This is a genomic window from Sandaracinomonas limnophila, from assembly GCF_004005965.1.
Lineage (GTDB): Bacteria > Bacteroidota > Bacteroidia > Cytophagales > Spirosomataceae > Sandaracinomonas > Sandaracinomonas limnophila.
Genome location: NZ_SACY01000002.1, coordinates 288,358 through 346,028 on the forward strand (window position 1 = coordinate 288,358; position 57,671 = coordinate 346,028).

A 57,671-nucleotide genomic window follows, 5' to 3' on the forward strand; every position below is an offset into this window, starting at 1 on the left:
AATGATTATATCTTTTATGAAGAACTTAACGATTAAATTTAATGTTTTAAATTAGGTCTTTACTTTTATGAAACGTGTTTTAACTATTTATGCAATATTTATGGCCATCTTGTTTAGTCAAGATGCCGTACAATTATATGCGCAAAAATATGTTGAAATATTAGCTAAAAAATCTATTTCCTTGGTTCAAGCCTTAGATAATACTTCAGAAGACTTAGAAGACTCTTTCGAGGATGAAGGTGCAGAAGACACCTTCGAGGCATTCGCGACTAATCAGGTTTTCAATTTTTTGAATTTGTCCTATCCAATTAAATTTAAAATAAATTACAAGGATTTAACCTTACGATCCATTTATTTGGATAAAATTACCCCACCTCCACAAGTTTAATTCCATTCAAGAATTAAACTCAACAAAACACAAGAAAATTTATTGAAATCAGCAGCTTGCTGTTGAAAATGATTTGAACATGAAAAAAGTTCTAGCAATAGGCCTTTTGTTTGTGCATATACAATCATTTGGCCAGAGCCTTCATCCTAACTATAAGGCTCAATTGAACAATAATTTAGAAATAAAAGATATAAAACAAGTTAAAATTAAAGAATTACCAGACCTTCTAAGTAACAAAAATTCGACGCCCAAGTATCGAATTAAGGTGGCAAATATTTCAAAAATAGAAGAAAAGGCTAACAAACATTTAAATTACAAACAACATGCTACATCCAATAGCTCAAAAATCAAATAAGGTTATTCTATATTTTTTAGGCATAATCTATTTAATGGGTTCCATTTCATGCGATTCCTTCCAAAAGAAGGAATCGCAAACTGAAATTGAAGAATTAGAGATTACAAATCCTATTCAGATTGACACCTCGATTTCCAATGAATATGTAGCAGATATTCATGCCTTTCAGAATGTTGAAATAAGGGCCAGAGTGAAGGGTTATTTGGAAAAGGTAAACACAGATGAAGGAAAAACTGTGAAGAAAGGACAAGTACTTTTTACGATCAATAATCTAGAGTACAAAACCGAACTATTAAAATCGAAGGCAATTTTAGAACAAAGTGATGCAGAGGTAAAAGCAGCTGAAATTGAAATTCAAAATACTAAGTTATTAGTTGACAAAAAAGTCATTTCAACCAATCAGTTATTAATTGCCAGGGCAAAATTAGATGCACTGAAAGCGAAAAGAGAGGAGGCAAGAGCCCATGTCAAATCCGATGAATTAAATGTTGATTTTTCAACGATTCGCGCACCATTTGATGGGGTAGTTGATCGAATTCCATTTAAGGCAGGTAGTTTAATAGATGATGGAACCCTTTTAACAACACTTTCAGACACAAAAGATGTTTTTGCCTATTTCAATGTCAATGAAAATGAGTATTTGGAATTTGCGAAAAATCGCAAAACCAATGCATCAACAGTACCCGTAGAATTGAAATTATCCAATGGAGAAACTTACCCCTTTAAAGGTCAAATTGAAACGGTTGAGGCAGAAATTGACAAATCGACTGGGAACATTGCCTTCCGGGCAAGATTTTCAAATCCAGAAAAATTATTAAAACATGGTGCATCCGGTAAAATAGTAATGCAAAAAAAGATAAATGGATTTTGGTTAATTCCACAAAAATCAGTTTTTGAAATTCAAGAGAAAAGTTATGTTTTCACCATGGAAAAGGATGGCAGCGTTAAGATGAAAAAACTAATCCCGACCTACCGAATTGAGCACTTTTATCTTGTAAAAAGTGGATTCAACACCTCAGATAATATTTTAATTGAAGGAGTTCAAAGCATCAAACAAGGGCAAAAAATCAAAGGAAAGTTGATAAATATCCGCCAAGTAGTAAACGACTTAAAATAATGGTACAAAAATTAATTGAAAGACCTGTTTTATCAATTGTGATTTCGATTTTTATCGTAATCATAGGATTGATATCGCTAAATAATTTACCCATCTCACAATATCCAGACATTGTTCCACCTGCCGTAACAGTCACCACAAAATACACAGGTGCCAATGCAGAAGTTTGTGCAAAAGCAGTGGTTACTCCACTCGAAAGAGCTATTAATGGAGTTGCGGGTATGACCTATATGACTTCTGTGTCAGGAAATGATGGAACAAGTATCATTCAGGTTTATTTTAAAGTGGGTACTGACCCTGATGTGGCTGCAGTAAATGTTCAAAACAGGGTTCAATCTGTCATTGATGAAATGCCAGAAGAAGTAATTAAGGCTGGTATAATAACAGAAAAAGAAATCAATAGTATGTTGTTATATGTCAACCTATTGAGTTCCGACAAAGATTTGGATGAAAAATTCATTTTCAATTTTGCAGACATCAATGTACTCCCAGAATTAAAACGTATCAATGGAGTAGGATTTGCCGACATAATGGGGCAGAGAGAATATGCCATGCGTATTTGGCTACAACCAGAAAAACTTTTTACCTATAAAATTTCACCAGAGGAAGTTATCGAGTCTTTACGTAAACAAAACGTTGAAGCTGCACCCGGAAAAATTGGAGAAAGTTCTGGTAAAAAACCACAATCCATGCAGTATGTTTTGAAGTACACTGGAAAGTTTACCCAAGAAAAACAATATGAAAATCTGGTCATAAAATCGACTGAAAATGGCCAAATACTACGATTAAAAGACCTAGCCACAATTGAATTTGGATCCTTAGATTATGATGTTTTATCGAAAGAAAATGGACAGCCCTCAGCAGCCATTTTGCTAAAACAAAGACCTGGCTCCAATGCAGCAGAAGTAATTACAAATGTAAAATCTTTACTAAAGCAATTGGAAAAAACAACATTCCCACCAGGAATGACCTATACAATTAGTTATGATGTTTCGAGATTTTTAGATGCCTCTATTCATGAGGTAATAAAAACCCTGATCGAGGCATTTATTTTAGTAGCCTTAGTTGTTTTTATTTTTCTTCAAAATTGGAGAGCTACATTGGTACCCATTATTGCAGTTCCAGTGGCTTTGGTTGGCACGTTTAGCTTTATTCTAGCCTTCGGGTTTTCTATAAATCTCCTCACTTTGTTTTCATTAGTGTTAGCTATTGGAATTGTGGTTGATGATGCTATTGTGGTTGTGGAAGCTGTTTTTGCTAAAATGGAAGAACAGGATATGCCTGTTTTACAGGCTACAAAAGAAGCAATGAGTGAAATTTCGGGTGCAATTATGTCAATTACCCTCGTAATGGGTGCGGTGTTTATTCCAGTTGCCTTTTTGGATGGTCCTGTTGGAGTATTCTACCGTCAATTCTCTGTCACAATGGCCATCGCTATTGCTCTTTCAGGTATCATTGCCCTGACGCTTACTCCTGCTCTTTGTGTTTTATTATTAAAAAAACCGGAACATCTTAAACCCAATAATTTAATCAACCGATTTTTCATCGGCTTTAACAATTACTTTGAAAAATTTAGTAAAAAATACCTCTATTGGGTTATAATTATTATCAATAAAAAGAAAATCCCTTGGCTTACAATTTTACTTTTTTCAATTGGCGCAGCATTTTTAACGAAAATTATTCCAAGTGGATTTATTCCCAATGAGGACCAAGGAACTTTGTATGTGAATGTAACTACACCACCCGGCGCTACACTCGAGCGAACAGAAAATGTACTTTCAACTGTATATAGTAGAATTCAAAAAGACCCCTCTATTGAATCCTTTTCAAGTTTATCAGGTTTCAGTTTATTAACCGACGGAGGTGGTGCATCTTTTGGAATGGGAATTATTACACTCAAACCATGGACAGAAAGGACACAAACAGTTGACCAATTGGCAGAATCATTTTATAAACAAACCAAAGATATTAAAGAAGCAAATATTCAATACTTCCCTCCTCCCGCTGTTCCAGGTTTTGGAAATGCCTCTGGATTTGAGTTCAGAATTCAAGATCGCACGGGAACTGGAAATTTAAAAAGACTATCCGAGGTAACCAATCATTTTGCATCAGAACTGAACAAATTACCTGAAATACAAAATACTTTTTCAAGTTTTGACCCCAATTTTCCACAATTTTTGATAGAGGTTGACCAAGATGCCGCTGCACAAAAGGGAGTCAATATCCAATCCGCAATGGATAATTTACAAACACTTTTGGGAAGTTTTTATGCAACGAACTTTATAAGGTATGGGCAAATGTATAAGGTAATGGTACAATCTCACCCAAGCTACAGAGTACATCCTGAGGACGTTTTAAAGTTTTACACTAAAAATAAAAGTGGAGAAATGGTACCTTATTCCTCATTTATTCATATAAATAAAGTTTTTGGACCAGAGCAAGTTACTCGTTTCAATATGTTTACAGCTGCCATGGTCAATGGAGAACCTGCCCCAGGGTACAGTTCTGGTACAGCTTTAGAGGTCATCAAAATAGCAGCTACAAAACATTTACCGAAAGGGTATACCATCGAATGGTCGGGCATGACACGTGAGGAAAATTTGGCTGGGAACCAGGCAATTTACATTTTGATCATATGTTTAGTATTTGTGTATTTACTACTTTCTGCACAATATGAGTCCTTTATTCTGCCCTTACCAATCTTATTGTTTTTACCCATTGGGGCTTTGGGAACCTATTTATTTTTATACGTTTTTGGACTCCAGAATAATATTTATGCACAGGTTGCCCTGGTCATGTTGATAGGTCTTTTAGGGAAAAATGCCATTTTAATTATAGAATTTGCCATTCAAAAACAAAAGGCTGGACTTAATTCTATAGAGGCTGCCAAACAGGGTGCATTAAGTAGATTAAGGCCCATTTTAATGACCTCATTTGCCTTTATTGCAGGCCTTATCCCATTAATGATTGCCAATGGCGCTGGCGCTATTGGAAACAGGACAATTGGTACAGCATCAGCAGGAGGAATGTTAATTGGAACCATTGGAGGTTTATTACTCATTCCAGCTTTATACGTTATATTTTCAAGATCCCAACATAAATACCATGAATAAGCTCAAAATAATCATTTCAATTGGCATAGCAAGTTTGGGAATAATTGCTTCCTCTTGCAAAATTCAGTCTCCTTTTAGCAGTTTGGATAAGACGATTAAGGTAGTAAAGGATTCTGTAAAGGTCCAAAACCCAATTAAGAAAATTTGGGAAAATGATCCGCATTTAATTGCTTTAATAGATTCTGTTTTAAAAAGTAATATCGCCTATCAAATTGAATATCAGCAAATACAAATTGCTAAGGAGCAGTTTGTGATGAGTGCCGGATTATTAAAACCAAATTCATCCATTCAATTTAATCCCAGCCTGCGCAAGTTTGGAAAATATACAATGGATGGAGTAGGAAATTACGACACCCAATTTTCTCCAAACATAAGTTCACAGATGAAAATTCCTGAAAATTTACCAGATTTCCCATTAGGATTACAAACCCATTGGGAAGTTGATATTTGGGGAAAATTAAGTGCCAAGAAAAAAGCTCAAGCAATTAAATACATGAGCAGTGAAGAAGGTTACAATTGGCTAAAAACCCAATTAATAGCAAAAACAGCCATTTACTATGGAGAATTAGTTGCCTTAGACCGTGAATTATCGATTTTAAAATCAAATATTGAAATACAACGAAAAGCGGTAGAATTAGTTAAAATACAAAAAGAAGCTGGCGTTGTAAATGAAATGGCGGTTTTACAATTAGAAGCTCAATTAGAAAACTCTAGAGCACAAATAGGTTCCCTTCAAACCGAAATAATAGGTGTGGAAAATGAAATTCGATTGTTGTTAAATAATCGAAAATTCAATATCGAAAGGACACTTTTACCAATTGACACTGATTTTTCAAAAGAATACAGAAATATTCATTTAGACTACCTCTCGCAAAGACCCGATGTAAAACAAGCACAGTTAAATTTAGAAGCGCAAATCTTAGACAAAAAAGTTGCAGAATTAGCACTTAAACCAAGTTTAATTCTTTCTAATTTCATTGGCATTCAAGGTTTCCAACCTCAATATCTATTCCAACTTCCTGCTTCATTCAGCTATAATTTACTTGGGAATATAAGCAAACCATTAATCAACAGATCCCTCCTTAAGGCAGAAATTCGTATGGCAGAAAGTAAAATTAAAGCATATGAACTGCAATATATTCAAACATTAAACAATGCCTTTTTAGAGTGGGATACGAATATCAAGGGTTTAGATTTAATGAATGAACAAATTAAACATAAATCAAAGGAAGTAGAATTGAATTTTAATGCAATTCAAACTGTAGGTGAATTATTTAGAACCAACAATGCGAATTATTTAGAAATTTTAACCTCCCAACAAAATACGCTTAAATCCGAATTAGAGCTCCTTGAAATTTATAAAAAACGGTGGATAAATAGTGTCCAACTTTATAAAATTCTTGGTGGTAACAACTAATTACCTAAAAACTGATAATCAAACCGATTATCAGTTTTTTTTTGGTATTTTAATAATTTGTTTCTTTCTTTTGTAATGTAATTCGCGATTACATATTGTATAACTTAAATACCTAACCAAAATGAAAAATAATCCAATAAATTTCATGGAATTGGGAGCAATAGAATTGACTCTCAATGAATTAATTCAAATCGAAGGCGGTGGCTTTTGGAGAACAGTTGGCCAAATAGTTGGCGTAGCTGCTGTTGTTGCAATTATTTGGTATGCCCCAGCCATTATTGCCTTATTATAATCTAATTTTTAACCACTAATTTAATCAAAATGAAAAATAATCAAATTATTCTTGCAGAAGGCCTAATTGCCTTGAATCAATCGGAATTAACAGAAACCTTCGGCGGTGGCTGGTGGCAAGATTTCAAAACTGGATTTATGGAGGGTTGGAATTGGGCAAAAGATGCAGCGGCAGAAATTGCTACTATTCTTTCTATCGCAGGTAAAATGCGAAAAGCTTAATTAAAATATCAAAATTGGTGGGTTTCCCCACCAATTTTAACACTAACTACTATGAAAAAAATCATTTCATCAATGCTACTATTTCTTGTAGCTCATTATAGTTTTGGACAACAAATAAATGGAATACTTAAAAGTTTGGAGGACCATAAACCCCTTAGCCACGCATCCATAAAACTTGGTAAAAGAGGAACGATAAGCGACTCAGAAGGAAAATTTACACTTTCAACGCAAGAGACAGACTGGCAGCAAAACCTAACCATTCATATTTCATACATCGGATATCATGGTATTTCAATTCCCATTAAGTCGTTCAAAAACAACGAGACTATATTGTTAAAAACTCAAAGTCAAGACCTACAAGAAGTAATTGTATCTTCCAGCGCTAGAGATTTAGTAAAAAAAGCAATCGAGGCAATTCCCCGTAATTACCCGCAAAATAAATTAATTATAACAGGTAATTATGTAGAAACAATCATGAAAAACAAATTTGACACCGCTTATAAAATAGCATTTCAAATAAATTCACAACTTTCATATAAGGAGGGAGAGAATCAAAAAAGTAGAGATAAAATTACTCAATATGCCAAAACAATGGCAAGAAACCTAGATACCTCTGCACTAGTTAATTGGTATGGAGAAGGAAAAATTTTAGAAAAACTAGACTTGGTAAGAAGAAGAGAAGATTTTCTAAATATCGGTAAACTAAAAAAATACTCCTACCAGTTAGTAGATATTATACCTATCAATGGGCGAGATACCTACCATATCCAATATAAATTAAAGAGCGATCCTACTTTAGAAGAAGGTAATTTATATATTGATGAAGAATCCCTAGCAATCATACGGTTTGATTTTATAGAAAATCCCAAAAACACACTTAGAGAAAAAACCACTCAAGTAATAGCAGAAGTAAACTATAGACTTTATGCAAATAAATGGGTTATAGATAATTTAAGTTTTTCTCATGCAGCAAAAGTTCAAAATATTTACGGATATGCCTGGATAAATTTTCAAAATATTGAAATAGTTCAAAATTCTGAAATAAGAAACATTCCATTTAGTCAAAAAGTATATGAAGATGATTTTATGATTAAAATGGCGATTCCATCAAGCATTAAAACAGATGAAAATTTATTAAACAAAATAAAATTAGTTGAAACAATAAAAAATAATCCGAAAGATTCGCTCTTTAGATTTCGTAAAATATTTTCAACTTTTAAATTGGGTTTACGAAGAAGGAGCTTTTCAACCCCACTTCAATTTTCACAAACAAACCAAACTCAATTAAATAATTATTGGAATTCCGTCGCTAATGTAAATTATCAATTAAATGATGCATTTCCACTTATTTATAACGCTGGCTTTGGTCTGGCTTATAAAAACCTCAATTTTTACATTGAAAAGGTAATGAATAACCTTTATGGATTCAATCAATTCAATGGAAATACCTTAGAACTATCCTATCAATTGAAATTCAATAAAAAAAATAGGCCAATGTTTATCATCCCAAATATTGGTAGAAGTAAATTAAAAACTTTTCAATGGCTTCAAAATTTTACACCAAGTGAAGAATTTCAAAAAAAATATACCCTTCAAAATGAAGAATACAATGCCAGTCAACTGATTACGAGCTACTCCTACACCGCTGGAATAAATCTTGGTATAATGTTGACACGAAAGAAATCCCTTGAAATTGGATTTCGATATCACACCATTAACCATTGGACAGAATATTTAGAAGTTGGATTAAATTCCAGGTCTTTATTGGGTAAAATCTTTAGTACAGGCCTTCAAACCATAGAACCCAGTATTCCTTTAGTTTCAAACATCCCGAATCAAATTACCTATAACCTAACCTATAATTTTTAACATGGAAATGAAAGCAAAAGAAGTCATTAATTACATTGGCGAATTAAGAAAAAAAGTAATCGAAAAATATTCAGATTCTGAATACTTGATCGAAATAGAATGGAATGGTGCAATACAAGCCCACAGTATTAAATTTGGAATGGACTATTCAACCCAAGAACTTGAAATGATTCTGCCAATCGTTTGGGAAAGAGGAGCTGAAAAAGCTGGACAAAAACTTCAAATTCTTTTAGAACAGTACCAAAAACAAAATGGCTACCTTAAGGGGTAGCCATTTGCAAACAAAACTGTTTAATATTATTTGGAAGCACTTGGAGGTGCTAACAAGTTGAAGAACTGATCCAATTTAGGAGTTACGATAATTTCAGTTCTACGGTTGTTCTTACGTCCTGCACGGCTACTATTGTTTGCCTGAGGCTCAAATTCACCTCTACCACCAGCAGTCATACGCTCAGGATCAACATCAAACTTAGTTTGCAACAAACGAACCACTGAAGTCGCACGCTTAGCACTTAAATCCCAGTTGTCTTTGATACAATCTGTAGAAATTGGTACACTATCAGTATGGCCTTCTACTAAGATATCTAAGTCTTTGTGATCGTTGATTACTTTAGCAACTTTTGCCAATACAACCTCTGCTTTGTTAGAAACAACTGCTGAACCAGAAGCAAACATCAATTTATCAGAAATTGAGATATAAACGACACCTTTCTTCACTTCAATGCTAACATCCTCATCGTTAACATCTGCCAAAGAACGTTTCAAGTTCATTACCAATGATAAATTAACTGAATCTTTACGTTGAATTGAAGAGTTCAAATCCTTGATGTACTTTCCTTGATCATTCAATGCATCCAAAGATTTACGAATACTCTCAGCACCTGATTTATTGATAACAGAAAGATCAGACAAACGATCCAACAAGTTTGTATTGGTCTTTTTCATGTAATCTAATTGCTCTTGCAACGATTTCAATTGACCATTTTTGGTTTCTAAATCTGCATCACGTTTCTTCAATTCACCTTGTAAACTTGCCGTTAAAGATTGACAATCTGATAAATCTGCTTTGGCTTTACCAATAGATTGATCACTTTTTGCTTGAAGTTGAGATAATTGTGACTGCAAATCAGCAATCTTTTTCTTACTAGCGCAGGAAAAAATAAAAGGAGTAAGCGCTAAAACTAAAAGTAGTTTTTTCATAATAAATTTAAATCTTAATAATGGAGTAAATAATTAATTTACAATGTTACTGCAAAAGTATAAATCTAATCTAAAATAATTGTCCTGATTTAAAAAATATTTAAAATAAATAGGATTTTTTTTCGATTGAGGCCTTAGCAATCCTTCTTCTTGCTTCAATCAGGTTCATAGGATCAATTTTAGTAAACCTTTTCACACCCAATAATAATACATTCAATTCATCCCCAGTCGCAAATCCTTGTATTATTTCTCTACTTGCATTAGAAACCTTGTCAACCGCTGCATGTAAATATACTTTGGCACAATCTTTCGACACTTCATTGCCTTTACCCAATTCTACTAGTTTTTCTACGCGGATAAGTAAAGACTCAGCAACATAAATCTCAATCATCATATCTGCCACTTGCATTAATATCTCCTGCTGATCCTCAATGGCTGTTGTAAACTTTTGCAAGGCGGCTCCAGCAGACAATAAAACAGCCTTTTTAAGATTTTCGATAACCTTTTTCTCTTTTCCAAATTCACCATCTGGTAGGCTTGCAGAAAAATCTGGGACGCCCAAAATTTCTTTCCCTACGGCCATTGCCGGACTCATAATATCTAACTCGCCTTTTAATGCTCTTTTCAATAAAGTACCTACGGCGAGCAATCGGTTAATCTCATTCGTTCCCTCAAAAATTCGATTTATTCTAGAATCACGATAAGCACGGTCCATTGGAGCCTCCGCAGAAAAACCCATTCCTCCAAATATTTGAACTCCTTCATCGACCACATAATCCAAGGTTTCGGATCCATGAACTTTCAATAATGCACATTCAATGGCAAATTGTTCCACTCCTTTTAGCTTTGCTTCAGCGTCAGACAAACCTTGCGCCTTCAAACTTTTAATAGCATCGTCAATATTTTGTCCAGCGCGGTAACAAGCCGTTTCTGATGCAAAATTCCGAATGGTCATTTCTGCAATTTTATGCTGAATAGCCCCAAATTCATGTAAGGATTTGCCAAATTGTTTTCGATCACTTGCATAATTTATGGCAGTATCAATTACCCGCTTTCCTGCACCAATTACTGCAGCTGCCAATTTAATTCGACCAATATTTAAAATATTTACAGCAATTTTAAATCCTCCCTCTCGCTTGAACAATTGATTTTCAATAGGTACTGGACAATCATTGAAAAAAATTTGTCGAGTAGAACTCCCTTTTATACCCATTTTACGTTCTTCCTCATTCATCGTAATTCCTCCAAATGATTTTTCTACAATAAATGCTGTAAGGTTTGCATCTTGATCAATTTTTGCAAAAACGATAAAAACATCTGCAAAACCGCCATTGGTAATCCACATCTTCTGACCATTCAAAAGGTAATGAGTACCTGCCTCGTTCAATTTAGCTTTTGTCTTAGCAGCATTTGCATCTGAACCAGAATCGGGTTCTGTTAAACAATAAGCTGCTTTCCATTCTCCAGTGGCAAGTTTTGGTAAATAGTTGGACTTTTGCTCTTCGGTTCCATAATATACTATAGGTAAAGTCCCAATTCCAGTATGGGCTGAAAGGGCAACGGCAAAGGAATGTCCGGAACCTACAGCTTCTGCAACCAACATGGAAGTATTAAAATCCATACCAAATCCACCATATTGCTCCGGAACAGATGTTCCCAAAAGTCCAAGTTCCCCCGCCTTATCCAAAAGTCCTACCATCATGGAAGAGTCTTTCGCTTGATCAATTTCTTCTAAATAAGGAATGACCTCTGTTCGAACAAAATCCATGCAGGTTTGTTCAATCATTTTTTGCTCTTCAGTAAATTCTTCAGGAATAAACAATTCCTCTTTCAATAATGGTCGGATTAAAAATTCACCTCCTTTAAATGCTGTGTTAGGTATCATAAGTTTACGATTTAATATGTTTTTGAATGCCTTCTAATATTAATTTGGGATCTTCTTCTAAAGCATTATTTATTATTTTCATCACATCAAAAAAAACTTCTAATTTTTCAGCAGAAATTTTTTGTTTGATTAATTCATTGAATAAAATAACACCTTGTTTAGCCTGATCCCTCTTTTGTTTGCCTTTTTCTGTTAAAAATATCTTTACTATTCGCTTATCATTATAATTTGCCTCTCGTTTAATCCACTTCTTTTCCTCCAGTGTCTTCAACATACGCGTCAAACTTCGAACCTCCAAACCAAGTGCAGGCGCAATTTTGGTGGCTGGTGTACCTTCTTTATCTATATGTAACAAAACATACCCAATGGCCATGGTCATATCAAAATGGGCCGCATAATTGTTATACATCCTAGAAATGGCATACCAGGATGATTTAATTTGAAAATCAATTGTATTTTCTGCTTTCATAAACGTAAGAATCTAAAAAATAGTATGCTTGCATACATTCTGTAAAAATGAGACAAAAAAAAATAGGATGCAAATCTGTGCATCCTATTTCTTATGTTTAAATGAGCTAACCTATTTAACTCGATTTCCGCTCATTTTTTTACGCGATATTTGTTGACCAGAGAAAGTTGATTTCATAATCATCAGACGTACTTTTTTTGTACTATACATCAAATATTTATTTCCATCATAACTTAAACGTGAAAAAGTAGGACTTCCGTTTTCATCAACTAATTGATAAAATGATTCTCCTCCATTTCCGGGTACGGGGGCAAAATGAAGACTCTTAGACTCATTTCCACCTTCCTCAAAAGAAACTAACAATTGATTGTTGGCTTCTTTCACTAAAACGCCTGGAGTTTGCTCAACTAAGGCAATCTGATTAATGGACTTTCCGTTTACGATAACAATCTTTCCAGATTTCACATTAGCATCCGAAGCGTTTAACTCACGCTCAAGATTTACCGGATTGTCGTTATAAAACTGAATTTTATTTAGGGGTAATTGATTTTCCTTGATTACGTTCATCAATGAACCTGTCAAGTAAGTTTTTTCTGAACAAGAAGTTAAGAAAAGAACTGCCGCCAAAAATAAGATTCCTTTTTTCATTATTCGTTAACGCCTTCGGCTAAAATTAATACGCGATTATTTAAAACCTCAACTACTCCACCTTCGATTTGAAAGGTTTCTTTATCAGCCGACAACTCTCCTTTTGCCAAAGTACTTACTAAGGCAGCGTGTGAATTTAAAACCTGAAAGGAACCATCAACACCCGGCAAAGTTACTACCGAAGCCTCTCCGGAGTACACTTTACGATCTGGGGTAATAATTTCTACAAACATAGTATGTTATTATTTAGAAGCCTCAGCCAATAATTTCTCTCCTTTTTCTACTGCATCTTCAATAGTTCCAACTAAGTTGAAAGCAGCCTCTGGAAGGTGGTCATAAGCTCCATCGATGATTGCATTAAATCCTTTAATGGTATCATTGATGTCAACTAAAACGCCTTTTAATCCAGTAAATTGTTCTGCAACGAAGAATGGTTGAGATAAGAAACGTTGCACACGACGAGCACGAGATACGACTAATTTATCTTCTTCAGATAATTCATCCAAACCTAAGATCGCGATGATATCTTGTAATTCTTTGTAACGTTGTAAAATTTCCTTCACGCGTTGAGCTGTTCCATAATGAGCATCACCCAAAACTTCAGCAGACAAAATACGAGAGGATGAATCCAATGGATCCACAGCAGGATAGATACCTAACTCAGCGATTTTACGAGAAAGTACAGTTGTTGCATCTAAGTGGGCAAAAGTTGTTGCTGGCGCTGGGTCAGTTAAGTCATCGGCAGGTACGTAAACAGCCTGTACGGATGTAATTGAACCTCTTTTTGTAGAAGTAATACGCTCTTGCATCGCACCCATTTCAGTTGACAAAGTTGGTTGGTAACCTACCGCAGATGGCATACGACCTAAAAGGGCAGACACCTCAGAACCTGCTTGTGTGAAACGGAAGATGTTATCGATAAAGAATAAGATATCGCGACCTTGTCCTTCTCCATCTCCATCACGGAAGTGTTCTGCAACTGTCAAACCTGACAAAGCCACACGAGCACGTGCTCCTGGCGGCTCGTTCATTTGTCCGAACACCAAGGTAGCTTGTGATTTCGCTAATTCATTATTATCAACTTTAGACAAATCCCATTTGCCTTCTTCCATTGCATGCTTAAATTCCTCACCGTATTTGATTACGCCCGACTCGATCATCTCACGCAACAAGTCGTTACCTTCACGAGTACGCTCTCCAACACCTGCAAATACTGAAAGACCTTCATAAGCCTTCGCAATGTTGTTGATCAATTCCATAATCAATACTGTTTTACCTACACCGGCACCACCAAACAAACCAATTTTACCACCCTTTACGTAAGGCGCTAATAAATCGATAACCTTGATACCTGTAAATAAAACTTCAGTTGTAGTTGCTAACTCCTCAAATTTTGGAGCAGAACGGTGGATAGGCATTCCTTTCTCAGATTTTGGCTGAGCAATACCATCAATAGCCTCACCTACTACATTAAACAAACGGCCTTTGATACCTTCACCAGTTGGCATTGTCATCGGTGCACCCTTATCAACAACCACTTGTCCTCTTTGAAGTCCTTCAGTACCTTCCATTGCGATTGTTCTTACACGATCTTCGCCAAGGTGTTGTTGAACTTCAAGAATTAACTCTTGACCATCTGACTTGATTACTGCAAGGGCATTTAGAATTGCTGGTAATTGAGAACCTTCTCCCTCAAAACTTACGTCAACTACGGGTCCAATTACTTGTGCAACCTTCCCTTTATTTACTTGGTTTGCCATTTGAAAATTTAATTTGCTAGCTAAAAACTACGATTAAAATAATTTCACGAAATGCTATGCGCATTCGGAACGCAAAATTAGTGGGTAAAAGGCAAAAAGCAAAAAAAGATTTTGGATTTTTTTGTTATTTTTTGCCAAATTCTGCCAAAATATTTGAATGAATTAAAGTTTAACCGAAATTAGAAGAAAATTTTACGCAACAAATTTGTTGAGCCATGAACCAGAAATCGAGCTACTCAATTTTCTACTTTATCTTGGGAGCATTTTTATGTCTTTCCCCAAGTCTAAGTTTTTTTTGGGTTCAAGGATTTGGAATAAGTCAACGTATTTCTAGCGAATTAATTCCCTCCCTTGCAAAAGTAGACCAGGTCAAAGGACTTCAACTAGAAATGCCCATTTTCTTGATTCGTCAACAAATTGTACCCTATTTTACAGAAATCAATCCCATTTTCACTTTTATTTTTTTTGTTTTTGCACTAATAGGAATACTTGCCTTGTCTTGGGAAATAAAAATTTGGTCAAAAATTTCAACCCGACAATTCTATTTAGGTATCGGGATTTGGGTTCTAATCTTCGCCATCAAACTCTTTCCCTTTGAGAAAAACCTAATTATCTCAAGTATTGGAAACTTTACACTCGTCACTTGTCTCTTGTCACTAGTCACTCTTTCCATCCTATCTTCCCAAACAATCCCTCACCTTATTTTACAATTTGGAAGAAACAAGGCATTCAGTAAAACAAAAAGAAACTACACACTTCTTTATTTAGTATTTCTAATCGATTTAGGTTTTGGTTTGTACCAACAATCCTTTGGCAATAGCCTTCGACCAGAACTGATGATTACCATTTTATGTTTACAATGGGCAGCATTTTGGTTTCAAATCAGTAGTGATTCAAATTTACAAGGCTATAAATTTTTATTTGCAGGAATTTATCTATTGTCCATCCCTGCTGTTTACTGGTTTTATCTTCATCAAAACGATGCAGCTATCAGATTTGCCTTTGAGTGGAATTTCAAATGCACATTTATCATGGCCATTTTATTTCCCATGTTTGTTTTTTCAAATTTCAAGGAAATCTTTTCTAAAAATTTAGCACTGCATACGGTTGTTTTCAAAGCCCATAGAATTCCCCTTTATTTATACCAAATTGGTGTATTGATTGTTGGTTTAACATGGATCTTCGCCAGAAACGCAAGCCTTTTCCATGTCTTTTTAGCCGGATATTACAACCAAATTGGCGATTTAGAAATCCTTTCCAACAAACCACAACTGGCCAAAATCTCTTACCAGATGGCGCAAGGAAATAGTCGGTTGAATTTAAAAAGCAATTTTGAATTAGCAAGACTAAGTACATCAGATGAAGAAAAAGCACAATACCTCACGTATACACTCAGCAAAAAGCCACATCTCCTTACCTATTTGAGTGTAGGCACTATATATGCCAAAAATGACCACCCTTTCCAGGCATTATTCACCTTTCAAGAAGGTTTTGAGAAGTTTCCGGAATCAGCCGAATTGGCCACTGCCCTTGCGATTCAATTTGAAAAACTAAATCAACCCAAAGATGCTTTAAAATATTTTCAAATGGCAAGTGATTTAGCGCCTGAAAATGCCAGTTTATTTGCCAATAAATTATATGCCCAAGCACAATTTGAAAATGGCAAGGGAACTATTTCGGCTGGATTTGAAGAGGATTTAGGCACCCAGACCAACCGAATAGCCCTTTATTTATTACAACAAAAAACTGTACCATTTGAATTCAAAAAAGACTTTCAAATGGAACACAATGTCCAAAATTTTGCTTATTTATATAATGCAGAAATGTATTTAAAAGATAAAATGCCTGCCGTAGATTACACGAGCATTCTCAATAATGACGGCATAGCAAGCACATTCCCAGAATTGAAAACACTAGAGGCTTGGCACAATTATTACCAGCAAAAACCATTAATTGGCTTAGATCAATTATCACTAATAATTGCACAAGATACTACCGCCAAAACCCAAGGTTTGCAAAATATTTTAGGTTTTTGGAAAGATACACAATTGAAAAGTAATACAAATTTAAATTTCACAGACTTGAGATCCGCAAAAAAAGCCTTGGAATCACATCCTTTCAATTTGCAGGTTTTACAAAAAGCCTTACCTATTTTAAATGTACATAAGCAACAAAAATTAGCTTATCAGTATGCAATGGCCTCACTTAGATACAATGAAAACATTGCCACCTATTACCCAATTTATGCCCACCAAGCTTTAGAAATTTCAGAAATAACTTATGCCAAAGATGCTATGGCAAAATTGAAGCAATTGGATCTAGGCTTGTATGAAAAGGAAATTAAAAGATTTGAGAAGAAGATGGAAAAAGTAAAAGAAATAAGCAGATTTTAGGACATTTTGCAATTTCACCAAAATCATATTAACTTTGTACCTAATTGGTTTACTGGAGTATATGGTTCTTTCAGTAAGCTCTCACTAAACGAACCAAAATTTTATGAATCAAAAAATTCGTATCAAGTTGAAGTCGTTCGACCACACATTGGTTGACAAATCAGCTGAAAAGATCGTGAAAGCCGTGAAGGCTACAGGTGCAATGGTTTCAGGACCAATCCCTCTTCCAACTAAAATCGAGAAATTTACAGTTTTACGTTCTCCACACGTAAACAAGAAGGCTCGTGAGCAGTTCCAATTATGTACGTACAAGCGCTTAATTGACATCTTCTCTTCTTCTGCTAAAACTGTAGATGCATTGATGAAGTTAGAATTACCTTCAGGTGTTGATGTTGAAATCAAAGTGTAAATTTTGATCAAACTCATAAAAAAAGGCTATCTGTAAAGAATAGCCTTTTTTTATATCTTATTTTTTCACAAACAATTGATAAATTTTCCGAATAGGCTTCATAGATACGGTCCAAAAATAAGGTTTCAGTCCATTTACTCGCCACGCCTTCCGATCTTCCATATTAGCATAAAACCGGTGCTTTAGACTCGCATTACTTACTCCGCCTGCCCGCATGGTGATCAACAATTTAGGAATGTAAACCGTTTTTACATTTTTTCTAAACAAGGCCCTCAACAACCATTCATAATCTCCTGAACATTTAAAATCTGTACGATATGGCCCATTACGTTCCACCAATTTTCTACTGGCATAAAATGTCATGTGCGTGGGCATCCAGCCCCATAACCACTTCAAATCTGTGTTTTTACCTGGTCGCCAATAACGAACTACTTTGGCCGTATTGATTGGATCTACATATTGTTTATCACCAAAAACCGCCTCAGCACCCGTAGATTCCATCGTTTCAACCACCGTAGAATAAACATGGGGGTTTGGATAAAAATCGTCGGCACCAATGTATCCTATAATATCTCCGGTTACTCGAGCCAACCCTTTGTTGATGGCATCATATATACCTGAATCTTTTTCAGAAAGGTAATTAATTTTACCTTCATATTCCTTCAAAATATCCAAAGTACCATCTGTTGACCCTCCATCAATTACCCAATATTCTAGGTTAGGATAATCCTGAGAAAGCACTGATTCAATCGTTTGACGAATATTTTCAGCTGCGTTATAACTGGCAGTAATGATGGAAACTTTTAACATACGCACAAAGGTAAAAATTATTTTTTTGTAAGGTTTGATATTTTATAAAATTTCCCTACCTTTGCAAACCCAATTCAGACCTAAAATAGGTTTAAATAAGTAAAGCAATGAAAAGAACATTTCAACCATCGGTAAGAAAGAGAAAAAACAAGCACGGATTCCGTGAGAGAATGTCTACAGCAAACGGACGTAGAGTTTTAACTGCTCGTCGTGCTAAAGGACGCCATAAATTGTCTGTATCTGACGAAAAAAGAGGTAAATAAGCTGTTTTAGCTTCAGGAGAGGCTTTTTCGGCTTATTAAATATAAGATGCCGTGAACTTCACTTTCCCTAAATCAGAGCGTTTAACCCAAAAAAAAGTCATAGATATACTTTTTAAAAAGGATAATCCAATTGTGTCAGAGCAATTTGTTTATCCTTTTCGTGTTTTGTATCTAAGCCAATCAGAAGATTTTTCTTCCCCTCAAATGTTGATTTCGGTATCAAAGAAAAGATATAAAAAAGCGGTTGACAGAAATCTTATCAAACGAAGAACAAGGGAGGCCTACCGCTTAAACAAAGGAAAATACAATAATTTACCAGAATACATCGCTTTTATGTATATTGCTAAAACGATTGAACCCTTTGATAAAATCGAGAAAAAACTTTGCCAAATCTTACAATCTATTGCTGCTCCCAATGAAATTGCTTAAGCACCTTTTAACTAAAAAAGCAAGTCTTTGGTTACTCATCCCTGTTTTGGGAATTGCATTCGCCTTCTCAACAGACAATAAATTATTTGACCTAGCCAAAAACTTAGAAATTTACGCTTCGGTAATAAAGGAATTAAACAAGTTTTACGTCGATGAAATCGATCCAGCAAGTACCATCAAATCGTCAATAGACGGCATGTTGGAACAAATGGACCCTTACACCGAATATTATCCTGAAGAAGAAATTGATGATTTTTTAAGCATGACTACTGGAAAATACCAAGGAATTGGGGTCATTGTAGATAAAATAGAGGGGAATTATTATTTCGTACAGGTGGAAGAAAACGAGCCTGCCTTTAAAGCAGGCGTGCGAACCGGAGACCAAATTTTAGAAATCAATGGTCTTGATTTAAAAAACAACGACGTAGAGCCTTCTAAATTAATCAAGGGTCAGGCAGGCACAATATTGCATTTAAAAATTTTAAAACCCGATGAAATTTCTCCCAAGGCGATTGAAATTACTCGACAAACCGTGGTAGTAAAAAATGTATTGTATGCGGGTATGATTCAAAAGGAAATAGGGTATATTCAGCTCGACGATTTCAATGAAAATGCAGCCAAAGAAGTAAAAGCAGCTTTAATCCAATTGAAAAACCAAGGGATGAAAAAACTCGTTTTAGACATCCGAAATAATCCCGGAGGATTATTAACCCAAGCAGTGGATGTTTGCAATTTGTTTTTATCCAAGGATAAATTAATTGTAGATACAAAAGGTAAAGTTGAAGATTGGAACAAAACCTATAAAACCTTGAACCAAGGATTCGACACAAATCTCCCCTTAGTTGTTTTAATTAATGGTTATTCCGCCTCCGCTGCAGAAATTGTAGCAGGGGTTATGCAAGATTATGACCGTGCTGTTTTGTTGGGACAAAAAAGTTATGGAAAAGGACTCGTTCAAATTACACGAGATCTCCCCTACCGAACCAAACTAAAAATCACAACTGCCAAATACTATATCCCCAGCGGGCGTTGTATTCAGGCAATTGATTACCAACACAAAAAAGAAAAAAGTAAGCCAAAGGCCGACTCATCAACTAAAACTTTCCTAACACAAAACAAGAGAAAAGTTAAAGATGGGGGAGGTATTGCACCTGATATCCTCATCAAAGACGATTTGGAACGAGATTTTCTAAGCGCTTTATACAAAAAGGATTTATTTTTCTTATTCAGTCTTGAATATTATAAAAAACACAAAAACATTGCATCTGCCAAAGAATTTCAACTTTCAGAAAATGATTTTTATGAATTTATCGAATTCATAAAATTGAAAAAATTTACCTACCAAAGTCCATTTTCTGAAAAAATTAAAGAATTGGAAATTTTAGGAAAAGCAGAAAAATTAAATCCTGAGCTTCTAACTTCTTTAGAAAAATTAAAAAATAATTCGGCTTTGGGTTTGGAGCAATTGTTAAAGGACAATCAAAAAGACATTAAATACTTCATTGAGCATGAAATTACGGCACATTACTATTTCAGAAAAGGTGTCAAGGAATGGTCTATTAACAAGGACGATGCTATTTTAGAAGGCATTAAGGTTTTGAATCAAGAAGAAAAATATAATTCTATCCTTAAAAAGCATGTCCAATAATCATATTTTGGGAATAGAAACCTCAACATTGCATTGCTCTGTTGCAATTTTTACCAATGGGCAATTGGTAGCTAATAGGCTACTTACAGAAGAGGGTTCACACTCCAAAATGCTAACTATCTTAATTCAAGAGGTTTGCGAAGAGAGTCAAATTAGCCTAAATGAATTGGATGGGATTGCCGTTTCCATAGGTCCAGGCTCTTATACAGGCTTACGAATTGGACTTTCTACTGCAAAGGGAATTTGTTACGCTTTAGATAAACCTTTGATTACCATACCGACTTTACATATTCTTACGGAAGCTGCAAAATTACAATATTCAAGCAACTATTTTTGTCCAATGTTAGACGCACGCCGAATGGAGGTGTATACTTGTTTACTTGATCAACAAGGAAATGAGTTGGTACAAACCCAGGCAAAAATTTTATCGAATGAAAGTTTTATAGAAATCGAGCATCCTGTAGTTTGCTTTGGAAATGGTAGTTCAAAATGGGAATCTATTTGTGAAAACAAGAATTTTATTTTTTCATCTGATTTCAATTATCCAAACGCTATCTTTATGGGCAAATTAGCACATGAGGCCTTTTTGAACGAAAGATTCGAAAACCTTGTTTTAATTGAGCCCCTATATTTAAAGGAATTTGTGGGAACAAAACCCAAAACTAGCATGTAATGGAAATTATCAATAAAGTTGCTCAATCTGGATTAATTCAATTTGATTTAGAACAAATCAAACCCTCAGGAACACGCACTTTATTTGACTTAAAACCCCTTTTATTTCAAGAATTAGTATTAAAGGAAAAAGATTTTCGGGAGTTTCTAGTTCAACACGATTGGTCGCAATACCAAAATGCACATGTGGCAATTACTTGCACTGCTGATGCAATTATTCCTACATGGGCATTTATGCTACTAAGTATTCATTTAAAGCCTTTTGCTCAGACTATAATTGAAGGAAATTTGGAAGATTTGGAAAAGCAAATCTGGAAAAATGCAATTGATGAATTAAATTTGGAGGATTTCAAAGATGGGAAAATTGTGGTGAAAGGCTGTTCAAAAGAGGCCGTACCTTTAGCTGCCTATGTATATTTAAGTTCAAAATTACAGCCAATTGCCAAAAGTTTATTTTTCGGTGAACCCTGCAGTACCGTTCCATTATTTAAGAAAAAGTAATTCACTATGTCGAATCAAAACCAAGAACAATATCAGTTTATTGAAGAAATTCTTTCTGCACATGTAAGCAATGCGGGGAAAATCCAAGAATTTGAATTTTTCTATGGTGGAAACTTTAATTTAGCCGGTAGAATCAAAATTGATTTAGGCGAATATTTTATCAAATGGAATCAGGGCGAGCATAAAGGTTTATTGGAGTCAGAGGCAAAAAATCTAAAATTGTTGGCCTCCACGTCCACTGTTTCTGTCCCATCAGTTTTGGCTTTTGGCATTCAGCAAGAAAAGGAATTCCTCATAATGGAATGTGTACATTCTATAGAAAAGTCAAACAATTTCAATAGTGATTTGGGTGAAAAAATTGCCAAATTACATCAAAATACACATGCAAATGGATTTGGACTTGCCTATGATAATTTCATAGGACTAAGCCATCAACCCAATGAGTGGAATACCAACGGCGTAGATTTCTTTATTCAAAATAGATTGTTGTTCCAAATTGAAAAAGCTCTTTACGACAGAAAAATTGACAAGAAATTAGCTGAAAAATTTGAAAACTTTTTCAAAGAATTGCCGTCTATTTTCCCGCAAGAAAAATCCTCATTAATTCATGGTGATTTATGGACCGGCAATGTGATGGTCAACGAAAGTGGTCTTGCTACTTTAGTGGATCCTACCTGTTATTATGGATTTAGAGAAGCAGATATCGCTTTCTCAACTATGTTTGGTGGATTTGAAGAAGAGTTTTACAAAACGTATAATGAGCATTTTCCTTTAGAAAAAGGATTTCATACAAGAATACCGTATTACAATTTATATCCACTTTTGGTACATGTCAATTTATTTGGAGAAGGTTACATACCAACAATTGAAACAATTTTAAAACCTTTTTAATTTAGGTTCAACCAATTTTCTACCACTTCATCTGGATTTTGTGCCGTTGGGAAAAATGAAATTAATTTTCTCAAAATACCTTCTACAATGGGATCAGGGCAGGATGCCCCACACGTCAACATGATTATTACTTTATCTTTTTCAGGTATAAAGTTAGAGGTTTCCTTCTCCTTTTTAGATTCATAAAGAAAGTGCTTAACTTTTTTATTCGAAATCAATTTATCCTCTGAATTAATAAAATAAGTAGGCAATTTCTCCTCACACAAGGCAACAATATGTGAAGTATTAGATGAATTATATCCACCAGCCACTATAGCAAAATCTGCCTCCTGAGTCAATAATCCATAAGTTGCACTTTGATTATCGTTGGTTGCATAACATAAAGTATCACGTGTATCAGCAAACCTTTCAACTACCTCATTAGGCTGTAATTGATAAAAATCAACCATTGTTTTTCGTAGCAAGTCAACAATTTCTTGCGTATCAGAAGCCAACATGGTTGTTTGATTTACCACACCAATTTTTTGCAAATCCGTTTCTGGATTAAAACCTTTTGAATATTGCCCATGAAAATCACTAAAAAAATCAGCTCTATTTTTTTCCTTTCGCAAATAAGGGATTAACTTTTCAGCTTGGGCATAATTTTTTAAAATTAAAGTAGGTGCCGACTCCTTTGAATGCGAAAAAGTAGCTTTGGTTTCCTCATGTGTAGGCTTCCCATGCACAATGACCGTATATTGTTTTTGTCCAATTGCTGATGCCCTATTCCAAACCTTTTCTACAAATGGGCAAGTGGTATCATAGGCATAGGAATCTATCCCAATGGATTTTAATTTTTCTTGAATTTCCAATGTTGTACCAAAAGCAGGGACAATTACAATGTCATCAGATTTAAGTTCATTCCATGGAATGAGTTGATTCCCCTTCGTATCTTGAATAAATCGGAGTCCCCTATCTAATAAATCTTCATTTACAGAAGGATTATGAATCATTTCTGACAGCAAAAAAATTCTTTTGTCCGGGTGATTTTCAATTACCTGATAGGCTATTTCAATGGCATTTTCAACTCCATAGCAAAACCCAAAATGTCTAGATAGATAAATTTGGACTGGTCCAAAATCTAAAAAACTTGGTGAAAAATCTTTTTTAAGTTTATCTTTCACACGCCTCTTTTCCTTTATTTTCCCAATTAATTCACTTTTAAAAAGATTTGGAATAGAGAATGATTTCATTTTTTAAATTTTAGACAAAAATAATGTTCTAAAAAAAATTATATATATAAACATACAAAAAAACTAAAAAAAATTTCAGTTATTCAATCTATTAGCTAATTTTGTAGTCTAGAATAGCCACTAAAATTTAAATAAGCCGTAAAAGATGGGCAAGTATTCATTTTTTTCGAAATCATCAGTAACAATTAAATCTATGACTTTAAGTAGATTGGTGAATTATTTCTTAAAAAATCCTGTGAATATTTTATACACAGGCCTATTGGTTGTTGTTTTATTGCTTACATATGAAAATTCGTTTAGCAAGAAAAAACAATTAACCTCCCATTTTTCTGGTAAAATTGAATTTGGACAAACAAACGCCCATCAATTAATTACATCACAGGCTTCAGCAGAGTTTTCCATGGAAGGTGGACAGCGAGTTTTAACGCTAAAAATTACAGAGCCTAAAAATTTCGAATCGGTATTTATTAAATTATTTGATGTTAATGGAACGGGGACCTATTTTATTCCGGGTGATGGAAAAAATAGTAATATCGGAAATCTAATTAAAAATTTAAATAATTATAATGATAAAAATAATTTCTACGTTGCCTCACTCCCCAATGCAGATGGAGTTTTTAATGGCGTAGGAAGAATTAATATCACCAATATTTCCGATGAATTCGTGGAAGGTGATTTAATATTAGTAACAAATAATCCTCAGGGAGTGCAGGCTGTTTTAGAGTCGGCTAAATTCAGCATTTCCATCAATTAATATGAATTTCGAAACAGAAAGTGTACAAGCTTCTTGGGAACATATTCTGAATTTTTTAGAAAAATCTTTTGGAAAAAGACCTTCGGATGTAGATTCCGTTCTATTCTTAATTGGTATTCAAGAGTTAGGGCAGGGACCGAAGGAATTTAGCAAAGAGGAAAAACAGGATCTAATGCACATTGCAACCTGCAAGGTTCTTAGTTATTCAGGATTTTATCAATTGATCGGAAGCGATTCAGAGGGTTGGCCGCATTGGGATTTAATAAAACCTGTTCCCTCTTTACCTTTAAAAGAACAGGAAATTCTCATCAAATCACATATTATTCATTACTTTACAACCGAAATATTCTCGTGAAAATTATCAGTTATAATGTAAACGGAATCCGAGCAGCCATGCAAAAAGGCTTGGTTGATTGGGTAAAATTCAACAACCCTGATGTCATTTGTTTTCAAGAATTAAAGGCTGAAATTGAGCAAGTTGACCTGACGCCTTTCGAGGAACTTGGCTACTTCATTTATTGGCATTCTGCACAAAAAAAAGGGTATTCTGGAGTTGCTATTTTTACCAAAATTAAACCAAATCATGTAGAAATTGGCTGTGGAATAGAAATATACGACTATGAAGGTAGGGTCATCCGTGCTGATTTCGACAATTTCTCGGTAATGAGCGTTTATATGCCATCTGGCACTACGGGGGATGCCCGACAAGATTTTAAAATGAATTGGCTAGGCGATTTTACAAATTACATAAATAATTTAAAGGAAAAGCTTCCCAATTTGGTGATTTCAGGAGATTTCAACATTTGCCACCAAGCAATAGATATTCACAATCCCAAATCGAATGCAAACAGCTCAGGATTTTTGCCAGAGGAAAGAGCTTGGGTGAGTGAATTTTTGGAAACTGGATTTATTGATACCTTTAGACACCTAAACAACCAAGCACATCATTACAGTTGGTGGAGTTACCGTGCGGGTGCAAGAAGTAAAAATTTAGGTTGGCGTATTGATTACCACATGGTCAGCAAAGGTCTACAAAATAACATCTCAAACGTTGCTATCCACCCTGAGGCAGTACATTCCGACCATTGCCCCATCGCACTTGAATTAAATTTTTAGTTATGATTTACGAAAAACACGTATTTATTTGTACAAACGACAAAGATGCACCCAAAAAATGCTGCGGTTCTGGCCATGGAATGGAATTAATTAATGCCATGAAAGCTGAATGGGAGAAAGCAGGCAATCCTAAAAAAATCCGAATACAAAAATCGGGTTGTTTGGATGTTTGTGGAAAAGGCCCTGCAATGGTTGTTTATCCAGAAGGTGTATTTTACGGGAACGTTCAAATCAGCGATGTCCAAGAAATAGTTGAGAAACACCTTACAAATGATGAAATTGTAAGTAGGTTACAAATTGGCTAAATTGCGGTATGATTTACAGAATTTATCCAACCCTTTTGAATTCCTATTCTATGTATTTGAATCAAACAAAAGATTCAAATGGGAAAATTATGGTGGACGAAATTGAAATGATTGAGCGCATCAATCGTGTCAAAAAGCCTACCACAGGTGCCCAACAAAAAGGTTTGGATTTCGAAAAAGCAGTATTTTTAGGACAAGGAGAGGAATTTTTCGAAGAATCTGTCATTGAAAAAGCAAGAAACCTAATCCCTCAAAGATATAAAACTCAGTTTTATTTAGAGTCGCGGCACAAAAACTGTTTGATTTATGGGTATGTGGATGGCGTTGGAGAAAATATTGCCTTCGATTTAAAGACAACCTCATTTTACTCTCCAAACCGTTTCGCATCTAATCACCAAAACTTATATTTGTTAGGTTTGCAAAAATATGGAATTGAGCAATTAGATTACATCATAACTGATTTCAAAGAAGTTTATGTAGAAAGTTATCAATTGAATACATTTGACTTTAATCCTTTATACAATCAAATCGAATCTTTCACACATTTCTTAGAGGAAAACAAAAAATTCATTCGAGATAAAAAAATCTTTGACCGCAAATCAAACGACCAACAATTATCAATTTTTGATTAAATAACTATCCAGTTTTCTAATTCCTTTAGTTTCCTAATCTGTCTTTTGGCTTGGCTTTCAACCCCTAATTCATTCAAATGAATGGCGGGAATACCTACTTGTTCGGCTCCCCAAACATCAATTTTCTCGTGATCACCAATCATCAGCACCTCTTCGGCTTTTGAATTGGCTAAATTTAGCGCATATTGGAAAAAAGCTGGATCAGGTTTTTTTGCCTGAGCTTCTTGAGAAGTGATAATTCCTGCAAAATGATGTTTAATTCCTGAACCAGAAATTTTAATATCCTGGACATCTGAAAATCCATTTGTTAAAACAAATAAGGGATATTTTGAATTTAATCGTTCAATTATTTCAATTGCCCCTTCAATCATTTGAGATTTTCGAGGAGTAATTTCCAAAAATAGGTCTCCAAATTTCAGATAATCTCCTTCTAAATTCATTTGCTCAAAAATTCTTTGAAAACGAGTAGCTCGTAATTCCTCCTGACTAATTCTTCCGAATTGGTACTCCTCCCACAAAAAATTATTAATAAGTTGATAAGATGTGAAAAAAGAATCAAAACCTCCTGGATGTTGCGCATCTAAATCAAATTGATGAAATAATTCAGATAAGGATTGACTTGCGTTGGCATCGTGGTCCCATAAGGTATGGTCCCAATCAAAAAAAATAGCTTTCGGTTGAAAAATCATAAAACAAAAATAATAAAGATGTACCTTTGTTGGATAATAAAATTTCTATGGAACATCAATTACAATTAAAAAAACCATTGGCATTTTTTGACTTGGAAACCACTGGTGTACAGGTTCAAAAAGACAGAATCGTTGAAATAGCAATTGCCAAGGCACATATTGATGGAAGCATTGAAATAAAAACAAGGAGAATTAACCCAGGAATACCCATTCCACTTGAAGCTTCCTTAGTCCATGGAATTTATGATGAGGATGTAAAAGATGAGCCCAGTTTCAAACAAGTGGCCAAATCTTTAGCTCAATTTTTGGAAGGTTGCGATTTAGCCGGATTCAATTCCAACAGATTTGATGTACCGATGTTGGTGGAAGAATTTCTTCGAAACGGTGTTGATTTTGAGGTAAAAAACAGAAAATTGATTGATGCCCAACGTATTTATCATTTGATGGAACCGAGAAATTTGTCTGCAGCCTATAAATTTTACTGCAAAAAAGAATTAAAAAATGCACACTCGGCAGAAGCAGATGTATTAGCTACTTTAGAGGTTTTAAATGCACAAGTTAAGTATTACGAAAATACACCGTTGAAGGATGAAAACGATAAAGAATATTTTCCAATTCAAAATGACATGTCGGTTTTAAATCAGCTCTCCACCAATAATTTGATTGATTTTGCAGGAAGAATGGTTTATAATAAAGAACAAGTAGCGGTGTTTAATTTTGGAAAACACATGGGAAAACCGGTTGCAGAAGTGTTAGCTAAAGAACCTTCTTACTATGATTGGATTTTAAACGGTGAGTTTCCTGAAGATACTAAGAGAAAACTTACAGAGATTAAATTGAGTGGATTTAAACGATAATCATATTTTTATTCGATTTTATCGTTTTATTTAGTATTTTTGCCACGCAAAAAAGCTTTCAAAGGTTTCTAAAATGGAAACCAAAACCGACAGATTTATGCAGTCAATACCTGAAATTATAAGAACAATACCTTTAACGCATTACATACTTTTAAGCTCTGCACTTTTTGCAATTGGCGTTTTAGGAGTATTAACCCGCAGAAATGCCCTTATCGTTTTTATGGCGATTGAATTGATGCTTAATGCAGTCAATTTACTTTTAGCAGCATTTTCATCTTATTTTTCAGACCCAGCGGGTCAAATATTTGTATTTTTTATTATGGCCGTTGCAGCAGCAGAAGTAGCCGTTGGATTAGCTATTATTGTAATGATTTATCGAAATATTCAAACTATCGATATTGGATTACTGAATAAATTGAGAAATTAAAATCGCATTTGCCTAATTTATTGATATATGTCGTCAATACTATTTATACCTCTTTTACCATTGATTGGATTTTTGATCAATGGTCTTTCCTTTCCAAAATTATCTAACCCAGTTGCGGGAATTATTGGAACGATTCCACCATTAGCAGCATTTGCTTTGTCTTTACAATTGTTTTTACAATTTGATGGCAATACCCAAATTGTACCTTTATTGGATTGGATTTCGGTTGGAGAATTATCAATCCCGATTGCATTTCAAATTGACCAATTGTCGCTTTTGATGCTTTTGATTATTACAGGAGTTGGAACCTTGATTCATGTGTATTCAAGTGCATATATGTCACACGATGAAGGATTTGGCAAATTTTTTGCCTTTTTAAACCTTTTCGTGTTTTTCATGTTGCTGTTAGTAATGGGCTCTGGCTTCGTTACCTTGTTTATCGGCTGGGAAGGTGTTGGATTGTGTTCTTATTTATTGATTGGATTTTGGAACAAGAAAAATAGTTATGGAGATGCTGCAAGAAAAGCATTTATCATGAACAGAATTGGTGACTTAGGTTTCTTAATCGGCATATTTTTATTGTTTCAAGAATTTGGAACTGCAACCTACCAAGAAGTTTTTGAAGCAATAAAAGCAGGTAATGGATCTAATTTAGGATTAATTGCTTTCTGTTTATTTATTGGTGCAATGGGTAAATCTGCCCAAATTCCATTGTTTACATGGTTGCCAGATGCAATGGCGGGACCAACCCCAGTTTCAGCATTGATTCACGCAGCTACCATGGTAACTGCAGGTATTTACATGGTTATTCGTGCCAATGTACTGTTTGAAATGAGTCCAGAAGTATTACACTTTGTTGGATGGATTGGTCTAGCAACTGCCCTTTTAGGTGCAGCAATTGGTTTATTCCAAAACGACATCAAAAAAGTTTTAGCCTATTCTACTGTATCTCAATTAGGTTATATGTTTATGGGATTAGGAGCATCGGCCTACACTGCCTCTTTTTTCCATGTAATGACTCACGCGTTTTTTAAGGCTTTGTTGTTTTTAGGGGCAGGATCGGTTATTCATGCCATGTCAGATGAGCAGGACATTCGTAAAATGGGCGGATTAAAATCGCAATTACCAATAACTTATATAACTTTTTTATTAGGAACTATTGCCATTGCAGGTATTCCTCCATTTGCTGGTTTCTTTTCCAAAGATGAAATTTTAGCACATTTATATCACCACGATATCGTGATGTGGGCATTGGCAATTGTTGGTTCTGCCTTGACTTCCTTTTATATGTTCCGTGTGTTTATAGTAACTTTCCACGGAGATTTCAGAGGCACACAACACCAAGCAGATCATTTACATGAATCACCTATAGCCATGACATTACCTTTGATAGTTTTGGCGGTTTTATCTGTAATTGGAGGAATTATTAATTTACCAGCTTTTGTTGGTGGAAATGAATTTTTGGCACATTGGTTGAATCCAATCTTACCTGAAGGTTCACATGAGGCGCTTGAAGTACATTTCGCAAGTTTAGAATTTTTAGCTCCTTTAGCGGCTGCCTTTATTCCAGCAATTTTTGCCATTCAATTGTATGGTAGCAAAAAAGCAGTTCCAGCTGCAGATGCAGAAATTTCAGGAATTCAAAAAATCATTTATGACAAGTTTTACATTGATGAGGCCTATAATTTCTTATTTGTAAAACCTATTCAATTTTTATCCCAATTTTTCTACTCATTTATTGACTTCCTTATAATTGATTTATTGGTGGAGTCAACTGGAAAGTTTGTAAAAAGCAGTTCAAACGAATTACGCAAACTACAATCAGGAAACATTGGATTTTATATTTTCATGATGGTTGCTGCAATTGCAATTATTTTGGCTTGGACATTGAAAAGTTGGATCTTTTAATTTAGAAATCACAAAGGAATGTATTTATTATTTATACTTTTATTTCCCCTATTACTTGGCAGTTTTCTATTAATTGCCAAACCTGCAAAAGCCTTTGGACTTGCGCTTGGAGGTTCAATCATTGAATTAATTATTTCTTGCATTCTTTTATGTGATGCAAACACAGGCAAACTACCTACAGAGTTTATTAGCAATTGGATTCCAGAAGCTGGACTAAAATTTGCACTTTTTGTAGATGGAATCAATGGCATTTTGATTTTATTGACTGCACTTTTAGTTCCTTTCATCATTGGTTCAACAGCTGGTAGTGAAAAGGCCAATGATGCAAAATACCAAGGATTGATTCTAACTATGCAAGCAGCCCTAATGGGTGCATTTTTGGCAAAAGATGCCTTTTTATTCTACTTCTTTTTTGAAGCATCTTTATTACCAATTTATTTCATTATCAATTTATACGGTAGTGAAAACCGCACAAAAATTTCTTTCAAATTCTTTGTTTATACCCTTTTCGGATCCTTGTTTTTATTAATTGGCTTGATTTATGTGTACCTAAGAACTCCAGGAAATACGCCTTCTGCAGATTTCGAAACACTTTATCAAACAGCATCAGTTTTAAGTACGAAAGAACAAAGTCTTTTGTTTTTAGCCTTTTTTATTGCTTTTGCAATTAAGATGCCGATGTTTCCATTCCACACTTGGCAGCCTGATACCTACACAGTAGCACCTAGTCAAGGAACTATGTTATTGTCGGGAATCATGTTGAAAATGGGAACCTATGGAGTGATTCGAATGATTGTTCCAATGTTTCCAGCAGGTATCGCTAATTGGGGAAATTGGGTAATTATTTTGTCCGTCATCGGTGTTTTATATGGTTCAATAATTGCCATTCAACAAAAAGATATGAAGCGCCTATTAGCTTACTCCTCCTTTGCTCACGTTGGATTGATGTCAGCTGGTATGTTAACTCTATCCAATGAAGGAATTCAAGGTGCTCTTTACCAAATGCTTTCACATGGTATCAACATTGTTGGTTTATTTTTTATTGTTGAAGTAATTGAAAGAAGGACTCAATCGAGAGATTTAGACCAATTAGGAGGTATAACAAGCGCCTCAAAGGTTTTATCGATCGGTTTTATTATTTTAAGTTTAGGTTCTGTAGCACTTCCATTAACCAATGGATTTGTGGGAGAATTTTTATTGCTTAAAAGTGTTTTCGATTACCAATTAACTATTGGCATTATCGCCGGAATTACCATTATTTTAGGCGCTGTTTATACCCTACGTATGATTCAAAAATCTATGTTTGGGAATGCATCTAAATTCAGCATAAATTTTGAAGATTTAACAATTTCAGAAAAATTAGTAATTATCCCACTTTGCATTTTAGTGGTTTTGGGAGGAATTTTCCCGACAGTTGTTTTAAATTATAGTCAACCTGCTGTTGACTTATTATCTAAGTGGATCAAGTAAAAAAATTGAAGATATGACGCCTGTTATTGCTTTATCACTTTTCGGCATAATTAATTTATTTTTAGGTTTTACGTTCAAACGTCAAAGTCTTCAAGTAGTTACTCTATTATTCATCATTTGCAGCATGGCATTAACAGCTATGGATTGGAACCACGAATACCTTTGGTTCGGCGATATGATGAAAACAAACAATCTTTCGATCAATTTTAGCTTGATTATTCAGTTAGCTGGTTTATTGGTGGTAGCTTTTTCAAATGGATTTGGAAAAGATGAGGTATATACCCAACCAGCAGAATATTATGCAATATTGCTTTTCTCCTTGGTCGGTGCCTTGTTAATGGTATCGTTCCAAAATCTCATCATGCTTTTTGTTGGTTTGGAAATTTTATCTGTAGCTATGTATGTTTTAACAGGCTCTGACAAAAGAAATTTGCGTTCAAATGAGGCTGCACTTAAGTATTTTTTAATGGGTTCATTTGCCACTGGATTTTTACTTTTCGGTATTGCCTTAGTTTATGGTTCAACCCGTTCCCTTTATATTTCAGGAATTTTATATAATTTATCGCATACCGCTCCTGAATCTCTACCAAGCTTTTTATATGCAGGTATTATCCTAATGGGCATTGGATTATTGTTTAAAATATCAGCAGCTCCTTTTCACTTCTGGACTCCAGATGTCTATGAAGGTGCGCCAACTATTTTCACCATGTTTATGTCAACAGTCGTGAAAACAGCAGGTTTTGCTGCTATCTATCATATTTTAGATGTAACATTCGGTGGATTTCAAAAAAACTGGATCATCACTGTTTATTTTATCACAATTATCACTTTAATTTTAGGTAATATTTCAGCAGCATATCAACAAAGTGCAAAACGAATGTTAGCCTTTTCAAGTATATCGCATGCAGGATATATGTTATTAACTGTTTGTGCAAACCAACCAAGTACTTCTTCCAATATTTTATATTACAGTTTAGCTTACACCCTGGCAACAGCGGTTTCATTTGCTGTATTAATGGTAGTTGCAGAATACCAAACAGGTAGGACTGAAAAACCTGAAAATTTTGATGCACTAAATGGTTTAGCAAAAAATAATCCAAGTTTAGCATTTGCATTTACAGTGGCTTTATTGTCCTTGGCTGGGATCCCATTAACCGCAGGATTCTGGGGAAAGTTTTTTGTCTTTACAGATATGTTCAACAAAAACTTAACCTATCCAATTATCATTGCCGTATTGATGTCTGCAGTGGGTATTTATTATTATTTCAAAGGAATCATTTCAGTCTATTTCAATTCAGGTGAAATAGAAAAAATTGAAACTTCATTTTTATTTAAAATTGCACTTTGGTCTGCTTGTATTGGCACTTTAGTTTTAGGAATTTATCCAACATTGTTAAAATCGATCTTCTAATTGTCTAAAACTGAATCCAATATTTTTAACAAAAAGGACCTAATCGCCTATTTTTTCGTGGCGGGAACTGGTGCAATTGTTCAATTGGTAAGTGGATCTATTATTAAAGATTGGTTTTCCCTAAGTTATGACAAATCTATTTTCCCAGCCTATTTAATTGCCTTAGTTGTTGGGTTTATTTTAACTAAACTATTTGCATTCGATGTTCGTAATACGAATAAGACTCAAAGAGAAATGATTAAATTTTTCATCGTTGCCATTTTCTCTGGATTTGTAACTTGGGGATTTAGTGTAGGTTCCTATAAATTATTTAATTCTTTTACTGAGGATTTCCAATTAGTAATACCATACTCCCACAAAAAAATAAACCTTACACAAAATGCTTCTACACTAATTGGGATGGGCTTTAGCTTTATTTCCAATTACATTTTGCACAAAACCTTTACTTTTAAAAGCAGTGGTTTTTACGACCGTTTCAAGGCCCTCATCAAGTAAATTTTAAGTTTTTTTGCCAAAACTTAAAAAAAACTTAAAAAAAACTTAAAAAATTTTGCAATATCCAATTTAATCTAATAGCTTTGTGGCTCAAACCTTAAAAAATTAAACAAAATGAAAAAATTATTCGCTTTAGCATTCGTTGCTGGAATGGTTACTTTAGCTTCTTGTGGTGAGAAGAAAACAGAAGCTGCTGCTGATTCAGTTGCTGCTGATACAGCTGCTGCTGCTGCTGTTGATACTGCTGCTGCAGATACTGCTGCTGCTGATACTGCTGTTGCAAAGTAATTCATTACGAATTCGAAAAAAAGAGTCCTTCTTCCGAAGGACTTTTTTTATGCCCTATGAAAAGCAAACCTATTCAATCATTTTTTGACCACTTTCCCCCTACAGTGGCTGAATATTGCTTTCAACTTTGGCATGAAAACGATTTTAAGTTTATCGTTAGCAAAAGTAGACATACGAAATATGGAGATTACCGATACCATCCAACTAAGGGACATAGCATTACAGTAAATCACAACTTAAACCCTTACGCATTTTTAGTAACCTATATACACGAAGTTGCTCATTTAACCACCTATTTAAAATTCAAAAACAAAGTTCAACCGCACGGGTCCGAATGGAAAAAAGAATTCAAAGATTTATTTGATCCCATTTTAGAACCAGAACTTTTACCGGAGAATTTAATTAACATTTTAAAAAAATACCTCGCAAATCCGAGTGCATCATCAGCCACCTATGCACCATTAGTAGAAATCCTAAAAACATTTGACCCCCAAAGCGACAAAGTTTTATTAAAAGATCTACCAGAAAATGCAGCATTTTTAATTAAAAACCTGTTGCTTGTCAAACAAAAACTCAACAGAACACGTTATTTTTGCATAGACCCTAAAACCGGGAAGAAATATTTAGTTTCCAAAAATGCAAGTATTCAACCAGTTGAAATTCCTTCCTAAGTTTTTCCTGATTCAGCTTTTTGGCTTGATAATAAGTTTTGCTTCTTATTCACAAGATTTTTCTAAAGGGCGGTGGTTCAAGTTATTTATACCGAAAGAGGGCCTTCAAAAAATTGATGGAAATTGGTTTATTCAACATAATATCCCATTAAGTAGCCTTAATACAGAAAAAATAGCTATATATTCCGAACAAAATTCAAATCAAGTTGATGGTATTTCGCCAATTGACCCTAAAAATTTAAAAAACCTAAAAAAAACTCCAGTCCTTCAAATAGGCCTTGAAGACAAAATCTTTAATGCGGAGGATAAGCTTTTTTTTGCAATCAAAACCTTTGAATCAATTTATTCCGATTCAACATTTTGTTATGTCCAATTAGATGAAGCGATAAGTAATTGGGCAAGTGCAGAAAAATCTACTGCCAGTGGAAATTCGACAAATTTCGCCTACGAGAAACTAACCTGGAAAGAGGAAAAATTTAATTTTCTACAATCAGGGCAACTTTGGATATCTGAACCATTTTATAAAGGCGAACAAAAAAAAATAAACTTCCCTTTGAAAGATTTTGTACCAAATGAAAAAAATATTTTAAAGGTAGATTTATTTGCCTCCTCAATTTATCCCTCTCAAATTTCCATTACAACTAATTTAGGCAATATAACACAGACATTTGAACCCATTTCTGGTGAACGATATGATAAAAAAGCAGAGAAAAAATCGGTAGTCCAATCAGGTAGGGCCAGTAATTCAATTGCCAATTTTGAAACTACTTTTCAATTTGAATCAAAAGCGGGTTCAGGAAATATTGGGAAAGTAAATTTTTGGTATCCAAAAAAATTAACAGGAATTGAAAATAATACTTGGTACGAATTTCATGATTTCAATCCAAACTTGAAACTTGAAAACACCAACAACAACACGCAGATTTGGAGCCTTCAAAAAGATGGTTTTCATTATTGGGGAAATGGAAATTCTATAATTAAAATAAGTGGCGATTCCACTAGTCTAGTCCTTGCAAGTAATTCAGAAAATGCAGCAGAACCAAAGTTTCTGAATAAACTAGAAAACTTTAATACTGATTTAGCAACAGGAACCGAGCTATTAATCCTTTGTCCAAAAGAATTTGAAAACGCCTCAAAAAATCTGGCATCCTATAAAATTGAAAAAGGAATTAAAACAGAAATTAGAATTCCGGAAAATATTTATACAGCATTTAGTGCTGGCAAATTAGATCCCAATGCCATCCGTAATTATATTTTTGAGCAAAAAAAAATAAAGAAAAGCCAACTTAAATACCTCTTATTGTTTTCCGATGCAAGTGTAGATGTAAAAGAAAAAAATATTTTAAGCAAAAATGATTTAAGTATTTCCAAAATCCCAAGTTTTGAAAGTACTGAATCCCTTTATCCTTTAAACTCCTATGTAAGTGATGATTTTTATGGTATTTTAACAGATTCACTGGGCCAATGGGATCAAGATTTCAATTCATTTAGTCCAATGGAAATTGGAATCGGCCGAATTCCAGCAAAATCTATTGCTGAGGCAGAAATGATGGTCAATAAATTAATTGAAGGGCAAAAGCATCCGAATCATCAGTTAACTTTTGTGGCAGACGATGAAGATTCAAATATCCACATCATTGATTCAGAAAGTTTTTCAAAAAAGATTTCTGCTAATATGCCAGAAATACCCATACAAAAATTATACATTGATGAATACCCTATGAAACAGTCAAATGGAATTTATACAAGTCCAGAGGCAAACAAGAAATTAGTAGATCTATTTTATAAAGATGCAGGATTTATTCATTTCATGGGACATGGATCAGAGAGTGGATGGACAGATGAAAAAATTTTAACCATTAATGATATTGTATCTCTAAAAAACAAAAATAACTTACCCATTTTATTTACGGCTACTTGTCAATTTGCAAAATTTGATAACCCCTACATCTTATCTGGTGCAGAGGCATTATTATGTTCCGATACTGGTGGATCCCAAGCAATTATTGGCACTTCTAGACCCGTATTTCAGAGTAACAATTTTACTTTTGGCAATAATTTTTATGAATTAGCTGCTCAACATAAATCTGAAAAAAACTACAGAATTGGAGATTTAGTAAAAGACACAAAAAATGCTGGAAAAGGACAAATTGGCAATAGAAATATCGTTCTTCTAGGTGATCCAAGCAGCTCAATACCTTGGAATTATCAAAAGTTAACCATTGACAAAACAGATTTCACCCTTGGAAAAGCCAATGAAATTATCATCCATAATTCTTTAAATTCAGAAATTACAGGGAATCTTAGGGTTTCTTTAAGTAATATTCCAACACAAACTCTCGGGACTAAGTCCCCAAAATTCAATTTTCTTCAATCGGGAAACGATCTTTTGATAAAGGAAATTAGTTTAAAACCAGGAAGCAACAAAATTAATATACCTGCATTTACTTTACAGGAGTTGGTATCAGAAGAAATCACAATTCAGTTTTCAAAAAGTAATAACAGCAATGAAAATTATTTGGGAACAATGAAATTTCCAATTAAAAAAGGTATTCAAAATGTTATTGACAAAGAAGGCCCTAATATTGTACAATCTAAATTTAACGACAATTTTTTTACAATTTCGGACAGCTCTGGCATAGGTCAACTATTGGCAACGAATCAAAAATCGTATGTAACTATTAACGACAGTTTACAATATCCAATTGATACCTTTGTAAAAGATTTCAAACAACTAAATCAATGGTCAGTTGAAATTGATGAATCAATTTTGTCAGTTGGTGAAAATAAAATCATTTTCAACGTAAGTGATTTACTTCAAAATGAAACTAAAAAAGATTTTAGAATTACCTATGATAAGTCATTCGAAAATCCATTGAAAGTATATCCGAATCCTTATATAGATCAATTTACAATTCAATTAAAGAGTGTAAATTTGTGGACGAACTATCCATATAAACTAATAATATATGATGTAATAGGTAATCAAGTAGAGGAAATAAATGGTCGTTTTCTTGATGGCAATGAGGTGGTAAGGCCTCAAAATTTACGACCTAAACAAATTTATTTTTATAAAATTGAAATTTTAGAACCAGTTAATCGTTTTACAAAAAGTTATTTTGGAAAAATATTTCCAATTAATTGATATTGTCAGTAAAGATTTGTTTAAAATTATAATTATAAGTTAAAATTTATTACCTTTGAACATAAATGATTACTAATAAAAGCATAAAACTCTCTCAAAACATATTCAATATGATTAATAAATCAAAAGTTATTGGCTCACTCCTAACGGTATTTTTCACGAGTGTTTCAAGTTTTGTGTTTGCTCAAACAACACAAAATCTAATCCCTAGCCCTACGATGTTATTCTTAAATGTTGCACCAGATGCACGTGCAGCAGGTATGGGAGATGCTGGTGTAGCGGTTTCAACAGATGTTAATTCCATTTTTTGGAATCCTGGAAAATTAGCAACTTCTGAAAATAATTTAGGATTTGCAGTTTCGTATTCTCCATGGTTGAAGAATATCGTTCAAGATATGGCTTTATATAATGTATCTGGATATCAGAAAAAAGGTAATGACCAAGCATTTGGTTTTTCTATCATTTACTTTGACCAAGGTACTTTTCAAGCAACTTCTTCTACTGGAACTAGCTTAGGTAACTTCAACTCTAAAGAATATGCCATCACTGGAACTTATTCTAAAGTTTTAACAAAGATTTTATCACTAGGTGTAAATTTAAAATACATTAATTCAAACCTTTTGGGTTCATTCCAATCAAGCAATACAGTAATGACTCCAGCTCAGACAGTAGCAGCTGATATTGGTTTGTTCTGGAATAAGAATTCTGGTAAAAGTTGGAATACTAAATATGGTTTAACTTTATCAAATATTTCTGGTAAGGTATCCTATGGTGGATCTGACAAAAACTTTATTCCAACAAACTTACGTTTAGGAATGGCAAGCACTAAGGATTTAGGTGAAGGAAATAAATTCACAGTTGCCTTAGATTTCAATAAATTAATGGTTCCAACACCAAAAGATGCTGCTGGCTCTAACCTAAAAGATGTAACTGCAATTGGTGGCATTTTCTCTTCTTTATTCGATTCGCCTAATGGTTTTGGGGATGAATTAAAAGAGGTTACTACTTCTTTAGGTATTGAATATTTATTAAAAAATACATTTGCTTTAAGAACTGGTTACTTTAACGAAAGTGCAGAAAAAGGTAATAGAAAATATGCTACTTTCGGAGTAGGTTTTAAATTAGACCAAAAATACAATTTTGATTTTTCTTACTTAGTTCCAACTGGATCTAATAGCCCATTATCAAACACATTACGTGTTTCCTTAATTGCTGCTATTAATAGTGGCGGAAATACTACTAAGTAATAAATAAATACAATATAGATTTCAAATGACATCCCTTGGGGTGTCATTTGTATTTTAAATAGATTCAAGATGTTAAATCGAAGCGTTCCTCCTGTATCCCACCCCATTCAAGCTGTAGCTTTTCCGAAACCAAAGACGATTGAATTAAGCAATGGGATTGATTTACACATTATTTCATTGGGAGACCAAGAAGTCTTTAAATTGGAATTAGTTTTTCCGGCTGGAGCCATTTTTGCAAACAAGCCAGGTATTTCTGGACTAACGGCTCAATTGATGAAAAGAGGAACTCAATCACTCAATTCATTTGAATTAAATGAAGCCTTTGATTTTTATGGCGCCTATTGGGATATAAGTAACCAGCTCGACAATTCAACACTTACCATTTACAGTTTATGTAAACATTTGCCCAACTTACTTCCATTGGTGCTAGATATTTTAGAAAACAGCTTAATTTCTGAGGCTGAATTTACAAACGAACTTGAAATTGAAGTTCAAAAAAACAAACATAATTGGGAAAAAACATCCTTTGCAGCTAACCAATATTTCCGAAAACATTTATTTGCCAATGACCCTTATGGTAGAATTTCCAATGAGCAATCGCTTCGAGCAATTGAAGTAAATGATTTAAAATTATTTTATGAAAATTTTTGGAAAGGCAGCAAACCTACCATTATTCTCTCTGGGAAAATTTCAAACAAAGAAATAGAAGCAGTTGTAAAAAGTTTTGAAAGTCTTTCTTTCAAGCAAAAAACAGATTTGAAAACACCTGAATTACAAATTGGGAAGGATCAAGTTTTTTACCAAGAAAAAGAAAATGCCTTGCAAACCTCCATTCGTTTCGGGAAAATTGGTGTACAAAGAACCAATCCAGATTATTTCAAATTTGCTGTTTTAAACACTGTTTTAGGAGGATTTTTTGGTTCAAGATTACAAAAAAATATTCGTGAAGAAAAAGGATTTACATACGGAATTTCATCCTCCAATGTTGCCCTACAAAGAGCTGCTTATTGGATTGTTGGAACAGATGTAAATAAAACAAATGCCAACCAAACCATTGAGGAAATCAACAAAGAAATTAAAAAACTGCAAACAGAACTAGTAAGTGAAGATGAATTAAGCTTGGTTAAAAACTATTTGATGGGAAGTTTTGTGGGGGAATTAACTCAGGCCTTTGAAATTTCAGAAAAAGTAAAAATTATTTGTTTAGAAAATCTTCCCAATGATTTTTACGACCAATTCCAAAGTCAAATTTTATCCTGCACTTCAAAGGATCTAATTGAATTGGCCAATACCTATTGGGAAGAAAATCAATTTTTTGATATTAGAGTTGGCTAAAAACGTGCCAACTCTCTAAATTCATTTACACGACCTGCTAACTCTTCTTCTGTGATTTCCAACAATCGCTCAGTGCCAAATTTTTCCACACAAAAAGAGGCCATTGCAGAGCCATGAACAACTGCCTTACGCATATTGTCAAATGAAATATCATCTGTCTTTGCAAGGTATCCGATAAATCCCCCTACAAAAGTATCTCCTGCACCTGTCGGATCAAAAACTTCCTCTAGGGGCAAAGCCGGACAATAAAACATTTTATTTTCTTGGAATAAAAGTGCACCATGCTCTCCTTTTTTAATGATCAAGGTTTTAGGTCCCATGTCCATAATTCTTTTGGCTGCAACGCGTAAAGAATAATGTTCAGACAATTGGCGAGCCTCCTCATCATTGATACACAAGACATCTACTTGTTTCAAAACTTTCTTTAAATCGTCCATGGCTACGTTCATCCAGAAATTCATCGTATCCATCACTACTAATTTGGGGCGCTTAGCCAATCCGTTAATCGCATCTATTTGAACTTGAGGGGTAAGATTACCTAACATCAGATATTCACAACCTTGGTAACTTGTAGGAATAGCCGGTTGAAAATCTGCCAATACATTTAGTTCCGTTATTAAAGTATCGCGGTCATTCATATTATTGTGGTATTTCCCAGACCAAAAAAACGACTTTTCACCTTCCTTAATTTGAAGTCCATCCAAATTAATATTTTTTGACTTCAACATATCCATGTATTCCTCTGGAAAATCGTCTCCAACTACGGCAACAACATTTACTTGAGGCACGAAAAATGCAGCAGAAAGGGCAATATAAGTACAAGAACCCCCGATGATTTTATCCGTCTTTCCATACGGTGTTTCCAAGGCGTCAAATGCAACTGTACCAATTGATAATAAACTCATAAAATTAAAATTAACCAACGCGTGGGCATCTTTCAAATACCTGGTTGGGGTTAAACAAAAAACGATAGGTAATATATGTTTTATCATTTGTGGCACCTAATTGCGACACAAATCGTAACATCTTCGGATTAAAATCGCCTATCCAGTTCATATCCATAGTTTTGTACGGATAATATGGATTTTCACGGGCAACTTGTCGAAATCTCAATGCAATTGCCGACTCCACTCCTTTTCCTTGGTGCTCGGGTACAACTCCAAAAATAACCCCACAAGCTCTTGTTAGCACTCCTTTGGCCTTCAGCAACAAAAATTTAATCATTCCAAACACATTTAATTTCCCATTTAAATGCTTAACGATTTGATTCAAATCTGGAATAACTATGAAAAATGCGACTGGATCGCCCTCTTTGGTATAGGCAAACCACAAAAGCTGCTCGTCAATGATTGGCTTCATTTTTTTAACCAGTTTTTGTGCCTGCTCGGAAGACATGGCTTTCACACCAGGAAATTTTGCCCAGGCCGCATTAAAAATTATTTTAAAATCTTCTGCATATTTAGGCAAATTTGATTTCTCAATTTGTTGAAAATAATAATCGGGATTTTCAAAAATTCTTCTTGCTTTTTCTTCAACAGCGGCAGTTACATTCGGATGACTAATTGACGAAACAAAAACCAATTGCTGGAAATAATCTTTAAATCCGTATTTCTCAAAAAAATCGATGTAATATTTCTTTGTCCAAGGCATCTTATAGGTGGGTTCAAACTCCCAACCCTTGACCATCAATCCCCAAAAACTATCCCTTTCACCAAAGTTTATCGGACCATCCATGGCTTCCATTCCCCTTTCCTTTAACCAATCTCTGCAGGCATCAAATAGGATAAAAGCGGCTTTTTCGTCTTCAATACACTCAAAAAAACCCATTCCCCCTACAGGAATTTCTCCTACTTTTGCCTCCTTGCCATCATGAAAAGCTGCTACACGACCAATTACATGTTCATTTTCATCGAATAATAGCCATCGAATAGCCTCCCCCTTTTCAAGGTGTGGATTTTTTTGAGGGTCAAAAATGGATTGAATGTCATTATCCAGCGGTCTAATCCAATTTGCATCATTTGCATAAAGTTCCACAGGGAATTCTATGAATTTTTCTTGCAATTTTTTATTATCACCTATTTCTTGAAGACGCATATTTCTGAATAATTCTACAAAGATAAGTGATTATCTGCTGATTTTTTGGCAACGTAAAAAGAATGAATTAATTTTAATTCTTGTACACCTAATTTAGGTACAAGGTTTAGAAAATAACATGCAAGCATTAAAGATTTACAACACGTTAAGTAGGGAAAAGGAATTATTTGAACCTTTAAATGCACCCCATGTTGGGATGTACGTTTGTGGGCCAACTGTTTACAATTATGTTCATTTAGGCAACCTCAGAACTTTTACTTCTTTTGATATTTTATATAGGTATTTAAACCATATTGGCTACAAGGTTCGTTATGTACGTAACATTACAGATGTTGGACATTTGGTGGGTGACGGTGATGAGGGTGAGGATAAAATTGGCAAAATGGCCAAATTGGAAAAATTGGAGCCAATGGAAATCGTGTATCGCTATACAAACGACTTTCACAATGTGTTAAGAACCTTCAATTTATTGCCCCCAAGTATCGAACCAACTGCTACAGGACACATCGTTGAACAAATTGAAACCACGCAAATCCTTTTGCAAAAGGGTTTAGCCTACGAGTCTAATGGCTCAGTTTATTTTGATATTGAAGCCTATAACAAGCAAGGGGGAGATTACGGCAAGCTTTCAGGAAGAATTTTAGACGATTTATTAACAGAAACCCGCGATCTTGATGGGGTAGGTGAAAAACGGAATCCATTGGATTTCGCTTTATGGAAAAAAGCATCTCCGGAGCATATTATGCGTTGGCCTTCACCTTGGGGAAATGGTTTTCCTGGTTGGCACCTTGAATGTACTTGCATGAGTCACAAATATTTAGGCGCTCAATTTGATATACATGGCGGAGGAATGGACTTAAAATTTCCGCATCATGAATGTGAAATCGCACAGGCAAAAGGTGCTTATGACCAGGCTCCAGTTAAATATTGGATGCATACTAACATGTTGACTGTAAATGGTCAAAAAATGAGTAAGTCTCTTGGAAATTCATTTTTGCCGTCGGAATTAATCGCTGGGTCACATCCTTTATTAGACCAAGCTTATAGCCCCATGACGGTTCGATTCTTCATGCTGCAATCGCAATACAGAAGTACCTTAGACTTCTCAAATGATGCCCTAAAAGCAGCACAAAAAGGGTACAAAAGGCTGGCAAACGGTTTGAAAATAATTCGCAAAATGGAATTTGTTTCAGATGAGACCCTTGCATTTGATGACAAGCATTTGATCGAAATCAATCAGGCGATTCAAGGATTTTATGATGGAATGAACGATGATTTAAATACCGCAATTGGTATTGCACAATTGTTCAATTTGTTGAAAAAAATCAATCAGTTATATACAGGACAATTGTCATTGGCTATATTAGGTAAGGAAGGCTTTGAAAAATTAAAATCAAATTACATCACTTTAATGGAGGATGTATTGGGTCTAAAGGAAGAAAAGCCTGCTGATTGGGAAGCATTATCCAAAGGTTTATTAAGTTTATATAAAGATTTCAAATTCCACAAAAACTATGAAAAAGTTGATGAAATTAGAACTTATTTCAAAGAAATGGGATTGTTAGTAAAAGATTTAAAAAACACAACCGATTGGGGTTACGAAGAATAATATGTTCAGACAAATATCACCCACCGTTAAAAAATTACTAGGAATCAATGTTTTGATTTTCTTGCTAACCTCTACTGGCATTATTCCAGCTGACCTGTTGGCAATGCATTATTTTGAATCATCTGATTTCCATTTTTACCAAATTATCACCTATTTATTTGTCCATTCATCTCTGATGCATCTGATCAGTAATATGTTTGGATTGTATATGTTTGGTAGTTTATTGGAGCAGATTTGGGGAAAACAACGGTTTACCTTTTTCTATTTTTTCTGTGGAATTGGAGCGGGTTTATTATATATGGGAATTCAGTACTATATCGATTTTGCTGAATTGAGAAGAGCCACTAATTTGGCGCTTTCAGACCCAAATAGCCAGAACTTAGTAGATTATTGGACAAAATTTGGCAAAATACCCTTACCTGGCGGTTTTCCTAATGTACTACTGGTCAAACAAAATTATAACGAAATCGTTTCCTCTTCTATTTTAGGTGGGGCCTCTGGGGCTATTTTCGGAATTGTAATGGCCTTCGGTTATTTGTTCCCAAATTCAGAAATGTATTTATTTCCATTTCCGATTCCAATAAAGGCCAAATGGTTTGTAACTTTTTATGGTTTATATGAAATGTATGCGGGTATTGAGAATCAAACTGGCGACAATGTTGCCCATTTTGCTCACATTGGGGGTATGGTTTTTGCAGTAATACTTTTAAAAATTTGGGGGACCAAAAGAAATAATTTTTATTAATGAATTCGATATGGTATGACATAAAATCAATTTTCAATCATCCTCAACAAGGGATGATGAAAATTATTTTGGCCAATACCTTGTTGTTTTTAGTATTAATAAGTTCAAAAGTTTTTTACTTAATTAGTCAAAACATAGATTCGTTCCAAGGCTTACTACCATGGTTAATGCTGTCCAATCAATACGCTGAAGTGGCCCAAAAGCCTTGGACACTTCTAACTTATTTCTTTGTCCATTTAGAAATCTTTCATTTCATTTTCAACATGGCCATTCTTTATTGGTTTGGAACGATATTGAGCGATTTCATTACTGAAAGAAAAGTTGTACAATTGTATTTTTTAGGAGGCTTAGCAGGTGGTATTTTTTATTTATTAATTGGAAATAGTTTCAATTACTTCATTCAAAAAGGCCCAGGTTTATTAAACGGCGCATCTGCTTCAATTTATGCCATTGTTGTTGCAGCGGCAACCATCCGACCCAATTACCGAGTAGCTTTTCCTTTTTTAGGAATGATACCCATCAAATACATCAGTTTGTTTTATGTAATTTGGTCATTTATTGAAACAACCGGTGCAAATGCGGGAGGAAATTTGGCCCATTTAGGAGGGGCTATTTTAGGTGGATTGTATGGATATCAATTTCGAAGAAATTGGATAGTTTACAATACCCCTAAGAAAAAAGAAACCGTTTTCGTGGAAATACATACCCAAAAAACTACACAAAAATTTGAAAAACTTACTATGGAAGATACTGAAATTGAGGAAGATGAACTTAATCAAATTTTAGAAAAAATCTCCAAATCTGGTTATGAAAGTCTGAGCAAATTTGAAAAAAGACGCTTATTTAAAGCTAGTCAGAAAAACAATTAAGTAAAAATAGTACCTTTGTACCCTTTGAGAATTTAGATACACTATATGCAATTTCAAGCAGGTCCACTTTTGGGAAAAATTAACTCACCAGCTGATTTACGAAAATTAGCTTCTAAAGAGTTACCAGAAGTCTGCAAAGAATTGCGTCAATTCATCATCGACAATGTATCTGTAAATGGTGGCCATTTTGGAGCCTCTTTAGGTGTTACCGAATTAACTGTTGCTCTCCACTATGTTTTTCAAACTCCTGAAGATCAATTGGTTTGGGATGTTGGGCACCAGGCCTATGGTCATAAAATTATTACAGACAGAAGAGACGTTTTTCACACCAACAGATTATTGGGAGGAATTTCAGGATTCCCCAAACGTTCAGAAAGCCCATACGATGCTTTTGGGGTTGGACACTCGTCTACCTCTATTTCCGCTGCGCTGGGAATGGCAGTTGCCTCGAATTACAAAAAAGAATTCGAAAAACAACATATTGCAGTCATTGGCGATGGTTCTATGACAGCCGGCATGGCCTTTGAAGCCATGAATCATGCCGGTGATATTCCGAATAATTTATTGATTATTTTGAACGACAATTGCATGGCAATTGACCCAAATGTTGGTGCATTAAAAGAATATTTAACTGACATTCGCACCTCACATACCTACAATAAAATGAAGGATGATGTGTGGAATTTATTGGGTAAAATGTCGAAATTCGGCAAATCAGCACAGGAAATTGTCTCTAAACTTGAAAATGGATTAAAGGCATCTCTTTTAAAACAAAGCAATTTGTTTGAGTCTTTTAACCTACGCTATTTTGGACCCATAGATGGGCACGATGTAGAACATTTAGTTACCGTTTTAAAGGATTTAAAGGATATCCCAGGCCCCAAAATTTTACATTGCATTACCACCAAAGGCAAAGGGTACTCTCTTGCTGAAAAGGACCAAACCCTTTGGCACGCTCCAGGTAAATTTGATAAAATTACTGGGGAAATCCACAAAAAGGTTTCTGACAAGCCGCAAGCGCCGAAATACCAGGAAGTTTTTGGTAATACTATCTTAGAATTAGCTGAGAAAAATCCTAAAATTATGGGGATTACCCCTGCAATGCCATCTGGCTCCTCTTTGAATATCATGATGAAGGCTATGCCAGACCGTGCATTTGATGTAGGAATAGCTGAACAACATGCGGTAACTTTTTCAGCTGGATTAGCCACACAAGGCCTAACTGTTTTTTGCAATATTTATTCCTCATTTATGCAAAGGGCTTACGACCAAGTCATTCATGATGTATGCTTACAAAACCTACCGGTCATATTCTGTTTAGACCGCGCTGGGTTGGCAGGAGCTGATGGGGGAACGCATCATGGAGCCTACGATATCGCTTACATGAGGTGTATCCCAAACATGATTGTTTTTGCGCCTAGGAATGAAGAAGAGTTAAGAAACATCATGTACACTGCTTCTTTAGATTCATTTAAAGAATTGAAAAAAGCCATTACCATTCGCTACCCAAGAGGAGAAGGTGTTATGCCCGAATGGAAAACGGAATTCAAGTCTATCGAAATAGGAAAAGGTATTCAGGTTTTAGAAGGCGAAAAAATTGCAATATTAACCATGGGACACATTGGCAACCAAGCCCTAAAAGCCTGTGAAATGGTTGCTGATAAAGGAGTTCACCCGGCTTTATTTGATATGCGATTCGTCAAGCCTTTGGATGAAGAACTTTTACACCAAATTTTCACAACTTTTGAAAAGATAATTACTGTTGAAGATTCTTGTTTAACTGGAGGATTTGGGTCATCTGTTGCTGAATTTGCCATTGATAACCACTATTCAAAACCGATCACTCGCTTAGGTATTCCCGACCAAGTAATTGAACATGGCGAGCAATCTGAATTGTATAAAATCTGCGGTATCGATGCCGAAAATATTGCCAACACTATTTTAACATTGAAATAGTACTTTTCAAAGAAATTTTCCGTACCTTTGCACCTTAATTTGCCGAAGCTAAGGCAAATACTTTAAATTTTATCAAATAAATTTATGCAAAGCATACGCAACATTGCCATTATTGCCCACGTTGACCACGGTAAAACTACCCTAGTTGACAAGATTATTCACGCCTCTAAAATTTTTAGAGAAAACCAAGAATTTGGCGATTTAATCCTTGACAATAATGATTTAGAGAGAGAAAGAGGTATTACAATTGTTTCCAAAAACGTATCTGTACGTTACGGAGATGTAAAAATCAATATCATCGACACCCCAGGTCACGCCGACTTTGGAGGTGAGGTTGAGCGTGTTTTACGTATGGCAGATGGTGTAATTCTGTTAGTAGATGCTTTTGAAGGCCCCATGCCACAAACACGTTTCGTTTTATCAAAAGCAATTTCATTAGGATTAAAACCAATTGTTGTTGTAAATAAAGTAGACAAAGAAAACTGTCGCCCAGATGAGGTACATGAGCAAGTATTTGACTTAATGTTTAACCTTGAGGCAACAGAAGACCAGTTAGATTTCCCATGTTTATATGGTTCATCAAAACAAGGATGGATGAATACAGATTGGAAAGTTCAAACTGAAAATATTTTACCCTTATTGGATGCGATTGTAGAGCACATCCCTGCTGCCAAAGCAAGCGAAGGAACTCCACAAATGCAAATCACTTCACTAGATTATTCTTCTTTTGTTGGTCGTATTGCTGTAGGACGTGTAGAAAGAGGAACCTTAGAAGAAAACATGCAAATTGCATTATGTAAAGCTGATGGTTCTATCAAAAAGATGCGAATCAAAGAATTACATGTTTTCGAAGGACTTGGAAAAGTGAAAGTTTCGTCTGTTTCTGCAGGTGAAATTTGTGCGGTTACGGGTATTGAAGATTTCGAAATTGGTGACACCATAGCAGATGCTGAAAACCCAGAGCCTTTGGATCGTATCGCAATTGATGAGCCAACAATGAACATGTTGTTTACTATCAACAACTCTCCATTCTTTGGCAAAGAAGGTAAATTTGTAACTTCTCGCCACTTAAGAGACCGTTTATTCAAGGAAACTGAGAAAAACTTAGCCTTAAAAGTTATTCCTACTGAAAGTGAAGATAAATTTTTAGTATTTGGTCGTGGTATTCTTCACTTGTCAGTTTTGATTGAGACGATGCGTCGTGAAGGTTACGAATTACAAGTTGGACAACCACAAGTTATTTACAAAGAAGACGAAAATGGTCAAAAATTAGAGCCAATTGAGTCGCTTGTAGTTGATGTACCAGATGAGGTTGCTGGAAAGGTAATTGAATTGGCTACACAAGGAAAGGGCGAATTGTTGATAATGGAGCCAAAAGGCGACTTACAACATTTAGAATTCAACATTCCATCTCGTGGTTTAATTGGATTACGTTCTAAAGTATTAACTGCAACTTTTGGGGAGGCAATCATGGCACACCGTTTTATCAGCTATGAACCATTCAAAGGTGCTATTCCTGGCCGTATCAATGGTTCATTAATTTCTATGAACACTGGTTCAGCAGTTCCTTATGCAATAGATAAGTTACAAGATCGTGGAGTTTTCTTTATCGATCCAGGAGAAGAAGTTTATACGGGTATGGTAGTTGGTGAGCACAATCGCCAAAACGATATCGAGGTTAACCTTCAAAACTCTAAAAAGTTGACCAACATGCGTGCATCTGGTTCAGATGACAACGTGAAGATTGCTCCAAAATTGAGCTTCTCTTTAGAAGAGTGTATGGAATTTATCCAAAAAGATGAATACCTTGAAATCACTCCAAAATCTCTTCGTATGCGTAAAATCTATTTGGATGCAAATGAGAGAAAGAGATATGAGCAGAAGAATAGTTAAAAATTAAAAGTTGAAAGTTCAACAAAGTCCGAAGGACTTTACTTTTAGTAGCCCGGGGTGAAACCCTGGGAATAAGAATAAGTAAAAAAACCCTGAACATACATTCAGGGTTTTTTTTATGTAATTTGGAACAAAATTTAAAAATTAAATGTTGCTACATTAAATATATATACAATGAAAATGAAAAATGTAGAAATGGTTGCCTCTCCAAGCGAACCGCACTATGTTGGAGATGGTTTTAGAGTTCATAATTTCATTCCAAGTTATTATGGATTAGATATGCAACGAATGAGTCCATTTATTATGATGGATTATAATTCAAAATTTCATTTTGGAGCTACAGACCGTCCAAGAGGTGTGGGTGTACATCCACATAGAGGATTTGAAACAGTTACAATAGCCTATCAAGGGAAAGTAGAGCATCATGACAGTGCTGGTGGCGGAGGAATTATTGGACAAGGGGATGTGCAATGGATGACCGCGGCAAGTGGGGTATTACATAAAGAATTTCATGAGAGTGAGTGGGCAAAAAAAGGAGGTATTTTCCAGATGGTTCAATTGTGGGTAAACCTTCCTGCAAAAGATAAAATGAGTGCTCCTAAATATCAGGCTATTGAAAACAAACAAATGACTCAGGTTTCTGTTGGTTCAAATGGAAGCCTAGTTGAGGTAATTGCTGGCGAGTATGAAGGACAAAAAGGGCCCGCTTCAACATTCACACCATTACACATGATGAATGCAAAATTGAAAAAAGAAGAAATAGCCAATTTCAATTTCCCAGCAAATTACAACACCTGTTTGTTAGTCATTGAAGGGGATATTCAAGTAAATAAAACGGAACATGCCCCAGAAAACCATTTTGTGCTAATGGCAAGAGATGGAGAAGATTTCTCAATTGAAGCCAATGAAGACGCAATTGTATTAGTTCTAAGCGGTGAACCCATAAATGAACCCATTGCGGCGCATGGCCCATTTGTGATGAATACACGACAAGAATTAATGGAGGCCTTCAACGATTTCCAGAACGGGAAATTTGGTTATTTGGCTGATTAATTGTGTACAAAATCGTATCCTGAATATGCATTTTTGAGGCAAAGGGCAACAAATGAGAAGAAAACCATCTTCTATCTTTTACAAAAGAATTTGTTGCCCATACAGCCATCTGTTTACCCCGAATTTGAACCTCAACAAATTCTTTCCTAAATACATACTTCCCAACAAATTTTTGGAGCTTTGGATCTGCATGCTTGTATTCATTTGTAAAGACAACGCATACAAGCATTAAATTGAACAAAAGCAAAAGATAGCTTTTTCTAAATTTAATCCAAAGTATCAAAAGAATTAAAAGTAAATAAAGAAAAACTACATCGTGTATTTCCATATCCAAAAAAGAATACACCGCTGACTTCAAATGAGCAAAAAATAGCATAAATTGATGCATTTTAGCATATATCCAATCGGCAACAAGGCCCATCCACTGATTTAAAATAGTTAAATTAAAAAACAAAAAGGGACCATATACTGCCACTTGAAAAAAACTTATAAAAAGCGCCAAAGAGGACAATACCATTAAAAAAGGATTGATCAGAAGGTTTATCCACACATTTGGATACTGATGAAAATAATAAATAATCAATGGAAAGGTAAGTAATTGAGCGGAAATACCAACGGCAGTAGATTCCCAAAAAAAATAGGAAATTTTAATTAATAAATTAGTTTTTTGAGGTTGCCACAGATTCAAAATAGGTTTTTGAAAAAGCAGTAATCCCAACACGGCTACATACGAAAGTTGAAATCCAGTCTGGAATAAATCCTTGGGCTCAAATAGCAACAAGAGAAAACAAGAACTTGCCAAAAGATTTAAACTATTAATATTTTGCCGGAAATATTTTCCTAAAAGCAAGATGGTAAAGGTTGAAGTTGCCCGTAAAACTGGCGCAGAAAATCCTGTAACACCAGCATAAAACCATAGTAGAGCCAATAAAAACAATAAACACAACAACTTTGAGGATGGAAACACCTTTTGAATAGCCGCAAAAATTGCATTCAACAAGGCAAATAACAAGGCTAAATGCATGCCAGAGACAGATAAAATATGTATGGCCCCTAAATACGAATAGGCTTCTTGTAATTCTGCATCAATCCCTTGCGTTTCTCCTAAAACCATTGCCTCTGCAACCTCTCTATTTTCTATGGTAGGCATTGTAGATAAGGCGGAGATTCCAAAATTTTGGTATTTTTTCAAAAAATCTTTAAAATTAACCCTTTCAAGGGGTTGAATAATTTTTTGATTTTTAGCATGCATAAAAACATAACCAACAATACCTTTATCCTTGAAATAAATGCCCCAATCTTTTTCAAAGGGAAAAACAGGCTTTTCAAAATCGCGAATAGTATCTGCTAGTAAATAAATCTGCCCTACCCTTGGCCCTTTGATTTTTTTACTGAAATAGCATTTTATTTTCCATACTCGCTCCTCTAAAAACCATCGCTTATTTTTTCTATACTGGGTTATGGTAGCCACTGTTTCCCAAGATTTTGGTTTGCTTTTACTTGGTTCATCAACCCGAATAACCAAAGCATCAATACCTTTGGGACTTAATCTGTTCTTTTCAAAAGAAGGTTGATTGAAAATAATTGAAAGAATAAACAAACCCAACAAAAGAAATAAACTTTCAAAAAGAAGTTTGTAAAAAATCCCATAAAGCAAAATAAAGAAAGTTAGGAACCCAAGAATCACCCATAATTCCAGTTGATCTAAAAATTTACAGGCAAATATTCCGATAATCCAAACAATAAGTACCCGCAACATGGGGCAGGAAATAAAGAGATTTTTCACGGTTAGGCATTTTGCCTAAAGGTAAAATTTTTTCTGTTTGATTAGCGCAATTACCTTATCAGGTAGTAGATATTTTATAGACCTTTCCTGCTTGATGCAATCACGAATATAAGTAGCAGAAATATGCAAAAAGGGCGCCTGAATGACCTGAACTGAAGAATGATCCCACAAATCAGACTGTTTTTTCTCTCCGCGTGGGTAAACGATTAGCCCAAAATAATCAAGAATCTTATCAAAGTTTTTCCAACTTTTAAAACTTTCCAAATTATCTCCTCCCATTATCAGTCGAAATTCATGTTGGGGATATTTTTCAGAAAGGTGTGCAAGCGTATCTATTGTGTAAGACGGCCTGGGCAAATTAAATTCAATATCACAAGATTTAAATTGGTATTGATCTGCAATTGCCACATCCACCATATCCATACGGTCAAACTCGTGCAATAAGGAACTAGATTTTTTGTGGGGATTTTGGGGAGAAATGACAAACCAAATTTGTTGACAATCTGTTTGGTTCAACACCGCTTGTGCCACCATCAAATGTCCGTGATGAATGGGATTAAACGAACCAAAAAATAAGCCAATCTTCATTAGTCTTGTATAAAATCCTCTAGAATTTGTTGGGCTTTTGCTATGGTATCATCCAATTTATCATTTACTAAAATCAAATCAAAATTAGGGGCAAATGATAATTCATAATTCATTTTATCAATTCGTTTCGCTAAAGATTCTTCTGATTCAGTTCCTCTATCTCTCAATCTTTTTTCCAATTCTTCAACACTTGGTACACGGACAAAAACTGCTAATGCCTGATCTTTGTAATATTCTTTTAAGGCAAGTCCACCTTTAACATCAACGTCAAACAGAACTGTTTTTCCTAAAGACCATAAACGTTCTATTTCAGATTTCAAAGTCCCATAATAAGTACCTGGATAAACTTCTTCCCATTCTGCAAAAGCATTTTCAGAAATTTTTTGACGAAAATCTTCTGCGGTCAAGAAATAATAATCTCTTCCATGCTGCTCATGTGCACCTCTGGGTTGACGCGTACAAGCAGAAATAGAAAATCCAAGATGTGAATTTTTGCTTAGAAGCTCCCTAACAATTGTTGTTTTACCTGAACCGGAAGGGGCTGAAAAAATAATTAATTTACCGTCCAAATGTTATTTATTTTGGTCGCAAAATAAAGGAATTAAAATGGAAATTATGGCAAGAAGAATAAAAAGTTTTGCCTTTATGGATTTGAATAATTCATCAGGACATTTAGATCTACATTTTTCTTTTATGGCCTTTTTCAAAGATTGCTCTAATTGGTAGCCTTCTTGGCAAGGCAAGCATTGCTCTTTTTTATTCAAAAAAAGTTGTTCCTCTTCTGCTGTCGCTTCTTTATCAATGATCCTTTGAATCAATTGCATACAGTCTCCCTGATGTTCACAATGCTTTTTCATTTCTGGATTTTTATTAGTCAACATACAAAAAGTTTAAAAAGTTCCGTTGGCTGACAAACTGTCAGTCTGATACCCTCTTTTCTTCGCATAAGAAGCCAAAGTATCCTTTAAAATGGCTCTACCTCTATGCAAACGGGAGCGAACCGTACCAATTGGGATATTTAAAATCTTTGCCATTTCCTCATAACTAAAGTCTTCTAAATCACAAAGAATGATTATCATTCTGAAATCGACAGGTAAAGCTTGAATGGCCTTTGTGATTTCATCCCCCATCATTTCATTTACTGTTTCAGCCTTTAAGTCGGCCTGAAATGCAGGTTCTGCATCTTCTTCTCCAACATAAGCCTGCTCTACCCATTCAAATTCAACTTTTGAAGGTCCTCGCGACTTTTTGCGGTAATCGTTAATGAAATTATTCTTTAGAATTCTGAACAACCAGGCCTTTGCATAAGTACCAGGTTCAAAAGAGCCAATGAAGCGATAGGCCTTTAAACAGGTATCCTGAACTAAATCATGTGCATCTTCCTCATCATTGGTAAGACGCAAGGCAAAATTATACATTGCATCTAGATGAGGCATAAACTCCTTTTCAAACAAGGCTTTGGCCTTTTCAGGAGCAATGGATTTTTCTTCCACTTCTAAAATGTCTATCGGAGTATCCATTTATATTTTCTTTGTTACAATAACGTGAAATTATTCTAGCAATTATATGCCCAAAGGTAGAAATAAAAAATAACTGACAAAAAGGCTAATTATTCGGTTGAAAACAGCTCAATTAAAAGGAAGGTCACAAGGCCTAACAATGTACTTAAAAAGATTTTAAGCAAACTTAAACCCAACAAGGAAGGATCGAAGGCTTCTAAAATGAATAAAACAGAATGGTGAATGAATAACATGATACTTACATAGGGTAAATACCAAAGCCAGGTCATTTCGCGCAAACTCACCTTACTTCTTTCGTCGTAGCCATTGGCAGGGGTTAACATTTTGAAAATAAGTGGTCGCAAATAGGCAATTAGCACCAAGGAAAATGCATGTAAACCATGGGTATCGTAAAACCAATCTACTAACCAACCTGCCAGAAAACTTAAAAAAACCAATAAATTTCGATTGGTAAAAATTGGCGCCTTGATAACTATATAAGTATAAAGAAACAAAAAGGCCTTTCCTCCAATCCCAAGGTCCCTCAATAAAAAAATCTGAGCTAAAAGCACCAGCAAATAGACCAAAATATTCTTTATATTTCCTTTTAAGTCCATTTTATTCTGATTTAGGAATTGCCTCCTCTAATTTTTGTTGTTGAGAAATAAGCGTATTTTTAACAACATACACATATTGAAGGGTATTAAATTTGGTAAACAATAGCACCTTTATATCATGGAAATTTCCATCATCTTTAATGCCCAATTTGGCAACCACCCCAATTGGAATGTCGCGAGGAAATACAGAATTATAATCGGATGTCACAATGGTATCTCCTTTTGAGACTTTTTTGTATTTGGAAACATCCATAAAGTCAACCACTTCGGGTTGCCATCCAGACCATTTGACGAAACCTAATTCACCATTTTTCTTGATTTTACCAGATACGGAATTGATAGTGTTCAACACAGAAATCACTAATGATAGATTTTCGGTACATGAAATCACTTTCCCAACAATTCCTGTAGAAGAAATTACTGCCATTCCGGGCCTTATGCCATCACGAAATCCTTTGTCGATGGTAAGGTAGTTTTGACTCGCATGGGTACTTTGAACAATTATTTTGGCTGCAGATAACTGATACTGCCTTAAAACAGCCTGACTAGCAAAATAGGGCAATTCGCTGGGAGCATTTTGTTTGTTCCGCAATTGAAACAATTCATTTTGCAAACGAGCATTTTCCTGGGAAAGGACCTCATTAACTTCTAATAAATTGTGATAGGTTTTAATTTTTTCAACCTGACTCAACAAATTAGCTGCGAAAGAATTGCTTGTATTAAAATAGAAAGCGTGTTGGTAATTGTTATAGGTAAAAACTGCCCCAATACTTATTAATTCCAATACAATAAACAAAAAGAACCCTCTTTGTCTAATAAGGAATTGTAGTAATTGGTACATATTTTAAAACCCTAATTAATTAAAACCGGCTTATATTTTTCTAGGTTTTTCAAGATTTCTCCTGTTCCACGAACAACAGCTTTCAATGGATCGTCTGCCACATGAACCTTCAATTGAGTCTTTTTCTCAATTCTTTTATCCAATCCATGCAACATGGCTCCACCACCTGCTAAATGAATACCATTATGGAAAATATCACCAGATAATTCAGCAGGAGCTCTTTGAAGAGTTTCCATGATTGCTACTTCAATTTTGGTAATTGAGCTATCCAAAGCGTAAGCAATTTCTGAATAATTGATTAAAATTTCTTTAGGAATACCGGTGATTTGATCACGACCACGAATTTCAAAATCCGCTGGTGGATTATCCAATTCAGGCAAAGCGGCTCCTACTTGCAATTTAATCTGTTCAGCAGAGCGCTCACCAATAACTAATTTGTGTTCACGTAACAAATAATCTTTGATATCGCGAGTGAACTCATCTCCCGCTACACGAATAGAGTTTTCAACTACAATTCCGGATAGAGAAATAATGGCCACCTCTGTTGTACCACCTCCAATATCAACCACAAGCGTACCGTTCGGTTGCTCAATATCAATTCCAATTCCTATAGCTGCAGCAATAGGCTCGTGGACCATATAAACCTCACGTGCACCTGCATGCTCTGCAGAGTCCTTTACAGCTCTTTTTTCAACCTCAGTGATGCCAGAAGGAATACAAATCACCATTCTAAGAGCAGGTGAAAAGAAAGAATTTCCACGATCAATCATTTTGATTAAACCACGCATCATCAATTCGGCAGCAGTAAAGTCGGCAATTACACCATCTTTTAAAGGACGAATTGTCTTGATGTTATCATTGGTTTTTTCGTGCATCAACATTGCCTGGCGACCCACCGCCATCACTTTATTGGAATTACGATCCAATGCGATAATAGAAGGTTCGTCAACTACAACTTGATCTTTATGAATAATTAGGGTATTTGCTGTACCTAAATCTATTGCGATATCCTTGGTAAGAAAATTAAAGAAGCCCATGTTCGGAAAATAAAAAATCTAGATTTGATTTCGACAAAATTAGTCGAATAACAAATATAACGAAATATTACCAGCATATTGATTTTTTTCATTCAAATTTGTACAATCCTCAAAAAATTATAATTTTTACTTATTGTACCAAAAAAATAAAATAAAACTCCTCCTATCCCGTTTTATAGGTATATTACAAATAAAATATAAAATAATTTTAAAAATTAACACAAAATTTCCTGTTAAATTATTTGGAATTACTACGTGTTTTATTAGTTTTGTCCAAATTTATCAGAACAAAATAAAGGATATATCCAAAATTTCTTCAAATAATGGAAGATTATAACAAAATAATTGAATC

Annotated in this window: 60 protein-coding genes (2 of these 60 only partly in view); 41 read left to right on the plus strand and 19 right to left on the minus strand. The window is 34.7% G+C overall.

Annotated elements, in window-relative coordinates:
• The 10 genes from EOJ36_RS04835 to EOJ36_RS04875 all read left to right on the plus strand — a co-directional run.
• Window positions 1-36, plus strand: partial view of a hypothetical protein gene (locus tag EOJ36_RS04835; RefSeq protein WP_127802912.1) — the 3' end only. The gene continues 216 nt to the left of window position 1, outside the view; only the last 36 of its 252 coding nucleotides appear in the window; its start codon lies beyond the left edge, outside the window; the stop codon is at window positions 34-36.
• A gap of 31 nt (window positions 37-67) precedes the next feature.
• Window positions 68-388, plus strand: a complete 321-nt coding sequence (locus tag EOJ36_RS04840) for a hypothetical protein (protein WP_127802914.1) — start codon at window positions 68-70, stop codon at window positions 386-388.
• Between the two features lie 79 nt (window positions 389-467).
• Window positions 468-743, plus strand: a complete 276-nt coding sequence (locus EOJ36_RS04845; protein ID WP_127802916.1) for a hypothetical protein — start codon at window positions 468-470, stop codon at window positions 741-743.
• Window positions 712-1,860, plus strand: a complete 1,149-nt coding sequence (locus EOJ36_RS04850) for an efflux RND transporter periplasmic adaptor subunit (RefSeq protein ID WP_127802918.1) — start codon at window positions 712-714, stop codon at window positions 1,858-1,860. The genes EOJ36_RS04845 and EOJ36_RS04850 overlap by 32 nt, the downstream gene beginning before the upstream one ends.
• Window positions 1,860-4,973, plus strand: coding sequence for an efflux RND transporter permease subunit (locus tag EOJ36_RS04855; RefSeq protein ID WP_127802920.1), 3,114 nt, complete (start codon window positions 1,860-1,862; stop codon window positions 4,971-4,973). Before EOJ36_RS04850 ends, EOJ36_RS04855 begins: the two co-directional genes overlap by 1 nt.
• A complete protein-coding gene (locus EOJ36_RS04860) occupies window positions 4,966-6,390 on the plus strand; it encodes a TolC family protein (RefSeq protein WP_127802922.1) in 1,425 nt (474 codons plus the stop codon). The genes EOJ36_RS04855 and EOJ36_RS04860 overlap by 8 nt, the downstream gene beginning before the upstream one ends.
• 121 nt (window positions 6,391-6,511) lie before the next feature.
• Window positions 6,512-6,682: a hypothetical protein gene (locus EOJ36_RS11945; protein ID WP_164847844.1), complete on the plus strand. Its 171-nt coding sequence runs from the start codon at window positions 6,512-6,514 to the stop codon at window positions 6,680-6,682.
• A gap of 29 nt (window positions 6,683-6,711) precedes the next feature.
• Window positions 6,712-6,903: a hypothetical protein gene (locus EOJ36_RS04865; protein WP_127802924.1), complete on the plus strand. Its 192-nt coding sequence runs from the start codon at window positions 6,712-6,714 to the stop codon at window positions 6,901-6,903.
• A gap of 51 nt (window positions 6,904-6,954) precedes the next feature.
• Window positions 6,955-8,772, plus strand: coding sequence for a carboxypeptidase-like regulatory domain-containing protein (locus EOJ36_RS04870; protein WP_127802926.1), 1,818 nt, complete (start codon window positions 6,955-6,957; stop codon window positions 8,770-8,772).
• 7 nt (window positions 8,773-8,779) lie between these two features.
• A complete protein-coding gene (locus tag EOJ36_RS04875; protein ID WP_127802928.1) occupies window positions 8,780-9,043 on the plus strand; it encodes a hypothetical protein in 264 nt (87 codons plus the stop codon).
• A 26-nt stretch (window positions 9,044-9,069) separates the two neighbouring features.
• Here the strand turns inward: EOJ36_RS04875 and EOJ36_RS04880 are convergent, their stop codons facing one another.
• The 6 genes from EOJ36_RS04880 to atpD form a co-directional block, all read right to left on the minus strand.
• The gene (locus EOJ36_RS04880; protein WP_127802930.1) at window positions 9,070-9,972 is read right to left on the minus strand and encodes an OmpA family protein; all 903 of its coding nucleotides are present in this window, start codon (window positions 9,970-9,972) and stop codon (window positions 9,070-9,072) included.
• A 100-nt stretch (window positions 9,973-10,072) separates the two neighbouring features.
• Window positions 10,073-11,857 (minus strand): acyl-CoA dehydrogenase family protein, encoded by a 1,785-nt coding sequence (locus EOJ36_RS04885; protein ID WP_127802932.1) that lies wholly within the window; start codon window positions 11,855-11,857, stop codon window positions 10,073-10,075.
• A 4-nt stretch (window positions 11,858-11,861) separates the two neighbouring features.
• Window positions 11,862-12,326, minus strand: a complete 465-nt coding sequence (locus EOJ36_RS04890) for a MarR family winged helix-turn-helix transcriptional regulator (RefSeq protein ID WP_127802934.1) — start codon at window positions 12,324-12,326, stop codon at window positions 11,862-11,864.
• 111 nt (window positions 12,327-12,437) lie between these two features.
• Entirely contained in the window at window positions 12,438-12,974 is a 537-nt protein-coding gene (locus tag EOJ36_RS04895; RefSeq protein ID WP_127802936.1) for a hypothetical protein, read from the minus strand.
• Window positions 12,974-13,207, minus strand: a complete 234-nt coding sequence (locus EOJ36_RS04900) for a F0F1 ATP synthase subunit epsilon (protein WP_127802938.1) — start codon at window positions 13,205-13,207, stop codon at window positions 12,974-12,976. Before EOJ36_RS04900 ends, EOJ36_RS04895 begins: the two co-directional genes overlap by 1 nt.
• A gap of 9 nt (window positions 13,208-13,216) precedes the next feature.
• A complete protein-coding gene (gene atpD / locus EOJ36_RS04905) occupies window positions 13,217-14,734 on the minus strand; it encodes a F0F1 ATP synthase subunit beta (protein ID WP_127802940.1) in 1,518 nt (505 codons plus the stop codon).
• Window positions 14,735-14,949: 215 nt separating this feature from the next.
• On the opposite strand from atpD, the gene EOJ36_RS04910 reads away from it, so the two are divergent.
• Both EOJ36_RS04910 and rpsJ read left to right on the plus strand, forming a co-directional pair.
• Window positions 14,950-17,127, plus strand: coding sequence for a hypothetical protein (locus EOJ36_RS04910; RefSeq protein WP_127802942.1), 2,178 nt, complete (start codon window positions 14,950-14,952; stop codon window positions 17,125-17,127).
• A gap of 103 nt (window positions 17,128-17,230) precedes the next feature.
• Window positions 17,231-17,536 carry a 30S ribosomal protein S10 gene (rpsJ, locus tag EOJ36_RS04915; protein WP_127802943.1) on the plus strand — a complete coding sequence of 102 codons (306 nt, stop codon included), beginning with the start codon at window positions 17,231-17,233 and terminating at the stop codon, window positions 17,534-17,536.
• 57 nt (window positions 17,537-17,593) lie between these two features.
• Here rpsJ and EOJ36_RS04920 read toward each other — a convergent pair whose 3' ends face one another.
• Complete coding sequence (locus EOJ36_RS04920; protein ID WP_127802945.1) at window positions 17,594-18,346, minus strand: glycosyltransferase family 2 protein; 753 nt, start codon at window positions 18,344-18,346, stop codon at window positions 17,594-17,596.
• Window positions 18,347-18,453: 107 nt separating this feature from the next.
• Here EOJ36_RS04920 and rpmH point away from each other — a divergent pair, with 107 nt between their 5' ends.
• Genes rpmH through EOJ36_RS04950 form a run of 6 tightly spaced genes read left to right on the plus strand, consistent with a single transcriptional unit; the run spans window position 18,454 to window position 22,750 of the window.
• Window positions 18,454-18,609, plus strand: coding sequence for a 50S ribosomal protein L34 (rpmH, locus tag EOJ36_RS04925; protein WP_127802947.1), 156 nt, complete (start codon window positions 18,454-18,456; stop codon window positions 18,607-18,609).
• Window positions 18,610-18,660: 51 nt separating this feature from the next.
• The gene (gene rnpA / locus EOJ36_RS04930; RefSeq protein WP_127802949.1) at window positions 18,661-19,038 is read left to right on the plus strand and encodes a ribonuclease P protein component; all 378 of its coding nucleotides are present in this window, start codon (window positions 18,661-18,663) and stop codon (window positions 19,036-19,038) included.
• Window positions 19,025-20,686 carry a S41 family peptidase gene (locus tag EOJ36_RS04935; protein WP_127802951.1) on the plus strand — a complete coding sequence of 554 codons (1,662 nt, stop codon included), beginning with the start codon at window positions 19,025-19,027 and terminating at the stop codon, window positions 20,684-20,686. Before rnpA ends, EOJ36_RS04935 begins: the two co-directional genes overlap by 14 nt.
• Window positions 20,676-21,359, plus strand: coding sequence for a tRNA (adenosine(37)-N6)-threonylcarbamoyltransferase complex dimerization subunit type 1 TsaB (gene tsaB, locus EOJ36_RS04940; protein ID WP_127802953.1), 684 nt, complete (start codon window positions 20,676-20,678; stop codon window positions 21,357-21,359). The genes EOJ36_RS04935 and tsaB overlap by 11 nt, the downstream gene beginning before the upstream one ends.
• Window positions 21,359-21,859 (plus strand): DUF2480 family protein, encoded by a 501-nt coding sequence (locus EOJ36_RS04945; RefSeq protein ID WP_127802955.1) that lies wholly within the window; start codon window positions 21,359-21,361, stop codon window positions 21,857-21,859. The genes tsaB and EOJ36_RS04945 overlap by 1 nt, the downstream gene beginning before the upstream one ends.
• Window positions 21,860-21,865: 6 nt before the next feature.
• Window positions 21,866-22,750: a fructosamine kinase family protein gene (locus EOJ36_RS04950; protein WP_127802957.1), complete on the plus strand. Its 885-nt coding sequence runs from the start codon at window positions 21,866-21,868 to the stop codon at window positions 22,748-22,750.
• Here EOJ36_RS04950 and EOJ36_RS04955 read toward each other — a convergent pair.
• The gene (locus EOJ36_RS04955; protein ID WP_127802959.1) at window positions 22,747-23,982 is read right to left on the minus strand and encodes a 4-hydroxy-3-methylbut-2-enyl diphosphate reductase; all 1,236 of its coding nucleotides are present in this window, start codon (window positions 23,980-23,982) and stop codon (window positions 22,747-22,749) included. The two genes, EOJ36_RS04950 and EOJ36_RS04955, sit on opposite strands and share 4 nt — an antisense overlap.
• A gap of 193 nt (window positions 23,983-24,175) precedes the next feature.
• On the opposite strand from EOJ36_RS04955, the gene EOJ36_RS04960 reads away from it, so the two are divergent.
• Genes EOJ36_RS04960 through EOJ36_RS04980 form a run of 5 tightly spaced genes read left to right on the plus strand, consistent with a single transcriptional unit; the run spans window position 24,176 to window position 26,789 of the window.
• Window positions 24,176-24,736, plus strand: a complete 561-nt coding sequence (locus tag EOJ36_RS04960; RefSeq protein WP_164847845.1) for a hypothetical protein — start codon at window positions 24,176-24,178, stop codon at window positions 24,734-24,736.
• A 1-nt stretch (window position 24,737) separates the two neighbouring features.
• On the plus strand, window positions 24,738-25,091 hold the full coding sequence (locus tag EOJ36_RS04965) for a hypothetical protein (protein WP_127802963.1): 354 nt from the start codon (window positions 24,738-24,740) through the stop codon (window positions 25,089-25,091).
• Entirely contained in the window at window positions 25,088-25,852 is a 765-nt protein-coding gene (gene xth / locus EOJ36_RS04970; RefSeq protein WP_127802965.1) for an exodeoxyribonuclease III, read from the plus strand. The genes EOJ36_RS04965 and xth overlap by 4 nt, the downstream gene beginning before the upstream one ends.
• Window positions 25,853-25,854: 2 nt before the next feature.
• Window positions 25,855-26,157 (plus strand): (2Fe-2S) ferredoxin domain-containing protein, encoded by a 303-nt coding sequence (locus EOJ36_RS04975; RefSeq protein WP_127802967.1) that lies wholly within the window; start codon window positions 25,855-25,857, stop codon window positions 26,155-26,157.
• 8 nt (window positions 26,158-26,165) lie between these two features.
• Window positions 26,166-26,789, plus strand: a complete 624-nt coding sequence (locus EOJ36_RS04980) for a hypothetical protein (protein WP_127802969.1) — start codon at window positions 26,166-26,168, stop codon at window positions 26,787-26,789.
• Here the strand turns inward: EOJ36_RS04980 and EOJ36_RS04985 are convergent.
• Window positions 26,786-27,478, minus strand: a complete 693-nt coding sequence (locus tag EOJ36_RS04985) for a YjjG family noncanonical pyrimidine nucleotidase (protein ID WP_127802971.1) — start codon at window positions 27,476-27,478, stop codon at window positions 26,786-26,788. The two genes, EOJ36_RS04980 and EOJ36_RS04985, sit on opposite strands and share 4 nt — an antisense overlap.
• A 47-nt stretch (window positions 27,479-27,525) precedes the next feature.
• Here EOJ36_RS04985 and EOJ36_RS04990 point away from each other — a divergent pair, with 47 nt between their 5' ends.
• The 11 genes from EOJ36_RS04990 (at window position 27,526) to EOJ36_RS05035 (ending at window position 40,732) form a co-directional block, all read left to right on the plus strand.
• The gene (locus EOJ36_RS04990) at window positions 27,526-28,335 is read left to right on the plus strand and encodes a 3'-5' exonuclease (protein WP_127802973.1); all 810 of its coding nucleotides are present in this window, start codon (window positions 27,526-27,528) and stop codon (window positions 28,333-28,335) included.
• A gap of 97 nt (window positions 28,336-28,432) precedes the next feature.
• Window positions 28,433-28,762 (plus strand): NADH-quinone oxidoreductase subunit NuoK, encoded by a 330-nt coding sequence (nuoK, locus tag EOJ36_RS04995; protein WP_127803436.1) that lies wholly within the window; start codon window positions 28,433-28,435, stop codon window positions 28,760-28,762.
• Window positions 28,763-28,789: 27 nt separating this feature from the next.
• Window positions 28,790-30,670: an NADH-quinone oxidoreductase subunit L gene (gene nuoL / locus EOJ36_RS05000; RefSeq protein WP_127802975.1), complete on the plus strand. Its 1,881-nt coding sequence runs from the start codon at window positions 28,790-28,792 to the stop codon at window positions 30,668-30,670.
• An 18-nt stretch (window positions 30,671-30,688) separates the two neighbouring features.
• Window positions 30,689-32,140, plus strand: coding sequence for a complex I subunit 4 family protein (locus EOJ36_RS05005; protein ID WP_127802977.1), 1,452 nt, complete (start codon window positions 30,689-30,691; stop codon window positions 32,138-32,140).
• A gap of 13 nt (window positions 32,141-32,153) precedes the next feature.
• A complete protein-coding gene (locus tag EOJ36_RS05010; protein ID WP_127802979.1) occupies window positions 32,154-33,551 on the plus strand; it encodes an NADH-quinone oxidoreductase subunit N in 1,398 nt (465 codons plus the stop codon).
• The gene (locus EOJ36_RS05015) at window positions 33,552-34,046 is read left to right on the plus strand and encodes a GtrA family protein (protein WP_127802981.1); all 495 of its coding nucleotides are present in this window, start codon (window positions 33,552-33,554) and stop codon (window positions 34,044-34,046) included.
• A 114-nt stretch (window positions 34,047-34,160) separates the two neighbouring features.
• On the plus strand, window positions 34,161-34,334 hold the full coding sequence (locus EOJ36_RS11950; protein ID WP_164847846.1) for a hypothetical protein: 174 nt from the start codon (window positions 34,161-34,163) through the stop codon (window positions 34,332-34,334).
• 56 nt (window positions 34,335-34,390) lie between these two features.
• Window positions 34,391-35,005, plus strand: a complete 615-nt coding sequence (locus tag EOJ36_RS05020; RefSeq protein ID WP_127802983.1) for a SprT-like domain-containing protein — start codon at window positions 34,391-34,393, stop codon at window positions 35,003-35,005.
• Entirely contained in the window at window positions 34,971-38,150 is a 3,180-nt protein-coding gene (porU, locus tag EOJ36_RS05025) for a type IX secretion system sortase PorU (RefSeq protein ID WP_127802985.1), read from the plus strand. Before EOJ36_RS05020 ends, porU begins: the two co-directional genes overlap by 35 nt.
• Window positions 38,151-38,260: 110 nt before the next feature.
• The gene (gene porV / locus EOJ36_RS05030; protein WP_164847847.1) at window positions 38,261-39,397 is read left to right on the plus strand and encodes a type IX secretion system outer membrane channel protein PorV; all 1,137 of its coding nucleotides are present in this window, start codon (window positions 38,261-38,263) and stop codon (window positions 39,395-39,397) included.
• A 69-nt stretch (window positions 39,398-39,466) separates the two neighbouring features.
• Window positions 39,467-40,732 carry a M16 family metallopeptidase gene (locus EOJ36_RS05035; RefSeq protein ID WP_127802989.1) on the plus strand — a complete coding sequence of 422 codons (1,266 nt, stop codon included), beginning with the start codon at window positions 39,467-39,469 and terminating at the stop codon, window positions 40,730-40,732.
• Here the strand turns inward: EOJ36_RS05035 and EOJ36_RS05040 are convergent.
• Window positions 40,729-41,637: a PfkB family carbohydrate kinase gene (locus EOJ36_RS05040; RefSeq protein ID WP_127802991.1), complete on the minus strand. Its 909-nt coding sequence runs from the start codon at window positions 41,635-41,637 to the stop codon at window positions 40,729-40,731. The genes EOJ36_RS05035 and EOJ36_RS05040 overlap by 4 nt on opposite strands.
• Window positions 41,638-41,647: 10 nt before the next feature.
• Entirely contained in the window at window positions 41,648-42,826 is a 1,179-nt protein-coding gene (locus EOJ36_RS05045; RefSeq protein WP_127802993.1) for a hypothetical protein, read from the minus strand.
• 118 nt (window positions 42,827-42,944) lie between these two features.
• On the opposite strand from EOJ36_RS05045, the gene cysS reads away from it, so the two are divergent.
• From cysS to EOJ36_RS05075, 6 genes are all read left to right on the plus strand, one after another.
• Window positions 42,945-44,435, plus strand: coding sequence for a cysteine--tRNA ligase (cysS, locus tag EOJ36_RS05050; protein ID WP_127802995.1), 1,491 nt, complete (start codon window positions 42,945-42,947; stop codon window positions 44,433-44,435).
• 1 nt (window position 44,436) lies between these two features.
• Window positions 44,437-45,180 (plus strand): rhomboid family intramembrane serine protease, encoded by a 744-nt coding sequence (locus EOJ36_RS05055; RefSeq protein WP_127802997.1) that lies wholly within the window; start codon window positions 44,437-44,439, stop codon window positions 45,178-45,180.
• On the plus strand, window positions 45,180-46,049 hold the full coding sequence (locus tag EOJ36_RS05060; protein WP_127802999.1) for a rhomboid family intramembrane serine protease: 870 nt from the start codon (window positions 45,180-45,182) through the stop codon (window positions 46,047-46,049). Before EOJ36_RS05055 ends, EOJ36_RS05060 begins: the two co-directional genes overlap by 1 nt.
• Window positions 46,050-46,094: 45 nt before the next feature.
• Window positions 46,095-48,005 (plus strand): 1-deoxy-D-xylulose-5-phosphate synthase, encoded by a 1,911-nt coding sequence (gene dxs, locus EOJ36_RS05065; RefSeq protein WP_127803001.1) that lies wholly within the window; start codon window positions 46,095-46,097, stop codon window positions 48,003-48,005.
• 84 nt (window positions 48,006-48,089) lie between these two features.
• Window positions 48,090-49,898 (plus strand): translational GTPase TypA, encoded by a 1,809-nt coding sequence (gene typA / locus EOJ36_RS05070; protein WP_127803003.1) that lies wholly within the window; start codon window positions 48,090-48,092, stop codon window positions 49,896-49,898.
• Window positions 49,899-50,078: 180 nt separating this feature from the next.
• Window positions 50,079-50,951, plus strand: a complete 873-nt coding sequence (locus EOJ36_RS05075) for a pirin family protein (RefSeq protein ID WP_238944411.1) — start codon at window positions 50,079-50,081, stop codon at window positions 50,949-50,951.
• Here EOJ36_RS05075 and EOJ36_RS05080 read toward each other — a convergent pair.
• The 8 genes from EOJ36_RS05080 to mreB all read right to left on the minus strand — a co-directional run bounded on the left by EOJ36_RS05080 (window position 50,908) and on the right by mreB (window position 57,319).
• Entirely contained in the window at window positions 50,908-52,737 is a 1,830-nt protein-coding gene (locus EOJ36_RS05080; RefSeq protein WP_127803007.1) for a ComEC/Rec2 family competence protein, read from the minus strand. The genes EOJ36_RS05075 and EOJ36_RS05080 overlap by 44 nt on opposite strands.
• A 15-nt stretch (window positions 52,738-52,752) precedes the next feature.
• A complete protein-coding gene (gene nadD, locus EOJ36_RS05085) occupies window positions 52,753-53,325 on the minus strand; it encodes a nicotinate (nicotinamide) nucleotide adenylyltransferase (protein WP_127803009.1) in 573 nt (190 codons plus the stop codon).
• Window positions 53,325-53,894, minus strand: coding sequence for a guanylate kinase (gene gmk, locus EOJ36_RS05090; RefSeq protein ID WP_127803011.1), 570 nt, complete (start codon window positions 53,892-53,894; stop codon window positions 53,325-53,327). The genes nadD and gmk overlap by 1 nt, the downstream gene beginning before the upstream one ends.
• Before the next feature lie 3 nt (window positions 53,895-53,897).
• Entirely contained in the window at window positions 53,898-54,182 is a 285-nt protein-coding gene (locus tag EOJ36_RS05095; protein ID WP_127803013.1) for a hypothetical protein, read from the minus strand.
• A 33-nt stretch (window positions 54,183-54,215) separates the two neighbouring features.
• Window positions 54,216-54,845 carry a sigma-70 family RNA polymerase sigma factor gene (locus tag EOJ36_RS05100; RefSeq protein WP_394342706.1) on the minus strand — a complete coding sequence of 210 codons (630 nt, stop codon included), beginning with the start codon at window positions 54,843-54,845 and terminating at the stop codon, window positions 54,216-54,218.
• An 89-nt stretch (window positions 54,846-54,934) separates the two neighbouring features.
• Window positions 54,935-55,441, minus strand: a complete 507-nt coding sequence (locus EOJ36_RS05105; protein WP_127803015.1) for a hypothetical protein — start codon at window positions 55,439-55,441, stop codon at window positions 54,935-54,937.
• Window position 55,442: 1 nt separating this feature from the next.
• Window positions 55,443-56,282 (minus strand): rod shape-determining protein MreC, encoded by an 840-nt coding sequence (gene mreC / locus EOJ36_RS05110; RefSeq protein WP_127803017.1) that lies wholly within the window; start codon window positions 56,280-56,282, stop codon window positions 55,443-55,445.
• 11 nt (window positions 56,283-56,293) lie between these two features.
• Entirely contained in the window at window positions 56,294-57,319 is a 1,026-nt protein-coding gene (mreB, locus tag EOJ36_RS05115; RefSeq protein ID WP_127803019.1) for a rod shape-determining protein, read from the minus strand.
• A 323-nt stretch (window positions 57,320-57,642) separates the two neighbouring features.
• Between mreB and EOJ36_RS05120 the strand changes: the two genes are divergently transcribed.
• On the plus strand, window positions 57,643-57,671 hold the beginning of the coding sequence (locus tag EOJ36_RS05120) for a helix-turn-helix domain-containing protein (RefSeq protein WP_127803021.1). It continues 898 nt past the right edge of the window; 29 of the gene's 927 nt are visible here — the first part of the coding sequence; it begins with the start codon at window positions 57,643-57,645; the stop codon falls past the right edge of the window.

What these genes read in the sequence shown, in the direction of transcription:
- dxs (WP_127803001.1), top strand. Translation starts at nt 46,095, where the DNA reads ATGCAATTTCAAGCAGGTCCACTTTTGGGAAAAATTAACTCACCAGCT.
- EOJ36_RS04955 (WP_127802959.1), bottom strand. Translation starts at nt 23,982, where the DNA reads ATGAAATCATTCTCTATTCCAAATCTTTTTAAAAGTGAATTAATTGGG.
- EOJ36_RS04980 (WP_127802969.1), top strand. Translation starts at nt 26,166, where the DNA reads ATGATTTACAGAATTTATCCAACCCTTTTGAATTCCTATTCTATGTAT.
- EOJ36_RS04990 (WP_127802973.1), top strand. Translation starts at nt 27,526, where the DNA reads ATGGAACATCAATTACAATTAAAAAAACCATTGGCATTTTTTGACTTG.
- rpsJ (WP_127802943.1), top strand. Translation starts at nt 17,231, where the DNA reads ATGAATCAAAAAATTCGTATCAAGTTGAAGTCGTTCGACCACACATTG.
- EOJ36_RS05020 (WP_127802983.1), top strand. Translation starts at nt 34,391, where the DNA reads ATGAAAAGCAAACCTATTCAATCATTTTTTGACCACTTTCCCCCTACA.
- EOJ36_RS04985 (WP_127802971.1), bottom strand. Translation starts at nt 27,478, where the DNA reads ATGATTTTTCAACCGAAAGCTATTTTTTTTGATTGGGACCATACCTTA.
- EOJ36_RS05105 (WP_127803015.1), bottom strand. Translation starts at nt 55,441, where the DNA reads ATGGACTTAAAAGGAAATATAAAGAATATTTTGGTCTATTTGCTGGTG.
- EOJ36_RS04875 (WP_127802928.1), top strand. Translation starts at nt 8,780, where the DNA reads ATGAAAGCAAAAGAAGTCATTAATTACATTGGCGAATTAAGAAAAAAA.
- mreB (WP_127803019.1), bottom strand. Translation starts at nt 57,319, where the DNA reads ATGGGCTTCTTTAATTTTCTTACCAAGGATATCGCAATAGATTTAGGT.
- EOJ36_RS11945 (WP_164847844.1), top strand. Translation starts at nt 6,512, where the DNA reads ATGAAAAATAATCCAATAAATTTCATGGAATTGGGAGCAATAGAATTG.
- EOJ36_RS04965 (WP_127802963.1), top strand. Translation starts at nt 24,738, where the DNA reads ATGAATTTCGAAACAGAAAGTGTACAAGCTTCTTGGGAACATATTCTG.
- EOJ36_RS04920 (WP_127802945.1), bottom strand. Translation starts at nt 18,346, where the DNA reads ATGTTAAAAGTTTCCATCATTACTGCCAGTTATAACGCAGCTGAAAAT.
- atpD (WP_127802940.1), bottom strand. Translation starts at nt 14,734, where the DNA reads ATGGCAAACCAAGTAAATAAAGGGAAGGTTGCACAAGTAATTGGACCC.
- porU (WP_127802985.1), top strand. Translation starts at nt 34,971, where the DNA reads ATGCAAGTATTCAACCAGTTGAAATTCCTTCCTAAGTTTTTCCTGATT.
- porV (WP_164847847.1), top strand. Translation starts at nt 38,261, where the DNA reads ATGATTAATAAATCAAAAGTTATTGGCTCACTCCTAACGGTATTTTTC.
- EOJ36_RS05060 (WP_127802999.1), top strand. Translation starts at nt 45,180, where the DNA reads ATGAATTCGATATGGTATGACATAAAATCAATTTTCAATCATCCTCAA.
- EOJ36_RS05100 (WP_394342706.1), bottom strand. Translation starts at nt 54,845, where the DNA reads ATGGATACTCCGATAGACATTTTAGAAGTGGAAGAAAAATCCATTGCT.
- nadD (WP_127803009.1), bottom strand. Translation starts at nt 53,325, where the DNA reads ATGAAGATTGGCTTATTTTTTGGTTCGTTTAATCCCATTCATCACGGA.
- EOJ36_RS04885 (WP_127802932.1), bottom strand. Translation starts at nt 11,857, where the DNA reads ATGATACCTAACACAGCATTTAAAGGAGGTGAATTTTTAATCCGACCA.
- EOJ36_RS05010 (WP_127802979.1), top strand. Translation starts at nt 32,154, where the DNA reads ATGACGCCTGTTATTGCTTTATCACTTTTCGGCATAATTAATTTATTT.
- EOJ36_RS05040 (WP_127802991.1), bottom strand. Translation starts at nt 41,637, where the DNA reads ATGAGTTTATTATCAATTGGTACAGTTGCATTTGACGCCTTGGAAACA.
- EOJ36_RS05035 (WP_127802989.1), top strand. Translation starts at nt 39,467, where the DNA reads ATGTTAAATCGAAGCGTTCCTCCTGTATCCCACCCCATTCAAGCTGTA.
- EOJ36_RS04950 (WP_127802957.1), top strand. Translation starts at nt 21,866, where the DNA reads ATGTCGAATCAAAACCAAGAACAATATCAGTTTATTGAAGAAATTCTT.
- EOJ36_RS04960 (WP_164847845.1), top strand. Translation starts at nt 24,176, where the DNA reads ATGACTTTAAGTAGATTGGTGAATTATTTCTTAAAAAATCCTGTGAAT.
- EOJ36_RS04880 (WP_127802930.1), bottom strand. Translation starts at nt 9,972, where the DNA reads ATGAAAAAACTACTTTTAGTTTTAGCGCTTACTCCTTTTATTTTTTCC.
- EOJ36_RS04935 (WP_127802951.1), top strand. Translation starts at nt 19,025, where the DNA reads ATGAAATTGCTTAAGCACCTTTTAACTAAAAAAGCAAGTCTTTGGTTA.
- EOJ36_RS04865 (WP_127802924.1), top strand. Translation starts at nt 6,712, where the DNA reads ATGAAAAATAATCAAATTATTCTTGCAGAAGGCCTAATTGCCTTGAAT.
- EOJ36_RS05075 (WP_238944411.1), top strand. Translation starts at nt 50,079, where the DNA reads ATGAAAAATGTAGAAATGGTTGCCTCTCCAAGCGAACCGCACTATGTT.
- EOJ36_RS05005 (WP_127802977.1), top strand. Translation starts at nt 30,689, where the DNA reads ATGTATTTATTATTTATACTTTTATTTCCCCTATTACTTGGCAGTTTT.
- tsaB (WP_127802953.1), top strand. Translation starts at nt 20,676, where the DNA reads ATGTCCAATAATCATATTTTGGGAATAGAAACCTCAACATTGCATTGC.
- mreC (WP_127803017.1), bottom strand. Translation starts at nt 56,282, where the DNA reads ATGTACCAATTACTACAATTCCTTATTAGACAAAGAGGGTTCTTTTTG.
- EOJ36_RS11950 (WP_164847846.1), top strand. Translation starts at nt 34,161, where the DNA reads ATGAAAAAATTATTCGCTTTAGCATTCGTTGCTGGAATGGTTACTTTA.
- typA (WP_127803003.1), top strand. Translation starts at nt 48,090, where the DNA reads ATGCAAAGCATACGCAACATTGCCATTATTGCCCACGTTGACCACGGT.
- EOJ36_RS05045 (WP_127802993.1), bottom strand. Translation starts at nt 42,826, where the DNA reads ATGCGTCTTCAAGAAATAGGTGATAATAAAAAATTGCAAGAAAAATTC.
- EOJ36_RS04890 (WP_127802934.1), bottom strand. Translation starts at nt 12,326, where the DNA reads ATGAAAGCAGAAAATACAATTGATTTTCAAATTAAATCATCCTGGTAT.
- EOJ36_RS05095 (WP_127803013.1), bottom strand. Translation starts at nt 54,182, where the DNA reads ATGAAAAAGCATTGTGAACATCAGGGAGACTGTATGCAATTGATTCAA.
- rpmH (WP_127802947.1), top strand. Translation starts at nt 18,454, where the DNA reads ATGAAAAGAACATTTCAACCATCGGTAAGAAAGAGAAAAAACAAGCAC.
- EOJ36_RS04900 (WP_127802938.1), bottom strand. Translation starts at nt 13,207, where the DNA reads ATGTTTGTAGAAATTATTACCCCAGATCGTAAAGTGTACTCCGGAGAG.
- EOJ36_RS04975 (WP_127802967.1), top strand. Translation starts at nt 25,855, where the DNA reads ATGATTTACGAAAAACACGTATTTATTTGTACAAACGACAAAGATGCA.
- EOJ36_RS04850 (WP_127802918.1), top strand. Translation starts at nt 712, where the DNA reads ATGCTACATCCAATAGCTCAAAAATCAAATAAGGTTATTCTATATTTT.
- EOJ36_RS04845 (WP_127802916.1), top strand. Translation starts at nt 468, where the DNA reads ATGAAAAAAGTTCTAGCAATAGGCCTTTTGTTTGTGCATATACAATCA.
- nuoL (WP_127802975.1), top strand. Translation starts at nt 28,790, where the DNA reads ATGTCGTCAATACTATTTATACCTCTTTTACCATTGATTGGATTTTTG.
- cysS (WP_127802995.1), top strand. Translation starts at nt 42,945, where the DNA reads ATGCAAGCATTAAAGATTTACAACACGTTAAGTAGGGAAAAGGAATTA.
- EOJ36_RS04855 (WP_127802920.1), top strand. Translation starts at nt 1,860, where the DNA reads ATGGTACAAAAATTAATTGAAAGACCTGTTTTATCAATTGTGATTTCG.
- EOJ36_RS04895 (WP_127802936.1), bottom strand. Translation starts at nt 12,974, where the DNA reads ATGAAAAAAGGAATCTTATTTTTGGCGGCAGTTCTTTTCTTAACTTCT.
- EOJ36_RS04840 (WP_127802914.1), top strand. Translation starts at nt 68, where the DNA reads ATGAAACGTGTTTTAACTATTTATGCAATATTTATGGCCATCTTGTTT.
- EOJ36_RS05055 (WP_127802997.1), top strand. Translation starts at nt 44,437, where the DNA reads ATGTTCAGACAAATATCACCCACCGTTAAAAAATTACTAGGAATCAAT.
- EOJ36_RS04945 (WP_127802955.1), top strand. Translation starts at nt 21,359, where the DNA reads ATGGAAATTATCAATAAAGTTGCTCAATCTGGATTAATTCAATTTGAT.
- EOJ36_RS04870 (WP_127802926.1), top strand. Translation starts at nt 6,955, where the DNA reads ATGAAAAAAATCATTTCATCAATGCTACTATTTCTTGTAGCTCATTAT.
- nuoK (WP_127803436.1), top strand. Translation starts at nt 28,433, where the DNA reads ATGCAGTCAATACCTGAAATTATAAGAACAATACCTTTAACGCATTAC.
- EOJ36_RS04860 (WP_127802922.1), top strand. Translation starts at nt 4,966, where the DNA reads ATGAATAAGCTCAAAATAATCATTTCAATTGGCATAGCAAGTTTGGGA.
- EOJ36_RS04910 (WP_127802942.1), top strand. Translation starts at nt 14,950, where the DNA reads ATGAACCAGAAATCGAGCTACTCAATTTTCTACTTTATCTTGGGAGCA.